At 64.0% G+C, this 55913-nt stretch carries 54 protein-coding genes; 37 read left to right on the top strand and 17 right to left on the bottom strand.

The annotated features are described in order from the left end of the window. Positions 1–287: 287 nt before the first annotated feature. Positions 288–452 (top strand): Flp family type IVb pilin, encoded by a 165-nt coding sequence (locus tag YUU_RS0112270; protein ID WP_027522630.1) that lies wholly within the window; start codon positions 288–290, stop codon positions 450–452. Here YUU_RS0112270 and YUU_RS0112275 read toward each other — a convergent pair. Then, positions 433–1689 (bottom strand): MFS transporter, encoded by a 1257-nt coding sequence (locus tag YUU_RS0112275; protein ID WP_027522631.1) that lies wholly within the window; start codon positions 1687–1689, stop codon positions 433–435. The two genes, YUU_RS0112270 and YUU_RS0112275, sit on opposite strands and share 20 nt — an antisense overlap. 60 nt (positions 1690–1749) lie before the next feature. On the opposite strand from YUU_RS0112275, the gene YUU_RS0112280 reads away from it, so the two are divergent. Then, the gene (locus tag YUU_RS0112280; RefSeq protein ID WP_245287999.1) at positions 1750–2379 is read left to right on the top strand and encodes a CGNR zinc finger domain-containing protein; all 630 of its coding nucleotides are present in this window, start codon (positions 1750–1752) and stop codon (positions 2377–2379) included. A gap of 118 nt (positions 2380–2497) precedes the next feature. Here YUU_RS0112280 and moaC read toward each other — a convergent pair whose 3' ends face one another. The 4 genes from moaC to YUU_RS0112300 are packed head-to-tail and all read right to left on the bottom strand — an operon-like array spanning position 2498 to position 6765. Further along, positions 2498–3007, bottom strand: coding sequence for a cyclic pyranopterin monophosphate synthase MoaC (moaC, locus tag YUU_RS0112285; protein WP_027522633.1), 510 nt, complete (start codon positions 3005–3007; stop codon positions 2498–2500). 1 nt (position 3008) lies between these two features. Then, a complete protein-coding gene (gene trpC, locus YUU_RS0112290) occupies positions 3009–3827 on the bottom strand; it encodes an indole-3-glycerol phosphate synthase TrpC (protein WP_027522634.1) in 819 nt (272 codons plus the stop codon). An 8-nt stretch (positions 3828–3835) separates the two neighbouring features. Beyond that, positions 3836–4849 (bottom strand): anthranilate phosphoribosyltransferase, encoded by a 1014-nt coding sequence (gene trpD / locus YUU_RS0112295; RefSeq protein WP_027522635.1) that lies wholly within the window; start codon positions 4847–4849, stop codon positions 3836–3838. A 17-nt stretch (positions 4850–4866) separates the two neighbouring features. Next, on the bottom strand, positions 4867–6765 hold the full coding sequence (locus YUU_RS0112300; protein ID WP_027522636.1) for a peptidylprolyl isomerase: 1899 nt from the start codon (positions 6763–6765) through the stop codon (positions 4867–4869). Positions 6766–6976: 211 nt separating this feature from the next. Here YUU_RS0112300 and tpiA point away from each other — a divergent pair, with 211 nt between their 5' ends. The 7 genes from tpiA (at position 6977) to YUU_RS50740 (ending at position 12893) form a co-directional block, all read left to right on the top strand. After that, positions 6977–7732 carry a triose-phosphate isomerase gene (gene tpiA, locus YUU_RS0112305; protein WP_027522637.1) on the top strand — a complete coding sequence of 252 codons (756 nt, stop codon included), beginning with the start codon at positions 6977–6979 and terminating at the stop codon, positions 7730–7732. Positions 7733–7888: 156 nt separating this feature from the next. Next, entirely contained in the window at positions 7889–8278 is a 390-nt protein-coding gene (secG, locus tag YUU_RS0112310) for a preprotein translocase subunit SecG (protein ID WP_027522638.1), read from the top strand. Between the two features lie 166 nt (positions 8279–8444). Beyond that, positions 8445–10076: a CTP synthase gene (locus YUU_RS0112315; protein ID WP_027522639.1), complete on the top strand. Its 1632-nt coding sequence runs from the start codon at positions 8445–8447 to the stop codon at positions 10074–10076. A gap of 81 nt (positions 10077–10157) precedes the next feature. Continuing rightward, positions 10158–10484, top strand: a complete 327-nt coding sequence (locus YUU_RS0112320) for an NIPSNAP family protein (RefSeq protein ID WP_027522640.1) — start codon at positions 10158–10160, stop codon at positions 10482–10484. Positions 10485–10598: 114 nt separating this feature from the next. Further along, the gene (gene kdsA / locus YUU_RS0112325; protein WP_027522641.1) at positions 10599–11462 is read left to right on the top strand and encodes a 3-deoxy-8-phosphooctulonate synthase; all 864 of its coding nucleotides are present in this window, start codon (positions 10599–10601) and stop codon (positions 11460–11462) included. Further along, a complete protein-coding gene (locus YUU_RS0112330) occupies positions 11462–12667 on the top strand; it encodes an MFS transporter (protein ID WP_027522642.1) in 1206 nt (401 codons plus the stop codon). Before kdsA ends, YUU_RS0112330 begins: the two co-directional genes overlap by 1 nt. A 58-nt stretch (positions 12668–12725) precedes the next feature. Continuing rightward, the gene (locus tag YUU_RS50740) at positions 12726–12893 is read left to right on the top strand and encodes an RNA polymerase sigma factor region1.1 domain-containing protein (protein WP_035662099.1); all 168 of its coding nucleotides are present in this window, start codon (positions 12726–12728) and stop codon (positions 12891–12893) included. Positions 12894–12901: 8 nt separating this feature from the next. On the opposite strand, the gene queF is transcribed toward YUU_RS50740, so the two are convergent. Continuing rightward, positions 12902–13363, bottom strand: a complete 462-nt coding sequence (gene queF / locus YUU_RS0112340) for a preQ(1) synthase (RefSeq protein ID WP_156944247.1) — start codon at positions 13361–13363, stop codon at positions 12902–12904. Positions 13364–13489: 126 nt separating this feature from the next. Next, the gene (locus tag YUU_RS0112345; RefSeq protein ID WP_027522644.1) at positions 13490–14467 is read right to left on the bottom strand and encodes a lyase; all 978 of its coding nucleotides are present in this window, start codon (positions 14465–14467) and stop codon (positions 13490–13492) included. Between the two features lie 174 nt (positions 14468–14641). Between YUU_RS0112345 and eno the strand changes: the two genes are divergently transcribed. The 5 genes from eno to YUU_RS0112370 all read left to right on the top strand — a co-directional run bounded on the left by eno (position 14642) and on the right by YUU_RS0112370 (position 19478). After that, positions 14642–15925 (top strand): phosphopyruvate hydratase, encoded by a 1284-nt coding sequence (gene eno, locus YUU_RS0112350; protein ID WP_027522645.1) that lies wholly within the window; start codon positions 14642–14644, stop codon positions 15923–15925. 28 nt (positions 15926–15953) lie between these two features. Next, positions 15954–17093: a zinc-binding dehydrogenase gene (locus YUU_RS0112355; RefSeq protein WP_027522646.1), complete on the top strand. Its 1140-nt coding sequence runs from the start codon at positions 15954–15956 to the stop codon at positions 17091–17093. A 111-nt stretch (positions 17094–17204) separates the two neighbouring features. Next, positions 17205–18200: an MBL fold metallo-hydrolase gene (locus YUU_RS0112360; RefSeq protein WP_027522647.1), complete on the top strand. Its 996-nt coding sequence runs from the start codon at positions 17205–17207 to the stop codon at positions 18198–18200. A gap of 182 nt (positions 18201–18382) precedes the next feature. Beyond that, positions 18383–18934: an NADPH-dependent FMN reductase gene (locus YUU_RS0112365; protein ID WP_027522648.1), complete on the top strand. Its 552-nt coding sequence runs from the start codon at positions 18383–18385 to the stop codon at positions 18932–18934. 226 nt (positions 18935–19160) lie between these two features. After that, on the top strand, positions 19161–19478 hold the full coding sequence (locus YUU_RS0112370) for a septum formation initiator family protein (protein WP_027522649.1): 318 nt from the start codon (positions 19161–19163) through the stop codon (positions 19476–19478). Here YUU_RS0112370 and YUU_RS0112375 read toward each other — a convergent pair. Further along, positions 19475–20488, bottom strand: coding sequence for an ABC transporter substrate-binding protein (locus tag YUU_RS0112375; protein ID WP_027522650.1), 1014 nt, complete (start codon positions 20486–20488; stop codon positions 19475–19477). The genes YUU_RS0112370 and YUU_RS0112375 overlap by 4 nt on opposite strands. Positions 20489–20778: 290 nt before the next feature. Between YUU_RS0112375 and YUU_RS0112385 the strand changes: the two genes are divergently transcribed. From YUU_RS0112385 to YUU_RS0112440, 11 genes are all read left to right on the top strand, one after another. Next, positions 20779–21738, top strand: coding sequence for a GAF domain-containing protein (locus tag YUU_RS0112385; RefSeq protein WP_027522651.1), 960 nt, complete (start codon positions 20779–20781; stop codon positions 21736–21738). Between the two features lie 291 nt (positions 21739–22029). After that, on the top strand, positions 22030–23547 hold the full coding sequence (gene adh / locus YUU_RS0112395) for an aldehyde dehydrogenase (RefSeq protein ID WP_027522652.1): 1518 nt from the start codon (positions 22030–22032) through the stop codon (positions 23545–23547). Positions 23548–23677: 130 nt separating this feature from the next. Then, on the top strand, positions 23678–25075 hold the full coding sequence (locus tag YUU_RS0112400) for a glycerophosphodiester phosphodiesterase family protein (protein ID WP_027522653.1): 1398 nt from the start codon (positions 23678–23680) through the stop codon (positions 25073–25075). A gap of 167 nt (positions 25076–25242) precedes the next feature. Further along, entirely contained in the window at positions 25243–26265 is a 1023-nt protein-coding gene (gene pdhA, locus YUU_RS0112405; protein ID WP_027522654.1) for a pyruvate dehydrogenase (acetyl-transferring) E1 component subunit alpha, read from the top strand. A 29-nt stretch (positions 26266–26294) separates the two neighbouring features. Then, positions 26295–27680 carry a pyruvate dehydrogenase complex E1 component subunit beta gene (locus YUU_RS0112410; protein ID WP_027522655.1) on the top strand — a complete coding sequence of 462 codons (1386 nt, stop codon included), beginning with the start codon at positions 26295–26297 and terminating at the stop codon, positions 27678–27680. Positions 27681–27683: 3 nt separating this feature from the next. Then, positions 27684–27989, top strand: coding sequence for a DUF5076 domain-containing protein (locus tag YUU_RS0112415; protein WP_027522656.1), 306 nt, complete (start codon positions 27684–27686; stop codon positions 27987–27989). 2 nt (positions 27990–27991) lie between these two features. Beyond that, positions 27992–28192, top strand: a complete 201-nt coding sequence (locus YUU_RS0112420; protein WP_027522657.1) for a hypothetical protein — start codon at positions 27992–27994, stop codon at positions 28190–28192. Between the two features lie 66 nt (positions 28193–28258). Beyond that, positions 28259–29611 (top strand): pyruvate dehydrogenase complex dihydrolipoamide acetyltransferase, encoded by a 1353-nt coding sequence (locus YUU_RS0112425; RefSeq protein WP_027522658.1) that lies wholly within the window; start codon positions 28259–28261, stop codon positions 29609–29611. 142 nt (positions 29612–29753) lie between these two features. Continuing rightward, positions 29754–31175, top strand: coding sequence for a dihydrolipoyl dehydrogenase (lpdA, locus tag YUU_RS0112430; protein ID WP_027522659.1), 1422 nt, complete (start codon positions 29754–29756; stop codon positions 31173–31175). A gap of 198 nt (positions 31176–31373) precedes the next feature. Then, positions 31374–32615, top strand: a complete 1242-nt coding sequence (locus tag YUU_RS0112435; protein WP_027522660.1) for a threonine synthase — start codon at positions 31374–31376, stop codon at positions 32613–32615. Between the two features lie 89 nt (positions 32616–32704). Next, complete coding sequence (locus tag YUU_RS0112440) at positions 32705–33676, top strand: tripartite tricarboxylate transporter substrate binding protein BugD (RefSeq protein WP_027522661.1); 972 nt, start codon at positions 32705–32707, stop codon at positions 33674–33676. Positions 33677–33698: 22 nt separating this feature from the next. On the opposite strand, the gene YUU_RS0112445 is transcribed toward YUU_RS0112440, so the two are convergent. The 3 genes from YUU_RS0112445 to YUU_RS0112455 all read right to left on the bottom strand — a co-directional run bounded on the left by YUU_RS0112445 (position 33699) and on the right by YUU_RS0112455 (position 37103). Then, positions 33699–34085 (bottom strand): response regulator transcription factor, encoded by a 387-nt coding sequence (locus YUU_RS0112445; protein WP_027522662.1) that lies wholly within the window; start codon positions 34083–34085, stop codon positions 33699–33701. 82 nt (positions 34086–34167) lie between these two features. Continuing rightward, positions 34168–34839, bottom strand: a complete 672-nt coding sequence (locus YUU_RS0112450) for a response regulator transcription factor (protein ID WP_027522663.1) — start codon at positions 34837–34839, stop codon at positions 34168–34170. After that, positions 34836–37103, bottom strand: a complete 2268-nt coding sequence (locus YUU_RS0112455) for a PAS domain S-box protein (RefSeq protein ID WP_027522664.1) — start codon at positions 37101–37103, stop codon at positions 34836–34838. The genes YUU_RS0112450 and YUU_RS0112455 overlap by 4 nt, the downstream gene beginning before the upstream one ends. Before the next feature lie 481 nt (positions 37104–37584). On the opposite strand from YUU_RS0112455, the gene YUU_RS61145 reads away from it, so the two are divergent. From YUU_RS61145 to YUU_RS58595, 4 genes are read left to right on the top strand one after another with little or no spacing between them, the layout of a single operon-like run. After that, on the top strand, positions 37585–37953 hold the full coding sequence (locus YUU_RS61145) for a hypothetical protein (RefSeq protein WP_245288000.1): 369 nt from the start codon (positions 37585–37587) through the stop codon (positions 37951–37953). Positions 37954–38003: 50 nt separating this feature from the next. Further along, positions 38004–38399: a hypothetical protein gene (locus tag YUU_RS0112460; RefSeq protein WP_027522665.1), complete on the top strand. Its 396-nt coding sequence runs from the start codon at positions 38004–38006 to the stop codon at positions 38397–38399. Then, complete coding sequence (locus tag YUU_RS50745; RefSeq protein ID WP_035662105.1) at positions 38396–38590, top strand: hypothetical protein; 195 nt, start codon at positions 38396–38398, stop codon at positions 38588–38590. Before YUU_RS0112460 ends, YUU_RS50745 begins: the two co-directional genes overlap by 4 nt. Next, entirely contained in the window at positions 38587–38964 is a 378-nt protein-coding gene (locus YUU_RS58595) for a hypothetical protein (protein ID WP_156944249.1), read from the top strand. Before YUU_RS50745 ends, YUU_RS58595 begins: the two co-directional genes overlap by 4 nt. A gap of 193 nt (positions 38965–39157) precedes the next feature. Here the strand turns inward: YUU_RS58595 and YUU_RS0112475 are convergent, their stop codons facing one another. Then, the gene (locus tag YUU_RS0112475; RefSeq protein WP_027522667.1) at positions 39158–41356 is read right to left on the bottom strand and encodes a lytic transglycosylase domain-containing protein; all 2199 of its coding nucleotides are present in this window, start codon (positions 41354–41356) and stop codon (positions 39158–39160) included. 351 nt (positions 41357–41707) lie between these two features. On the opposite strand from YUU_RS0112475, the gene YUU_RS0112480 reads away from it, so the two are divergent. The 4 genes from YUU_RS0112480 (at position 41708) to YUU_RS0112495 (ending at position 44458) form a co-directional block, all read left to right on the top strand. Further along, positions 41708–43444, top strand: coding sequence for an adenylate/guanylate cyclase domain-containing protein (locus YUU_RS0112480; protein ID WP_027522668.1), 1737 nt, complete (start codon positions 41708–41710; stop codon positions 43442–43444). Positions 43445–43534: 90 nt separating this feature from the next. After that, positions 43535–43726 carry a hypothetical protein gene (locus YUU_RS0112485; RefSeq protein ID WP_027522669.1) on the top strand — a complete coding sequence of 64 codons (192 nt, stop codon included), beginning with the start codon at positions 43535–43537 and terminating at the stop codon, positions 43724–43726. Positions 43727–43922: 196 nt separating this feature from the next. Then, positions 43923–44099 carry a hypothetical protein gene (locus tag YUU_RS60185; RefSeq protein ID WP_198031739.1) on the top strand — a complete coding sequence of 59 codons (177 nt, stop codon included), beginning with the start codon at positions 43923–43925 and terminating at the stop codon, positions 44097–44099. 146 nt (positions 44100–44245) lie between these two features. After that, a complete protein-coding gene (locus YUU_RS0112495; RefSeq protein WP_027522670.1) occupies positions 44246–44458 on the top strand; it encodes a hypothetical protein in 213 nt (70 codons plus the stop codon). A gap of 50 nt (positions 44459–44508) precedes the next feature. Here YUU_RS0112495 and YUU_RS0112500 read toward each other — a convergent pair whose 3' ends face one another. The 3 genes from YUU_RS0112500 to YUU_RS0112515 all read right to left on the bottom strand — a co-directional run bounded on the left by YUU_RS0112500 (position 44509) and on the right by YUU_RS0112515 (position 47792). Beyond that, a complete protein-coding gene (locus tag YUU_RS0112500; RefSeq protein ID WP_027522671.1) occupies positions 44509–45747 on the bottom strand; it encodes an RNA polymerase sigma factor in 1239 nt (412 codons plus the stop codon). After that, positions 45744–46088 carry a YciI family protein gene (locus YUU_RS0112505; RefSeq protein ID WP_027522672.1) on the bottom strand — a complete coding sequence of 115 codons (345 nt, stop codon included), beginning with the start codon at positions 46086–46088 and terminating at the stop codon, positions 45744–45746. The genes YUU_RS0112500 and YUU_RS0112505 overlap by 4 nt, the downstream gene beginning before the upstream one ends. Positions 46089–46643: 555 nt before the next feature. Beyond that, complete coding sequence (locus YUU_RS0112515; protein ID WP_027522674.1) at positions 46644–47792, bottom strand: DUF418 domain-containing protein; 1149 nt, start codon at positions 47790–47792, stop codon at positions 46644–46646. Between the two features lie 464 nt (positions 47793–48256). Between YUU_RS0112515 and ilvD the strand changes: the two genes are divergently transcribed. Together ilvD and YUU_RS0112525 are read left to right on the top strand one after the other, a co-directional pair. Then, on the top strand, positions 48257–49981 hold the full coding sequence (gene ilvD, locus YUU_RS0112520; RefSeq protein ID WP_027522675.1) for a dihydroxy-acid dehydratase: 1725 nt from the start codon (positions 48257–48259) through the stop codon (positions 49979–49981). Continuing rightward, the gene (locus YUU_RS0112525) at positions 49968–50795 is read left to right on the top strand and encodes a tetratricopeptide repeat protein (protein ID WP_027522676.1); all 828 of its coding nucleotides are present in this window, start codon (positions 49968–49970) and stop codon (positions 50793–50795) included. Before ilvD ends, YUU_RS0112525 begins: the two co-directional genes overlap by 14 nt. Before the next feature lie 9 nt (positions 50796–50804). Here YUU_RS0112525 and xth read toward each other — a convergent pair whose 3' ends face one another. Continuing rightward, entirely contained in the window at positions 50805–51602 is a 798-nt protein-coding gene (gene xth, locus YUU_RS0112530; protein ID WP_035662109.1) for an exodeoxyribonuclease III, read from the bottom strand. Positions 51603–51749: 147 nt separating this feature from the next. On the opposite strand from xth, the gene YUU_RS0112535 reads away from it, so the two are divergent. Continuing rightward, on the top strand, positions 51750–54068 hold the full coding sequence (locus tag YUU_RS0112535; RefSeq protein WP_027522678.1) for an ATP-binding protein: 2319 nt from the start codon (positions 51750–51752) through the stop codon (positions 54066–54068). A gap of 216 nt (positions 54069–54284) precedes the next feature. On the opposite strand, the gene YUU_RS0112540 is transcribed toward YUU_RS0112535, so the two are convergent. Beyond that, entirely contained in the window at positions 54285–54524 is a 240-nt protein-coding gene (locus YUU_RS0112540) for a hypothetical protein (RefSeq protein ID WP_027522679.1), read from the bottom strand. Between the two features lie 238 nt (positions 54525–54762). On the opposite strand from YUU_RS0112540, the gene YUU_RS50755 reads away from it, so the two are divergent. Next, positions 54763–55122 carry a hypothetical protein gene (locus YUU_RS50755; protein WP_051389709.1) on the top strand — a complete coding sequence of 120 codons (360 nt, stop codon included), beginning with the start codon at positions 54763–54765 and terminating at the stop codon, positions 55120–55122. Positions 55123–55913 lie beyond the last annotated feature (791 nt).

Here is a 55913-nt window from a genome sequence, read left to right on the forward strand (position 1 = left end):
GTTCTTGAGCCTGGAAACATCCGTCGGTTTACGGGAACGATGTGGAGGCGACGTTAGGAAGCGCGGTTAACGAAGGGTGAATCGACGCGAGAGTCCTGGGGCGCGCGCGATGAGCAAGGCCAGCAGATATTGCCGGTGCGGTGTATCTGAGCGGTCAATTCTTGCCGGTTGCGCCCGCATCAACCGAAACTTAACCACCTAACATGCTGGCGATGCTCACGCGCACTCTGGCACGCGGCTTGCGAGTTGTCCCGTCATCCCAACGGAGAGGACAGGATAACAGGATCATGAAGACGATGTTGCAGAAGTTCATTGCCGACGAGTCTGGCGCCACCGCGATCGAATACGGCCTGATCGCCGCCGGCATCGCGCTTGCCATCATCACCGTCGTCAACGGGCTCGGCAGCAAGCTGAGCAGCAAGTTCGGATCAATCAGCGCCTCGCTGCGCTGATCGTCCGCATTCCGCTCCACAACGCCGGCGCAGCCACGATCAGCGCCGCGACGACGTTCGTGGCCGCGCTGATCAGGATCGGCAGCGTGTAGCTGTGCGTGGCGTCGTAGACGAAGCCCGCGGCGCTCGGCCCGATCAGCGTGCCGAACGCGACGCTGGTATAGAGAATGCCGATGATGCCGCTGACGTTGCGCCCGCCGAAATGGTCCATCACCACGGCGGGCAGCACCGCGACCCAGCCGCCATAGAACACGCCATAGACGAAGGCGAAGGTTGCAAGCGCGAAAGCGCTTGCCGAAATCGCCCAGATGGCCATGGCGAGCGCCATGCCGAGCAGCACCATGATCAGCGAGAGATCGCGGCCGATCCGGTCGGCAAGCCCGCCGAGTAGGAAGCGGCCCGCGGTGCTGCCGACGCCGATCGTGCCAAGCAGCAGCACGGCGGACGAAGTCGAAACGCCGTGATCGCGTGCGTAGGGCACGAGATGCACGAAAGGGACAAAAGCGCCGAACGAGCAGACCAGGCACGAAAGATAGAGGCCGGCGAACCGCGCCGAGCGCACGGCCTCCAGCACCGCGACGCCACCGCTTCCGTTAGCGCATGCTGCCTCAGGCGGGTCGCCGTCCGGGCCGAGGCCGCGGTCTTGTGGATCGTTCTCGAGCAGCAATGAAATCCCGCCGCCCAGTACGACGGCGAGTGCGGCCAGCACCAGATAGGCCCCGCGCCAGCCGAATGTCGCGATCAGCAGCGAAGCGATCGGCGGCATCGCCAGCGTACCGAGCCCGATGCCGCTGACGGCCAGTCCGGAAGCAAAGCCGCGGCGTTTGACGAACCAGCGCTGCACCGCTCCGATCGCCGGGACGTAGGCGCAGCCGACGCCGAGGCCTATTCCGAGTCCGTAGGCGAGATAGACCCCGGTGAGAGAGCGCGCTGCGCTTGCGGCCGCAAGGCCCGCGGCGACCACGATCATGCCAGTCACGGCCAGGGGACGAGCGCCAAAGCGGTCAGCGAGCGGGCCGCTGACGACCCCGAGCGCAAAATACAGAAAGCCCGCGATCGAGAACACCAGCGAAACCGCGCCGCGCGAGGCGCCGAAGTCGCGCTGGAGCGGTTCCAGGAACGCACTGAACGTGTAGGCGGAACCGAATCCAACGAACGTCACCGCGAAGGCCGCGGCGACGACGAACCAGCCGTAGAACAGGTGGGGACGGGTGATTGTCGTTGTGTCCGTTGTCATCTCGGCCTCCATGGTCTGACGCGATCTGTGACACCAGTAAACGATTTATACGAGTGTCAGTTGCAGCAAACCAGTAAAAATGATTTACTGGTGTCAATGTCCAGGCAGTCCCGCAAATTCAGGGTTCCCGACGAGCTGGCGAATCTCTACGAATTCGCCAATTCGCTCGATTTTCGCCATTTCACGCATTTCGGCGTGCAGCATCCGCAAAGCGATGCGCTTTCCGGCCCGAAGGCGCTCGGGGATTGGTTGGCGGAGCACGGCATGGGCGAGGGCGGTGCGAAGATCACGCCAGCGATGTTCCATACCGCACTGCGACTGCGCGGGGCGCTGCGCGCCTATTTGCAATGCGAGCCGGCCGAGCGGCGCAGGAACAGGGATGTCCTTGGCGCGCTCGACGGCGCGCTCGAACCGTTTCCGTTGCGGGTGGAGGCGCGTGCGGGCCGCGGCGCAATGCTTGCAGCTGTGCGTCGGGATGCCCTTGCTGGTCTGTCGGCCATCGCCATCGAGGTTCACGATGGCACGCTTGCGGGTACGCTGGACCGGCTGAAGATGTGCGCCTCGGAGGAATGCCGCCGGGTATTCTACGACCGGTCCAAACCGTCCACCCGGCGCTGGTGCATGGCGACGCTGTGCGGCAATCGGATGAAGACGCGGGCCTACCGTGAGCGCCAGCGCGAGGCGAAATAGTTCAGGGCGTGCTTTATTGATTGAGCATGATCTCCGCGCAAACGCGTTCCGCGTTTGTCGCGAGGAAAAACCGCCGCAAACTTTGCGCTAACGCGGCCCTTCGGGTCAGGATCATGCTCTAGGCGCGGTAGTGGCCGGACTTGCCGCCCTTCTTCTCGACGAGGTGGATGCCCTCGATGCGCACGCCGCGTTCCACCGCCTTGATCATGTCGTAGATCGTGAGGCAGGCGACCGAGACGGCGGTCAACGCCTCCATCTCGACGCCGGTTGGACCTGTGACCTTTACGGCGGCACGGACGAGACAACCCGGCAGCTTGTCGTCGGGCTCGATGTCGACGGTAACCTTCGAGAGCGCGAGGGGATGGCAGAGCGGGATCAGCTCCGAGGTACGCTTGGCCGCCATGATGCCGGCGATGCGGGCGGTGCCGAGCACGTCGCCCTTCTTGGCGTTGCCGGAGCGGATCAGGTCGAGCGTCGCCCTGGTCATCACGACGTGCCCCTCCGCGACCGCGAGCCGCTCGGTCGCGGGCTTCTCCGACACGTCCACCATCCGTGCCTCGCCGGAGGTGCCGATATGGGTGAGGGCGGGTTTTGCCTTTGCTTTGGCCCTGGAGGGTGAACGCGCCATCTCAGCGCGTGCCCGTGGCGCGCGGGGCCTCGCGCGACAGCAGCGCACGGGTGGCGGCCGTCACGTCGGCCTGCCGCATCAGGCTTTCGCCGACGAGGAAGGTCGACATGCCCACGCGCTCGAGGCGGGCGAGGTCCGCCGGGGTGAAGATGCCGCTTTCGCCGACCATCAGCCGCCCCTCGGGGATCAGCGGCGCAAGCGCCTCGCTGGTCGCAAGCGTGGTCTCGAAGGTGCGCAAGTTGCGATTGTTGACCCCGATCATCGGCGAGCGCAGTTTTAGCGCGCGGTCGAGCTCGCTCGTGTCATGGATCTCGATCAGGACGTCCATGCCGAGGGACAGCGCGGCGTCCTCGATATCTTTTGCGACCGCATCGTCGAGCGCCGCCATGATGATGAGGATGCAATCGGCGCCATAGGCGCGGGCCTCGACCACCTGATAGGTGTCGAACAGAAAATCCTTGCGCAGCACCGGCAGCGACGTCGCCGCGCGCGCTGCGACCATGAAGTCGATATGACCCTGGAAGGAGGGCGTATCCGTCAGCACCGACAGGCAAGCAGCGCCGCCGGCCTCGTAGGCCCTCGCGAGCAGCGGCGGGTCGAAATCGGGACGGATCAGTCCCTTGGAGGGGGATGCCTTCTTGACCTCGGCGATCAACGCATAGTCGCCATTGGCGAGCTTGTTGCGGATCGCACGCAGAAAACCGCGCGGCGCAGCTGCGACCTTGGCCTTGGCTTCCAAGGCAGCTAGCGGCTGCGCGCGCTTGGCTGCCGCGATCTCCTCACGCTTATACGCCTCGATCTTGGTCAGGATGTCCGACATGCGAGGGCTCAGCTATTGGAGACCGCGATCAGGTGCTTTAGCCGCGCCGACGCCGCACCGCTGTCGATCGACTTGGTGCCGAGCGCCACACCTTCCTTGATGTCCTTGGCGCGGCCGGCCACCACCAGCGCGGCGGCCGCGTTGACCAGCGCAACATCGCGATAGGGGCTCGGCTTGCAGTCGAGCACGCTTTGCAGCGCGATCGCGTTGGCGTCGGCATCGCCGCCCTTCAAGCCGATCGCTTCGCAGCGAGGAAGGCCTGCGTCCTCGGGGGTGATCTCAAAGCTCTTGATCTCGCCATTGTGCAGCGAGCTGACGAAGGTTGGGCCGGTGAGGGTGATCTCGTCGAGCCCGTCGGAGCCGTGCACCACCCAGACCGAGTCGGAGCCGAGATTCTTCAGCACCTGCGCCAGCGGCTGCACCCATTGCCGGGAGAACACGCCGACCATCTGCCGCTTCACGCCGGCCGGATTGGACAGCGGTCCGAGCAGGTTGAAGATGGTGCGGGTGGCGAGCTCGACGCGGGTCGGGCCGACGTTCTTCATCGCGGGATGATGCGCGGGTGCGAACATGAAGCCGATGCCGCATTCGCGCACGCAGCGGCCGACGTCCTCGGGCTTGAGATCGATCTTCACGCCGAGCGAGGCCAGCACGTCGGCTGCGCCCGAGCGCGACGACAGCGCGCGGTTGCCGTGCTTTGCGACGGGCACGCCGGCGCCCGAGACGATGAAGGAGGCGCAGGTCGAGACGTTGACCGAGCCCGAGCCGTCGCCGCCGGTGCCGACGATGTCGACGGCATCCGCCGGCGCGCTGACGCGCAGCATCTTGGAGCGCATCGCCGAGACCGCGCCGGTGATCTCGTCCACGGTTTCGCCGCGTACGCGCAGCGCCATCAGAAGCCCGCCCATCTGCGAGGGCGTGGCCTCGCCGGACATCATGGCATCGAAGGCGGAGGCCGCTTCGTCACGCGACAGGCTGGCGCCGGTCGCCACTTTTCCAATAATCGATTTCAGGTCGTCCATCGCGTGCTTTCAACTGCTTACTGGTTCGCGCCCGTCACCTGCGCGAAGGCGGCCTGATTAATGGTGGTTCCGATGTCGGTTTCAAGCTTGTTGACGTAGGACGCGACCTGCTCCTCGGTGAGCGCGCGGTCGAGGCCCTCCTTCAGCTTGGCGATCCCTTCGGAAGCGAGATCGACCGGCGGATCGACGATGTCGGTCACACGGAAGATGATGACCTCGCCGGCCGCACCCGGGGTCTGGCCGACGCCATCCTTGGCGGTGCGGAATGCAGCCGTGACCAGGCTCGATGGCACGCCGGCGGGCGTGTCCTCGCGCTTGAAGCCGGCGGCGGTCTCGACCTTGGCGTTGATGGCGGCGGCTTCGTCCGCGAGCTTGCCGCCCTGTTCGAGCTTCTGCACGATCTCGGTGGCCTTGGTCCGCAGCTTGGTCGTGATCTGGTCCTGACGCCAGCGCGCCTCGACCTGGTCGCGGACCTCGTCGAGGCTGCGTTCGCGCGACGGCGTGATGCCGAGCACGTCGTACCAGACATAGCCGCCGCGGAAGGAGATCGGATCGTTGTCGACGCCGACGTCGCTGTTGAAGGCTTGCGATACCACGTCGAGCCCTTGCGGGATGTTGGCAACCGGCTGGCCGCTGGGCGTGCGGCCGGAGCGGTCGACGGCCTCGATGGTCACGGCAGCAAGGCCGAGCTTTTGCGCGGCGTCGATGACGCTGGAGCCGCCGCCGCGCTCGTCTTCCATCTTGTCGCGCAATTCGGCAACCTTGGCGCGCGCGCGCTCAGCCGCGATCTCCCGTTTGATGTCGCCGGCGAGGTTGGCGTAGTTGGCCTCCGCGCCCGGCTCGATCTTGTCGACCTTGACCAGCGCCACGCCAAAGCGACCCTGGACGGGCTGGCTGATCTCGCCTGCGGGCAGCGCGAAGGCGGCGTCCGCCACGGCCGGATCGAGGATCGCGGATTTCGTCACGAGGCCGAGATCGCCATCCGCCGCGCTGAGCCCGCGCTCCTTGGCGATGTCCTCGAACGACGTGCCGCTTGCGAGCCGGGTGCGCGCAGCTTGCGCCTCCTCGACCGTCGGGAACACGAGCTGGTGCACCTGGCGCTTCTCCGGCGTGCCGAGCCGGTCCTTGCGCTGCTCGAACACCTTCTTGGCGTCGTCGTCGGAGACGTCAGTCCATTTGCCGATCTCCTCGGGCGAGATCACGACGAAGGAGATCTTGCGGTATTCGGGCGCGCGAAACTGGACCTTGTGGTCCTCGAAATAGGCGGCGAGCGCCTCGGGCGAGGGCGGATCGATCGTGCCGGCCTGAGCCGCGTCGAGCTTGACGAATTCGATCGAGCGCTGCTCATTCTGATAGCGGCTCAGCGCGTCGATCATGGTCTTGGAAGGCTCGAGGCCCGCGCCGATCGTGCCGGTGATCTGCCGGCGCACCGACACCTTGCGCTGCTCAGCGGTGTAGCGCTGCTCGGTGTAGCCGAAATTGCGGATCATGGCCTGGAAGCGCTGCGCATCGAAATTGCCCGCGGCGCCCTTGAAGTTCGGGTCGTTCATGATCATGCGGCGGATCTCGTCGTCCGACACGCCGAGCCCGAGCCGGCGGGCCTCTTCATCGAGGGCGGCTTCCGCGATCGCCTGCTGGAGCACCTGGCGGTCAAGGCCGAAGGCGCGCGCCTGCTCAGGCGTCAGCGGGCGGCCGAACTGGCGGCCGATCTGCTGCATGCGGTCGGTATAGATCTGGCGGAATTCGTTCAGCGAAATCTCGGTGTGGCCGACTTTGGCCACCGTGGACTGCCCGAAGCCGCGGAAGATGTCGGCGATGCCCCAAATGCCGAAACTGATGATCAATACGCCCATCACGACGGCCATAATCGTTTTGCCGAGCCAGTTTGATGAGGCCTTGCGCATTCCTCGAAGCATTGCGTCCAACTTGTTTGGCAGGAGGGAACCGGGCGCGCCTTAAAGCAGATTCCGCAAAAGCGCATCACCGAATTGATATGGCATCATAAAGTGGCGGCTTTCCCCCCGCAACCTGCCGCTCCCTTAAGCTGTGTTAACAGGACCGGGTCTCTGGAACTGAGGCGCCCGGTCTGCTAGCGCATCCCGAACCTCATTTCGCTGGAATTTGGACATGACAGACGCCATCCGACCGCTGATCGCCGGAAACTGGAAGATGAATGGCCTGAAGGCCTCCGCTGCCGAATTCGACGCCATGCTCACCGGTGCGGCAGAGGTCGCCGCCAAGGCCGATCTCCTGGTGTGTCCGCCGGCGACGCTGATCGCGGCCTTTGCGGCCAAGGCGGCCGGCAACAAGGTCGCCGTCGGTGCCCAGGATTGCCACCCCAAGGCCTCTGGCGCCCATACCGGGGATATCGCGGCGGAAATGCTGGTGGATGCGGGCGCTTCCGCCATAATCGTCGGCCATTCCGAGCGCCGCGCCGACCACGGCGAGAGCGATGATTTGGTGCGGCAGAAGGCCGAGGCCGCCTGGCGGGCAGGGGTGATCGCGATCGTCTGCGTCGGCGAAACGCAAGGCCAGCGCGATGCCGGCCAGACCCTGGATATCCTGCGCGGCCAGCTCAGCCTGTCGCTGCCGGACGGCTCAAAGGCCGACAATCTGGTCGTGGCCTATGAACCGGTCTGGGCGATCGGCACGGGCCTGACCCCCACAGCCAAGGATGTCGAGCAGATTCATGGCTTTATCCGGGAACTGTTGATCTCCCGCTTCAGAGACGAGGGGGCGAAGATGCGCATCCTCTATGGCGGGTCGGTCAAGCCGTCGAATGCGGCCGAACTGATGGCGGTCAAGAACGTCAACGGCGCGCTGGTTGGTGGTGCCAGCCTCAAGGCGGCCGATTTCCTTGCGATTGCCAAAGGCTGCCCTTAGCTAACCGGCAAAGCGCAGGCGGCTCAAAGCGGAGTCCGGACCGATCGGGGGTGGCAATGCCAGTCCTGATCGTGTAACACCGCGCAACTTCAGGAAAACCCGCAAAGCGCGATGGCTGCCGGCACCGGCGCTGTCGGCTTGTGACGGAAGGGTACCATGCAGACCGTTGTGATCGTTATCCATCTCATGATCGTCGCCGTGATGATCGGCGCCGTGCTGCTGCAGAAGTCGGAAGGCGGCGGCCTCGGCATGGGTGGAGGCGCAGGCTTCATGTCGAGCCGCGGCACCGCAAATCTCTTGTCGCGCACGACCGCGATCCTGGCGGCCGGTTTCTTCCTGACCAGCCTCTTCCTGTCCTGGTATGCGGGGTATGACCGTAAGCCGTCTTCGATCATTGGCCAGCCGGCGTCGCAGTCTCAGCCCGCCGGTGGCGCGGCTCCGGTGGCGCCGCCGACCTCGGGCGGTGTCCTGGATACGCTGAAGAAGGCGGACGAGCAGCAGCAGAATCAGGCGCCCAGCGGTCCGCAGGCGCCACGTTCGCAATAAAGCAGAGGGGCCATGCAGGACGGTGCCTAGCGTCCTGCATCAAGAATCCCCATCAAGGTTCTGGCAACACACTCAGTTTTGGCTCACCCACAGGCCCGCAAATTGTTTGGGGCGGGACGCGAATCGCTTTGGCGAATCGAGTTCGGGGGATTAAAGGTTAAGTCCCATGGCGCGGTACATATTCATCACCGGCGGCGTGGTTTCTTCGCTCGGCAAGGGTCTGGCTTCAGCAGCACTGGGTGCTCTGTTGCAAGCCCGGGGCTACAAGGTCCGCCTCCGCAAGCTCGACCCCTATCTCAATCTCGATCCCGGAACGATGTCGCCGTATCAGCACGGCGAAGTGTTCGTGACCGATGACGGCGCGGAGACCGATCTCGATCTCGGTCACTATGAGCGCTTCACGGGGCGGCCGGCGACCAAGGCCGACAACATCACCACGGGCCGCATCTATCAGGACATCATCTCCAAGGAGCGGCGCGGCGATTATCTCGGCGCGACAATCCAGGTCGTGCCGCATGTCACGAACGCCATCAAGGAGTTCGTGCTGTCAGGCAATGACGATTACGACTTCGTGCTGGTCGAGATCGGCGGCACCGTCGGTGACATCGAAGGCCTGCCCTTCTTCGAGGCGATCCGCCAGCTTGGGAACGAGCTGCCGCGCGACCATGCGGTGTATATCCACCTCACGCTGCTGCCCTACATCCCGAGCGCGGGCGAGCTCAAGACAAAGCCGACGCAGCATTCGGTTAAGGAGCTGCGCTCGATCGGCATCCAGCCCGACATCCTGCTGTGCCGCACCGACCGCGAGATTCCGAAGGAAGAGCGGCGCAAGCTCGGCCTGTTCTGCAACGTGCGCGAAAGCGCCGTGATCGAAGCGCGCGACGTCGACAACATCTACGCCGTGCCCGAGGCTTATCATGCCGCGGGCCTCGACGACGAGGTGCTCGCCGCCTTCGGCATCGGCTCGCGGATTCCGCCAGAGCTGCGGAGCTGGCAGCAGATCAACGAGCGCGTCCGCAATCCCGAGGGCAATGTCACCATCGCCATCGTCGGGAAGTACACCGGCATGAAGGATGCGTATAAGTCGCTGATCGAGGCGCTCTCGCATGGCGGCATCGCCAACAAGGTGAAGGTCAATCTCGACTGGATCGAGAGCGAGATCTTCGAGAAGGAAGATCCCGCGCCGTTCCTCGAGCACGTCAACGGCATCCTGGTGCCCGGTGGCTTCGGCCAGCGCGGCGCCGAGGGCAAGATCAAGGCGGCGCAGTTCGCGCGCGAGCGCGACGTGCCGTATTTCGGCATCTGCTTCGGCATGCAGATGGCGGTGATCGAAGCCGCGCGAAACCTCGTCGGCATCGAGGATGCCAACTCCACCGAGTTCGGCCCGACCAAAGAGCCGCTCGTCGGTCTGATGACTGAATGGCTGCGCGGCAATGAGCTCGAGAAGCGCTCGCAGGCCGGCGACCTCGGCGGCACGATGCGATTAGGGGCGTACCCCGCGGCGCTCAAGCGCGGCAGCCGCGTCTCGCAAGTGTATGGCGGCGCGACCGAGATTTCCGAGCGCCATCGCCACCGCTACGAGGTCAACACCGCCTACAAGGACCGCCTCGAGCAGCACGGCCTGAAGTTCTCAGGCCTCTCGCCCGACGGCGTGCTGCCGGAGATCGTCGAGTACGAGGATCATCCGTGGTTCATCGGCGTGCAGTTCCACCCCGAGCTGAAGTCGCGCCCCTTCGAGCCGCATCCGCTGTTCGCATCCTTCATTCAGGCGGCGGTGGTGCAGAGCCGGCTGGTGTAAGCACCTCTGGCCTTTGACGCGCGCGCAAATTGTTGCGACAACTCCCTGCCGCAAGAACAACAATGCAGGGAGTGAGCTCCAATGATCTACGAAATGCGCCAGTATCGTTGCGTGCCGGGTCGGCTGCCGGCACTGATCAAGCGCTTTGACACGATCACACTGAAAATCTGGGAGAAGCACGGCATCAAGCAGGCCGGGTTCTTCACCACGCTGATCGGCGAATCCAACCAGGAGCTGACCTATCTTCTAGCCTGGCACTCGCTTGCCGAGCGCGAGACGAAATGGACCGCCTTCATGACCGATCCGGAGTGGCTCGAGGCGCGCGCCAAGACGGAGGCGGATGGCCAGATCGTCGCCAACATCGTCAGCCAGATTCTGGCGCCGACGGCATTCTCCGCGGTGAAGTGACGGCCGGCCTCGCCGGGGCGCCTTCGCAACCCTGATATTCGAGGGGTAGGGCCGAATAGGGTTGATCCGCCCCTCATCGCCGCTATGGTCGCGCCGAAACGAGGGATCTTGGCCTTGAGCGCAGGCAAGTCGGCAGCAGCGGTGGTTGAGCTGGGGACGGTCAGGTTCGGCAATGACCTGCCGATCGCGGTCATTGCCGGCCCGTGCCAGCTCGAGAGCAGGGCGCATGCACTGGAGGTGGCCTCCGCTTTGAAGGAGATCGCCACCCGTCTGAAAGTCGGCCTCGTCTACAAGACGTCCTTCGACAAGGCCAACCGCACCAGCGCGTCGGCCGCGCGGGGACTGGGCTTGGCGCAATCGCTGCCGATCTTCGCCGAGATCCGCTCGTCGCTGGGCTTGCCAGTGCTCACCGACGTGCACGATGCGGCGCAATGCGCCGAGGTCGCGCAGGCCGTCGACGTCCTGCAGATCCCGGCCTTCCTGTGCCGGCAGACTGATCTCCTGCTGGCTGCCGCAGCAACCGGCAAGGTCGTCAACGTCAAAAAGGGGCAGTTTCTGGCGCCCTGGGACATGGCGAATGTCGTGACCAAGATCACGAGCGCCAATAATTCCAACGTGCTCGTCACCGAGCGCGGCGCCTCCTTCGGCTACAATACGCTCGTATCAGACATGCGAGCGCTGCCGATCTTGGCACGCACCACCGGCGCGCCTGTGATCTTTGATGCCACGCATTCCGTGCAGCAGCCGGGCGGGAAAGGTGCTTCTTCCGGCGGCGAGCGCGAATTCGTGCCGGTACTGGCGCGTGCGGCAGTCGCGGTCGGCGTCGCCGGTGTCTTCATCGAGACGCATCCCGATCCCGACCATGCGCCGTCCGACGGACCGAACATGGTGCCTTTGCTTGAGTTCGAAGGCCTCATCCGGACGCTGATGGCGTTCGACGCGGTGGCGAAAAATCCGTCGCAGGCCGGCGCGCGCTGATGCCGCAAGGGGAGGCGCGGCCGCACGATCACGGCTTGCCGCCAGCGCTCTACGTCATCTCAGGTGCGAGCTTTGCGGCGGCGCTCTCGGCCCGGGCGCTCGATCCGCTGCTGCCGCACATCGCCGAGGATTTTCAGGTCAGCATCGCGACCGCCGCGGGCTTTGCCGCGGTCTTCGCCTTCACTTTCGCGATCATCCAGCCGCTGATCGGCGCCGCCGCCGATCTCTTCGGCAAGACGCGGCTGATGATCGGCTGCCTCGCGGTGCTCGGCGTCGCCAGCATCCTCGGTGCGCTCTCGACCTCGTTCTCGCTGCTGTTTGCCACCCGTATCCTGGCCGGTATCGGCTCCGGCGGCGTGTTTCCGATTGCGCTCAGCCTGACCAGCGATCTCGTCGGTCCAGAGAAGCGGCAGATCGCGATCGGCCGCACGCTCGCCGGCGCCATGACCGGCAATCTCCTCGGTGCATCTGCGTCCGGCCTGATCGGCGACTTCCTCGGTTGGCGCGGCGTGCTCGCCGTGCTCGGTGTGCTGGTGATCATCGCTTCGGTCGCGGTTGCGGCCGGATTCAGTGGCGCCAGGATCAAGCATCCGCCGAGGACGAGCCTCTCGGCGCTGAAGACGGGCTATCGCACCATCTTCACCAATCCGAACGCACCGGTGTGCTACTCGGCCGTGTTCGTCGAAGGCTGCTGCGTGCTCGGCCTCTTCCCTTACGTCGCCTCGTTCCTGTTCGACCTCGGCGAGACCTCGCTCTCAATTGCCGGCATCGTCATCGCGGGCTTTGCGGTCGGCGGGCTGTTTTACACCATGACGGTGTCGCGCCTTCTGCCACGACTTGGCGTCAAGGGCATGATGATCGCGGGCACCGTGCTAGTGGCCTCGCAACTCGTCGCCGTCGCGTTCGGTCCGCGCTGGGAAGTCCAGACGCTCAACCTCGTCGTGATGGGCTGGGGCTTCTACATGGCCCATGGCTGCCTACAGGTGTTTGCCAGCGAGCTATCGGTCGAGGCACGCGCCACCGCGCTGTCGCTGCACTCGTTCTTCTTCTTCATGGGCCAGACCGTCGGCCCGATCGCCTATGGCTTTGGCCTCGCGCATGGGGGCAAGGGGCCGACCCTGTTCGCAAGCGCCGGGATCATGGTGGTGCTGGGGCTGGTCTGCGCGAAGCTCCTCAAGCAGCGCGCTCCGGCGGATGCGCGCTGAGACCGACGCGGACATCTAATCTTCCCATATAGTAGGGGAGTATTCCGAGGAGGTCTGATTGGACTGGTCCGAAGTGGTACGGAAAGCCGCCATCCTGGCGGAGAAGACGGGTCACATTACCTTTGATCAACTGAACGAATTGATCCCATCCAAGATGGAACCGGAAGACGTTGAAGCTCTACTGACGGCTTTGAGCGAACAAGGCATTTGGATTGCGGAGGAATAGGGCCACCTTTAGCCCCGCCCGCGATAGGGCGCCACACCCTGCTCCGGCACCCACAATCCCTTCGGCACGCGGCCGGTCTGCCAGAACACGTCGATCGGGATGCCGCCGCGCGGATACCAGTAGCCACCGATCCTTATCCATTTCGGCTTGATCTCGGATGCGATGCGCTTGCCGATCATCACGGTGCAGTCCTCGTGGAAGGCGCCGTGATTGCGGAAGCTCGCGACGTAGAGCTTTAGCGATTTCGACTCCAGCAGCCACTGGCCCGGTGCGTAGTCGATCATGAGATGGGCGAAATCCGGCTGTCCCGTGACCGGGCAGATCGATGTGAATTCCGGCACGGTGAAGCGCACCAGATAGTCTGTGCCCTTCTGCGGGTTGGGCACACGGTCGAGCTGGGCTTCTTCCGGTGTGTGCGGCCATTCGACCGCACGGCCGAGCTGGAGGGGTTTTTTCGCCATCATTTGCATCCTTTTGCAGCATGATCCGGAAAAGTGGACACCGGTTTTCCGAAGGGATCATGCTCAATCAAAAAGCTAGAGCGCGATCGGATCGCGCTCTAGTGGATGCCGAGATGGACGCAATTGTCGTCGCCGTCAACCAGTGGCGACGGTCTGGATCATGACGATCCGGTCGTTGCCGGACTCGCAGCCCCACAGCTCGCCCGGCCTTCCGTCGAGCTGACGGACATTGGCGTTCGATTTGTCGCTGGCGAAGACGTTGAACTTCTCGGTCACTGGATCAAAGCGCACGATGGCGTTGGCGGAAAAATCGGTGAGCCAGACCTTGTCCTTGTCGTCGACGAAAACCGCGTAGGCGCGGGGATGCTCGCCCGGCAGCTTCCAGGTTTTCCACGAGCCGTCGGCGGGATCGTGCACCGACACGTGCCCGCTGTTCCACTCGCTGACCCAGATCCGGCTCTTTGAATCCGACCAGACGCGCCGCGAACCGGCATTCGGTGTCGGCGGCTGCACGACACTGGCGCTACCGGTCGCAAGATCGATCCTGGCGATGTAGCTGCCGGCGAGCGAGGCGTACCAGATGTCGCCTTTGGGCGTCACAGTGATGCCATAGGGCCCGATGCCCTTCGGCGCCTTGAACACCGTCATCTCGCCGGATTTCGGCACGAGCCGGCCGTAATAGCCGGACTGCCCGGTGAACCAGTAGGTACCATCCTTGTCGAACACGCCGGTGTTGAGATTGGCCTGGGCGAACTTTTCGGGCAGGCGGAACAGCGTGACCTTGAGATCGCCGGGATCGACCCGCGCGATCGCGTTCTGGCCGCCCTCGGTGATCCAGGGCGCGCCATCGGGGCCGATCGTCACGCCGTGCGGGGCAGCGCCCTGGCCCAGGCTGACGGTCTTGAACGAGCCGTCCTTCGGATCGAGCTTGCCCAGCATGCCCTTGCCTTGCGCCGTGAACCACATCGTGCCGTCGGGGGCGGGTGTGAGGTCGTGCAGGCCGATACCGGGGCTGATCGGAAAATATTTCGCCCGGAACGGGCCCTCCTGCGCAAAACTTGGGCGGGCGGCAAGGAGGGCGGCGCTGGAAGCAAGAAACTGGCGACGATTCATGGCGTTACCCCGACTGTCTCAGATTGAGGTTGGACGCGCAGATCAGGTGGCGTCGAGCTTAGTCCGAGGCTCCTCAGCCGTCAGTCGTACCCCGCAGCCCAAGCGTTCACATTTGCTTGCGCTCCGTGTAAGACGCGCGGCGAAACGTCCAGCTCTAACGAATGGAAGCGCATCATGACCGCCATTGTCGACATCATCGGCCGCGAAATTCTCGATAGCCGTGGCAATCCCACCGTCGAGGTCGACGTCGTGCTGGAAGACGGCTCGCTCGGCCGCGCCGCAGTGCCCTCGGGCGCCTCGACAGGCGCCCATGAGGCGGTGGAACTGCGCGATGGCGACAAGGCTCGCTATCTCGGCAAGGGCGTCTCGAAGGCCGTCGGCGCCGTCAACGGCGAGATCTATGAGGCGCTCAGCGGCATGGACGTCGAGCACCAGGTCCAGATCGACCAGGTCATGATCGATCTCGACGGGACGCCGAACAAGAGCCGTCTCGGCGCCAACGCCATCCTCGGCGTTTCGCTCGCCTGCGCCAAGGCGGCTGCGCAATCGCTCGACATGCCGCTCTATCGTTACGTCGGCGGCACTTCGGCGCGGGTCCTGCCGGTGCCGATGATGAACATCATCAATGGCGGCGTGCACGCCGACAATCCGATCGACTTCCAGGAGTTCATGATCCTGCCGGTCGGCGCCACCAGCTTCGCCGAAGGTCTGCGCTACGGCGCGGAAGTCTTCCACACGCTGAAGTCCGAATTGAAGAAGGCCGGTCACAACACCAATGTCGGCGACGAGGGCGGCTTTGCGCCGAACCTGCCGTCGGCGGACGCCGCGCTCGAATTCGTCATGAACGCGATCGGCAAGGCTGGCTTCAAGGCAGGCTCCGACGTCGTGCTTGGGCTCGACTGCGCCTCGACCGAGTTCTTCAAGGGCGGCAAATACGTCTATGAAGGCGAGGGCAAGACCCGCTCGATCTCCGAGCAGGCCAAATATCTCGCCGACCTCGTGTCGCGCTATCCGATCGTGACGATCGAGGACGGCATGTCGGAGGACGACATGGACGGCTGGAAGGAGCTCACCGATCTCATCGGCAAGAAGTGCCAGCTCGTCGGCGACGATCTCTTCGTCACCAACGTCAAGCGCCTGTCCGAAGGCATCAAGGCGGGCCGCGCCAACTCGATCCTGATCAAGGTCAACCAGATCGGCACGCTGACCGAGACGCTCGCCGCCGTCGAGATGGCGCACAAGGCCGGCTACACCTCCGTGATGTCGCATCGCTCCGGCGAGACCGAGGATTCCACCATCGCCGATCTCGCCGTCGCCACCAATTGCGGCCAGATCAAAACCGGCTCCCTTGCGCGCTCGGATCGCACCGCCAAATACAACCAGCTGCTGCGCATCGAGCAGCAGCTCGGCAAGCAGGCCGTCTATCCCGGCAAGGCGGCGCTGAAGGCGCTGGCGTAAGCACCTAACAGAAAAAGGGGAGGTCGACATGAGCGACGGCGGAAACGGACTCCAGTTGCGTTCGCTGATCAAGAAGAGCGGCGAACTCGAAATCTCGCTGGTCGACGTGCCGACCCCCGAGCCTGCCGAGGACGAGGTCGTCGTTCGCGTCAAGGCGACGCCGATCAACCCGTCGGATCTCGGTTTGCTGGTCGGCGCCGCCGACATGAGCACGGCGAAGGCGTCGGGGACGAAGGATGCTCCCGTCATCACCGCCAAGGTGCCTGACGACGCGATGCAGGCGATGGGGGCGCGGCTCGACCAGTCCCTGCCGGTCGGCAACGAAGGCGCCGGCGTCGTCATCAGGACCGGCTCGTCGGACGCCGCGAAGGCGTTGATGGGCAAGACGGTCTCGATGATCGGCGGCGCGATGTACGCGCAGTACCGGACCTTGAAGGCGAGGGACTGCCAGCCGCTGCCTGAGGGCACGACCGCGGCGGAGGGCGCGTCCTGGTTCGTCAATCCGCTCACCGCGCTCGGCATGACCGAGACCATGCGGCGCGAAGGCCACAAGGCGCTAGTGCACACCGCGGCCGCCTCCAATCTCGGACAGATGCTGAACAAGATCTGCATCAAGGACGGCATCCCGCTGGTCAACATCGTGCGCAGCAAGGAGCAGGCCGACATCCTGCACAAGATCGGCGCCAAGTACGTCGTCGATTCCACCGCGCCGAGCTTCCTTGACGATCTCACTAATGCGCTGGTCGAGACCGGCGCCACCATCGCCTTCGATGCCATCAGTGGCGGCAGGCTCGCCGGCAACATCCTGAGGTGCATGGAAGTCGCGATCAACAAGACCGCCAAGGAGTACAGCCGCTACGGCTCCAGCGTGCACAAGCAGGTCTATGTCTATGGCATGCTCGACACGCGGCCGATCGAGCTGCCGCCCGGCTTCGGCATGGCCTGGGGTGTCGGCGGCTGGCTGTTGACCCCGTTCCTGATGAAGATCGGTCCCGCGGAAATCGGACGCTTGCGCCAACGTGTCGCGAGCGAATTGAAGACGACGTTCGCCAGCCACTACACCAAGGTCGTGTCGCTTCCTGAAGTGCTCGATCCGGCCAACATTGCGGTGTTCGCCAAACGGGCGACCGGCGAAAAATTCCTCATCAACCCAAATAAATTTGCGTGACGCTGGAACGGTCGTGACCAAAGAAGGTCTTGCCTTCTGAGCGGCGGGGGAGAACATTCGCGCCGCAATTGAAAGCGGGAAAAACCGCAACGCTCAGAAGGGGACATTCCCATGACCGAACTCAACCGCCGTCACCTGCTTGCCGGCGCCGCCGCCCTCGGTGCGGCCAGCCTTTCGCGCCTGGGCACGACGTCTGCCGATGCCGCAGTGCCGCAAACCGGCGCGCAGGCGCCGGGCTTCTATCGCTATAAGGTCGGTTCCTTCGAGTGCACCTCGATCAACGACGGGGCGCGAACCTTCCCGATGCCGGACAAGTTCGTCACCAACGTGCCGAAGGACGAGGCACTGGCCGCAGGCGATGCGGCCTACATGCCGAAGGGCATGGTGACGGTGCCGTTCAACCCGCAACTCATCAACACCGGCTCCAAGCTCGTGCTGATCGACACCGGCAACGGCGTCGCCAATCTCGAGCCGAGCAAGGGCGCGGTCGGCCGCACGCTGCAAAACCTCGCGGCGGCCGGCGTCGATCCCAAGAGCATCGACATCGTCCTGCTCTCGCATCTGCACCCCGACCACACCAACGGCATACGCGCGGCGGACGGCTCGATCGCGTTCCCGAACGCCGAGATCATGGTGCCGGCCAAGGATTGGGAGTTCTGGGCGAGCGAGGAGAACGCCGGCAAAGCTTCCAGCGACATGATGAAGAACTACTTCGCCAACGTGAAGAAGACCTTTGCCGGCATCGAGTCCAAGGTGACCAAGTATGAGTGGGGCAAGGAGGTCGCGCCGGGCATCACCTCGATCGCGACGCCCGGCCATACCCCGGGTCACACATCGTTCGCGGTTGCCTCGGGCAACGCAAAGGTCCTGATCCAGTCCGACGTCACCAACATCCCGGAATTCTTCCTGCGCAATCCGGATTGGCATGTCGTGTTCGACACCGATGCCGCGATGGCGCAAGAGACCCGCCACAAGTTCTACGACATGGCGGCAGCAGAGAAGGCGACGGTGGTCGGCTTCCACTTCACCTTCCCGTCGGTCGGCCACGTCGAGAAGGATGGTGCCAAATATCGTCTGATCCCGTCGGCCTGGAATCCGACGATCTGATCGGTTCGGTTCTTAGAGTCAGTTGATCGGGCCGCCGCCTGGCGGCCCGATTGTTTTGGGCGACTGGTCGCTTTTGCGAAACGCTGCGTTTCCAAATCGAAACGGTTCATGCACTTGCATCCTCCCGCGGAGGTGGATTAAGTGCGCCGGCCTGTTTCCCGCTTAGAGGTTCAAGGACAACCATGGCCTACAACATCGTCACGATCGCCGGCAGCCTGCGCAAGGAAAGCTTTTCGCTCAAGATCGCCAACGCGCTCGCAAAGCTCGCGCCGGCGTCCCTCAAGCTCGAGGTCATCACGCCGGCGGGTATCTCGTTCTTCAACCAGGACCTCGAGGGCGCCCCGCCCGCCGACTGGCTGGCTTTCCGCGAAAAGCTCCAGAAGTCGAACGGCGTCCTGTTCGTGACGCCTGAATACAACCGCGCAATCCCGGGCGCCCTGAAGAACGCCATCGACGTTGCCTCGCGGCCCTATGGCAAGAGCTCGTTCAACGGCAAGCCGGTCGGCATCGTCTCCAACTCGCCGGGTCCGCAGGGTGGAGTGAGTGCCGCGAAAACGCTCCAGAACATCCTGCCGGGCATTGCGGGGGCAATCATGCAGCAGCCCGAGACCTATCTGAACGCAGTCGGCGACGCCTTTGACGCCGCAGGCAACCTGACCAAGGACTCGCTGAAGACCGTGCTCCAGCAGTACATCGACGCCTTCGCCGCGCACGTCGCCAAGCATCAGGGCTGAGTGAGACGCCTGCGGCCGCGTTATAGATCCTCATCCTGAGGAGGCGCGAAGCGCCGTCTCGAAGGATGGCCGCGGGGAAGACCCGGGCCTTCATGGTTCTCCCGGCGATGCGTAGCATCGTCCGGAGACGGCCGCTACGCGGCCTCCTCACCATGAGGGTCTGGCAGTCGGGCAGGGCGCTCCCAAATTAGCCTTCCCTTAACCAACCTGTCCCATCTTGCCGGACATGGTCACCCGTGCGCGCCTGAAATCGATTCTGACCGGCCTTGCCCTCTACACCATGGCGGCCGCGATCGTCGGCTATTTCGGCATCAACGCCTATACCGGCAAATACGGCCTCAACGCCCGCCAGGAGCTCGACCAGGAGATCATCGCTCTGACCAGCGAGCTTGCGCGGCTGAAGCGCGAGCGCGCCGAGGGCGAGCAGCGGGTGTCGCTGCTGCGCTCGGAAAAGATCGACCCCGACATGCTGGACGAGCGCGCGCGCTTCCAGCTCCAGTTCGTCAATCCGCACGATCTCGTGCGGATGAACAATTCGAACTAGAGTGTCGCCAGCTGCGCCGCGCCCTTGGCGAGGACGTCGCTGAAACTCGTGTCCCAGAATTTTGCGACGTCGGTCTGCGCGTCGAGCACGCCGAGCTTGAGGAAAGTGTCGGCCACTTTCTGGTGGGTCTCCGGTACATCCGGCGTGACGCCCACGAGTGAGAAATCGGCGCTGCGATGGGCGAACTGATCGAGGATGTCCTCGATCGGCAGATGCGTTTCCGCGACCTGCGCCGTCGCATAGACCTGGAAATTCTTGTTGGCGAAGGCATAGGCGCGCTGGATCCGCAGCAGGAAGTCGGCGAGCGCCGCACGCCGCAACGGATCGTCGATCGCCTTCGGATTGGCATAGATCGGAAAATTTCCGGAGAGATAGCCGACGCCGGTCTTGAGCAGGCGCGCGCCCTGTTTGGAGATCGCGAGCTGGCCGTTGTAGCCGTAGATCGCCCAGGCATCGAGCTTGCCGGAGGAGAAGGCCGAGTAGCCGTCCGATGGCGTCAGGTTGATGGCCTCGATGTCGTTGAAGGAGAGGCCCGCTTCCTCGAGTTGCTTGGCGAGGAAATAGTGCGCGGTCGTGGCGCGGACGTAGCCGACCTTCTTGCCTTTGAGATCGGCAATCGAATGGATCGGCGCGTCCCTGGCCGCGACGGTGACCTGGGTGTTGAGGTCTTCGTGGGTGACTGCGATGAAGCGCACGCTGGCGTTCTTGCGTGCGGCGAACATGGCAGGAATTTCGCTGCCCGACCCGAGATCGAGCGCGTCGCTGTTCAGCGCCTCGATATGCAGCACGCCGTTGTTGAGCTCCTTCCAGTCGATCTTGTAGGGCGTCTTGTCTTCGCCGGCAGCCCGGAGCAGGGCGGGCCAGCCGCCCTTGTAATAGGCGACGCGCAGCGTGACGCCGCTGAGATCGATCTCTGCCGGCTTGCCTTGCGCTTTCGCGCTGCCCGCAACGAGTCCGCCTGCTAGCGCGCCGAGCAGGGAACGTCTTGAGAGTGAGAACGGGCTGGTCACGACGGCTCCTGCTGAAAGTCTCTTGATGCTTCCAGCATAGGTGACGCGCTGTTTGCGCTCTATTCTGTTTTTCGATCGCCGCGTGAAACGCGCGTTCCAACTTTTGCTACGGTGCGGTGTTATTCGGTTTTTTGCGCCTATGTCGAAGGTCGTAAGTGGATGCGGCACTTCCGTCTTGACGGCAACGGCGGTGCGGGTTCATGCCTTCTTGCGCGCGGCATTTTCAGGATTGACGCAGATCAATCGGGCTACGCCGGCAGCATCTAGACTGCCATCGGGAGGAAACAGTGATGAATGGGCAAATGCACCCGCATCACGCGGCCCGTGTGGAGGCCGCCATTGCGTCAGGCCAGGCGGCACGCTCCGCGCTCGTGGCCTCGTGGTGCCGTTCCTCCCGATTGCACCATCTCGATCCCGGCGGCCGACGGCCGCCGATCCGCCTCACCGAGGCCGAGCTATACCATGCGCGCGAGCGGATCGCGCCACTGCTCAATGCTGCCCAGGGCGCGATGGACCGTCTCTACCAGGCAGTTGGCGCTGCCGGCTGCTGCGTGCTGCTTGCCGACGGCGAGGGCACCCCGGTCGATCGTCGCGGCACGCCGGCCGACGACTCCACGTTCCAATCCTGGGGCCTGTGGACCGGCGCGCTCTGGAGCGAGGAGCATGAGGGCACCAACGGCATCGGAACGTGCCTCGTCGAGCAGCGGCCGCTGACCATCGACCGCGACCAGCATTTCTTCACCCGCAACACGCTTCTGAGCTGCACCGCTGTCCCGATCTACGATCATGACGGGATGCTGGCTGGCGTGCTCGACGTCTCCTCCTGCCGCGCCGACCGCACCGACGCCTTCGCCAATCTGATCGCGCTCGCCGCGGGCGAGGCGGCAAAGCGTATCGAGGCTGATCTGTTCCGCAACGCCTTCGCCCATGCCCGCATCGTGCTGACGCCGTCAGCCGACGGCCATGGCGGCGGTCTCGTCGCGGTCGATGCGGACGATCTCGTGATAGGCGCGACGAGATCCGCCCGGGTCGGACTCGGGATCGCGCCCGGCCGCCCGTTGCAGCCGGTGCCCGCAGCCGATCTTCTCGGTGGCGATGCCGCGCGCGACCACCTCGCCGGTGGCCAGCGCGCGGTCTTGCAGCGGGCGCTGTTGCGCGCGGGCGGCAATGTTTCCGCCGCCGCCAAGGCGCTCGGCGTCAGCCGCGCCACGCTCCACCGAAAGCTCAAGCGCTTCGAGCTGAAGCACTGAGCGTTTGCTCGTTTCCTCAATCGTCATTGCGAGCGCAGCGAAGCAATCCAGGTTCTTTCCGCGGAGAGACACTGGAGTGCTTCGCTGCGCTCGCAATGACGATGTGGCTCAAGAGCGCGCTTCTCAGGATGATGTCTGAATGCGTGAGGGCTGCTTCACCTGTCGCAGAACTGCGACAGGTCGCTTCCGTCATCGCTTTCATCCGGGCTGACAGAAAACGACTCCCGCTTCATCGTCTGCGCAAGTCGTGAACACACGACGATCACGCAAACAGCAACATCGGGAGTGAACATGAACAAGGTTGAATTCCTCAACGTCGCACAAGTGCCGTTCGCCGCGAAGTATGACAATTTCATCGGCGGCAAATTCGTCGCGCCGATCTCCGGCAAATATTTTGACAACGCCTCGCCCGTGAACGGTCAGGTCGTCTGCAAGATCGCGCGCTCTGATCACCAGGACGTCGAGGCCGCGCTCGACGCGGCGCATGCCGCCAAGGCCGCTTGGGGCAGCACCAGCGTTGCCGAGCGCGCCGCAATCCTGAACCGGATCGCCGACCGCATGGAAGAAAACCTCGAGCGGCTCGCGATCGCCGAGACCTGGGACAACGGCAAGCCGATCCGCGAGACCCGCGCCGCCGACTTGCCGCTCGCGATCGATCACTTCCGCTATTTCGCCGGCGTCGTGCGCGCACAGGAGGGCTCGATCGGCGAGATCGATCACGACACGATCGCCTATCATTTCCATGAGCCGCTCGGCGTGGTCGGCCAGATCATCCCCTGGAACTTCCCGCTGCTGATGGCGTGCTGGAAGCTCGCGCCTGCGCTCGCCGCCGGCAATTGCGTGGTACTCAAGCCCGCTGAGCAGACGCCGGCCTCGATCATGGTCTGGGCCGAGATTGTCGGCGACCTCTTGCCGCCCGGCGTGCTCAACATCGTCAACGGCTTTGGCCTCGAGGCCGGCAAGCCGCTCGCGTCCAGCCCGCGCATCGCGAAGATCGCCTTCACCGGCGAGACCACGACAGGCCGGCTGATTATGCAATATGCCGCCCAGAACCTCATTCCCGTCACGCTCGAGCTCGGCGGCAAATCGCCCAACATCTTCTTCAAGGACGTCACCGCCGAAGACGACGACTTCTTCGACAAGGCGATCGAGGGCTTCGTGATGTTCGCGCTCAACCAGGGCGAAGTCTGCACCTGTCCGAGCCGTGCGCTGGTCCATGCGGACATCTATGACCGCTTCATGGAACGAGCGCTGAAGCGCGTCGCGGCCATCAAGCAGGGCGATCCGCGTGCTGCCGACACCATGATCGGCGCCCAGGCCTCGGGCGAGCAGCTGGAGAAAATTCTTTCCTATATCGACATCGGCAAGAAGGAAGGGGCGAAGGTCCTCGCCGGCGGTGGTCGCGCGAGCCTCGGCGGCGATCTCTCGGGCGGCTATTACGTCCAGCCGACCGTGTTCCAGGGCCACAACAAGATGCGGATCTTCCAGGAGGAGATCTTTGGGCCGGTCGTGTCGGTGACGACCTTCAAGACCGACGACGAGGCGCTCGCGATCGCCAACGACACGCTCTACGGTTTAGGGGCCGGTGTCTGGAGCCGCGATGCCAATCGCTGCTACCGCTTCGGCCGCGCCATCCAGGCCGGCCGGGTCTGGACCAACTGCTACCACGCCTATCCCGCACACGCGGCGTTCGGCGGCTACAAGCAGTCGGGTGTCGGCCGCGAGACCCACAAGATGATGCTCGATCACTATCAGCAGACCAAGAACCTCCTGGTCAGCTACAGCCCGAAGAAGCTCGGCTTCTTCTGATCGGCGGAGAGGGCGGCGCCGCCTTCGTCATCCGTCCGTCAAAGAATTGGGACAAGACGAGGGGCCGAGCTATTCAGCTCGGCCCCTGTCGCATTCGAAGCGATGCGACGCAAGAAACGGAGGCTTGGCCATGAAGGACAGTCGGTCACAACGGAAGTCGGGTGTTGGAGCGATGCTGTTCGGCGTGGCGGCTTTGGCATTGCTCCCGGCATCGACGGCCTTCGCGCAGACAAGCCCGGCGCCCGCCGGCGCCAAGCCCTTTTCGACCCTCGACGGAAAGCCGCCACTGATCCTCGGGCATCGCGGCCTGCCGGGGCTGGTGCCTGAAGAGACCGAGGCATCGTATGATCTCGCCGCAGCCCTCGGAACCGACGCGCTCGAAGAGGACCTGCACCTGACCAAGGATTGTGTCCTGGTCGCACGTCACAACCCTTGGCTGAACGACAATACCAACGTTGCCGAGGTGGCGAAGACCAATCCGGCGGTTGCCGCCCGCAAGCGCACGGTACCCGGTGTCCTCGTCAAAGTGAAATGGGCCCAATCTCCCGCCAGCGGGCCTGGTGAATACCTCACTGATCTCACCGATCCGGCCGACCCCAAATCGGTGCTGAAATCGCTGATCGTGGACGGCGAAGACCATACCAACGATTGGTCGATCACCGACTTCACCATGGCCGAGCTGAAGAACTGGATCGCCGGCACCACCTATGATGCGGCCAACGAAAGGCCGAAGGTCTTCAACGGCAAGTTCCCGATCATCAGTTTCCAGGACATCATCGACATTGCCAAGGCCAAGAGCAAGGAGACGGGGCGTCCCATCGCGGTCTATCCGGAGACCAAGAATCCGACCTGGAACAATGCCCAGGCGATCGCCAATGGCTGTGGCGCGCCCGGCAGCCACCCGCTCGAGGATGCCCTGATCAAGATCATCAAGGACAACGGCCTCAACGCGAGGGATGCCCCGATCCTTGTTCAGAGCTTCGAGCCTGGCAGCCTGAAATACATGCGCAGCCATGGCCTTGAGACGCGGCAGGTCCAGCTCATCGATGGCAACGGTGTCGACTTCAGGAACGGCAAGGTCCTCAATGACAACATCACCAATTCGCGTCCGTTCGACTGGACGCTTTCGGGTGACGCGCGCTTGTACGATGCGATGCTAACCTCCGAGGGCCTTGCGGAGATCAAGACCTATGCCGACGGCATTGGTCCGTGGAAGCCCTATATCGTTCCGCTCAAGATTTCGCCGTGGAAGGACAGCAACGCCGATGGCTCTCCCTACAAGGGATCGACGCCGGACGCTTCGACGCAGGAAGCGACCAGCCTCGTTGCCGACGCGCACAAGATCGGCCTGTTCGTGCACGTCTTCACTTTCCGAAACGAGAAGAAGTACCTGGCTGGCGACTATCACGGCGATCCAAGCCTTGAATATCTCAAATTCTTCCGTCTCGGCGTCGATGGGGTCTTTACCGACTTCACGCATACCGGAGTTGGCGCCCGCGCCGCCTATCTTCGAGAACTCGGCTGGTGAGGCCGGCTTGGCGGAGCTAATGTTGCCTGATCGGCGCCAAAGGTTTTGCAATATTTCGGCCACGTTGCACTGCGGCATAACGAAAAGCGCGCCATGCAGCCACAGTGCTTTCGCGCGCGATTGAGTTAGGTTAGAGAGGGCTTAGTTTTCTCTGACCCGGAATTCCTATGGCCGCACCCAAGAAAGCCGCCGCTAGCGCTCCCCAGGACAAGACCAACGGCGGCTCGCCCCCGGAATTCACCAGAGAGCAGGAGCTCAAGGCGCTCCGCGACATGCTCCTGATCCGGCGATTCGAGGAGAAGGCCGGCCAGCTCTACGGCATGGGTGCGATCGGCGGCTTCTGCCACCTCTATATCGGCCAGGAGGCCGTGGTGGTCGGCATGCAGATGGCGCTGAAGGACGGCGACCAGGTCATCACCGGCTATCGCGACCACGGTCATATGCTCGCCACCGGCATGGAGGCTAACGGCGTCATGGCCGAGCTCACCGGGCGCCGCGGCGGCTATTCCAAGGGCAAGGGCGGCTCCATGCACATGTTTAGCGTGGAGAAGAAGTTTTACGGCGGCCACGGCATCGTTGGCGCCCAGGTCTCGCTCGGTGCGGGCCTTGCTTTCGCCAACCATTATCGCGGCAACGACAACGTCGCCGTCACCTATTTCGGCGATGGAGCGGCGAACCAGGGCCAAGTCTATGAGAGCTTCAACATGGCGGAGCTCTGGAAGCTGCCAGTGATCTTCGTCATCGAGAACAACCGCTACGCCATGGGCACAGCGGTGTCGCGCGCCTCGGCGCAGCAGGATTTCTCCAAGCGCGGCCTGTCCTTCAACATCCCCGGTCACCAGGTCGACGGCATGGACGTCCGTGCGGTGAAGGCTGCGGCCGATGAGGCAGTCGCCTGGTGCCGCGCCGGCAAGGGCCCGGTCATCCTGGAGATGCAGACCTACCGCTACCGCGGCCACTCGATGTCGGACCCTGCAAAATACCGCACGCGCGAGGAGGTCGAGAAGGTTCGCCACGACCAGGATCCGATCGAGCAGGTGCGCAACCGCCTCCTGGCCGCCAAAGTGAGCGAGCAGGATCTCAAGGCGATTGACGCCGAGGTCCGCGACATCGTGAATGCCTCCGCCGACTTTGCCCAGCATGATCCCGAGCCGGATGTGTCCGAGCTCTGGACCGACGTTTATCGCTAAAAGCGCGCAAGCTTTCTTTTGGAGTTGATATGCCAATTCAAGTGCTGATGCCCGCGCTGTCGCCCACGATGGAAAAGGGCAACCTCGCCAAATGGCTGAAAAAAGAGGGCGAGACGATCAAGTCAGGCGACGTGATCGCCGAGATCGAGACCGACAAGGCGACCATGGAGGTCGAGGCGACCGATGAGGGCACGCTCGGCAAGATCCTGATCCCCGAAGGCACCGCCGACGTCGCCGTGAACACGCCGATCGCGACGATTCTCGCCGACGGCGAGAGCGCCGCTGATCTTGCGAAAGCTCCGGCGCCTGCGAAGCCGGCTGCAGAAGCCGCGCCGCCTGCGCAAGCCAAGAGCGAGGCGCCTGCGCCGAAAGCTGCACCCTCGGCTCCGGCCGCCGTCGCCGAGCCCGATCCGGAGGTGCCCGCCGGCACCGAGATGGTGAAGCAGACCGTCCGCGAAGCGTTGCGCGATGCGATGGCCGAGGAAATGCGGCGCGATGCCGACGTCTTCGTGATGGGTGAAGAGGTCGCCGAATATCAGGGCGCCTACAAGGTCACTCAGGGCCTGTTGCAGGAATTCGGCGCCAGGCGCGTCATCGACACGCCGATCACCGAGCATGGCTTTGCCGGCATCGGCGTCGGCGCCGCGATGGCCGGCCTGAAGCCGGTCGTCGAGTTCATGACCTTCAACTTCGCGATGCAGGCGATGGACCAGATCATCAACTCCGCCGCCAAGACGCTCTATATGTCCGGCGGCCAGATGGGCTGCTCGATCGTGTTCCGCGGCCCCAACGGCGCCGCTGCCCGCGTCGCCGCCCAGCACAGCCAGGATTACTCCTCCTGGTATTCGCACATTCCGGGTCTGAAGGTCGTCGCGCCGTATTCGGCCGCGGATGCCAAGGGCCTGCTCAAGGCCGCGATCCGCGATCCCAATCCGGTGATCTTCCTCGAGAACGAAGTTCTCTACGGCCACACCGGCGAAGTGCCGAAGCTCGACGACTATGTGATCCCGCTCGGCAAGGCGCGCATCGTGCGCTCGGGCAGCCACGTCACGATCATCTCGTGGTCGAACGGCATGACCTATGCGCTGAAGGCGGCGGACGAACTCGCCAAGGACGGCATCGAGGCCGAGGTGATCGACCTGCGCACGTTGCGGCCGATGGACACCGAGACCATCGTCAACTCCGTGAAGAAGACCGGCCGTGCCGTCACGGTGGAGGAGGGCTGGGCCCAGAGCGGTGTCGGCGCCGAGATCGCCGCGCGCATCATGGAGCATGCCTTCGACTACCTGGACGCGCCGGTGACGCGCGTTTCGGGCAAGGACGTGCCGATGCCCTATGCCGCGAACCTGGAGAAGCTCGCGCTGCCCTCGGCAGCCGAAGTGGTCGAGGCCGCCAAAGCCGTCTGCTACAGGTAGACCATGGCAGCGCCCAAGGAACAGCCACTTCCACCTGACGTGATTGGACGCGAAGACGCGATCGAGATTTTGCGCGTGTTCGTGCTCGACGGCGGGCTGTCGATGGCGTTCCAGCGGGCCTTCGAGGAGCCCGACATGTGGGGCCTCCTGCTGGTCGATCTCGCTCGTCATGCCGCGCGCGCCTATGCGCGCGAGAGCGAGATGAGCGAGGAGGAGGCGCTGGGCCGAATCCTCGACATGTTCGAGGCCGAGATCGAGCGTCCGACCGACATGGGCACCACGACGCCGCGCGGGCAGAAGGGGCACTGAGCGTGGCGGTCGAATCCTATCACTACGATCTCATGCGGGAGGCGATCGGTGAGGCCGAGGCCTTCCCCGGCTCCAAAGACATTCTCGACAAGTTCGGCATCCCCTGGATCGATCTTGCCGACGACCGCTCCATCGCCATGATGAAGTCGTGGCGTTCCAATCCCGCCAATGAGCGCCTGTGGCAGGGCGACATCGGCAACTAATCCTTGTCTGTTCGTCTTCCGGTGGGTCGGGAGACGACGTTTTGAGAAGTTCTTCGTGAGGTCAGCATGCCCATCAACATCCTGATGCCCGCTCTTTCGCCAACGATGGAGAAGGGCAACCTCGCCAAGTGGCTGAAGAAAGAGGGCGACAAGGTCAAATCTGGCGACGTCATCGCCGAGATCGAGACCGACAAGGCCACCATGGAGGTCGAGGCGATCGACGAAGGCACGATCGCCAAGATTCTCGTGCCCGAGGGCACGCAGGATGTGCCGGTGAACGATGTGATCGCAGTGCTCGCCGGCGAGGGCGAGGACGTCAAGGCCGCGGGCGCTGCCAAGCCCGCCGCGTCGGCTGCGCCGCCGAAAGCTGCAGAAGCTCCGGCCGCTGCACCGGCTCCGGCGCCCGCACCCGCTGCGAAGGCGGCACCGGCTCCTGCTGCTGCTCCCGCGCCACAGGCCGCCGCTCCGGCCGCGAAGGGCAACGGCCAGGGTGGCCGCGTGTTCTCCTCGCCGCTGGCGCGCCGTCTCGCCAAGGACGCCGGCATCGAGATTTCACTTGTGACGGGCACTGGCCCGCATGGCCGCGTCGTCGCGCGCGACGTCGAGCAGGCCAAGTCGGGCAAGGGCCTGAAAGCCCCGGCTGCTGCTCCGTCAGCCGCGCCGTCGATTGCGCCGACCATGTCCGACAAGCAGATTTTGGCGCTGTTTGAGCCGGGCTCCTACGACATCGTCCCGCATGACGGCATGCGCCGCACCATCGCGCAGCGCCTCACCGCGTCGATCCAGAACGTCCCGCACTTCTATCTCACCATCGATTGCGACATTGGCAAGCTGCTGGTCGCGCGCGAGGAGATCAATGCGGCTGCTCCCAAGGACAAGGAGAAGAAGCCGCTCTACAAGATCTCGGTCAACGACTTCGTCATCAAGGCGATGGCGGTCGCGCTCCAGAAGATCCCGAACTGCAATGTGAGCTGGACCGAGTCCGGCATGGTCAAGCACCACCATTCCGACGTCGGCGTTGCCGTGGCGATGCCCGGCGGCCTGATCACGCCGATCATCCGCAAGGCCGAGACTAAGACGCTCTCGACAATCTCCAACGAGATGAAGGATTTTGCAACGCGTGCGCGCTCGCGCAAATTGAAGCCCGAGGAGTATCAGGGCGGCACCACCGCGGTGTCGAACCTCGGCATGTTCGGCATCAAGGACTTCACCGCGGTGATCAACCCACCGCATGCGACGATCCTTGCGGTCGGCACCAGCGAGGAACGGCCGGTGGTTCGCGGCGGCAAGATCGAGATCGCGCAGATGATGAGCGTGACGCTGTCCTGCGATCACCGCGCCATCGACGGCGCGCTCGGCGCCGAGCTGATCGGTGCGTTCAAGCAGCTGATCGAAAACCCCGTCATGATGATGGTCTGACGAAGCGAATTCGCGTCGTCATTGCGAGCGAAGCGAAGCATTCCAGGACGTGACCGGCAGACTGGATTGCTTCGTCGCAAGAGCTCCTCGCAATGACGGTCTCGAACATTGAGACCGGTTGAACGGGAACGAGCGCAAAAGCATGGCCGACACATCCTTCGACATCATCATCATTGGCTCCGGTCCCGGCGGCTACGTCACCGCGATCCGCGCCGCGCAGCTCGGCTTCAAGACTGCGATCATCGAAAAATCCTATCTCGGGGGCATCTGCCTGAACTGGGGCTGCATCCCGACGAAAGCGCTGCTGCGCTCGGCGGAGATCTACCACTACATGCAGCACGCCAAGGATTACGGCCTGTCGGCGGAGAAGATCTCGTTCGATCCGAAGGCGGTGGTGCAGCGATCGCGCGGCGTCTCGAAGCGGCTGAACGACGGCGTCGGCTTCCTGATGAAGAAGAACAAGGTCAGTGTGATCTGGGGCGCCGCCTCGATCGATGCGCCCGGCAAGATCACGGTGAAGAAGTCCGACGTCGAAGGACCGAAGGGCTCGCTGGGCGAAGGAACCTATCAGGCCAAGCACATCATCGTCGCGACCGGCGCGCGGCCGCGCGTGCTGCCCGGTCTCGAGCCCGATCCGAAGCTGGTCTGGACCTACTTTGAGGCCATGATCCCCGACCGGATTCCGAAATCGCTCCTCGTCGTCGGCTCCGGCGCGATCGGCATCGAGTTCGCGTCCTTCTTCCACACCATGGGGTCCGACGTCACCGTGGTCGAGGTGCTGCCGCAGATCCTGCCCGTCGAGGACGCGGAGATCGCAGGCCTCGCGCGAAAGCGTTTCGAGAAGATGGGCATCAAGATCATGTCCTCGACCAAGGTCACGAAGCTCGACAAGAAAGCCGACAGCGTCGTCGCCACCATCGATGACGGCAAGGGCAAGCCTGTCACCACCGAGTTCGATCGCGTGATCTCCGCCGTCGGTGTCGTCGGCAATATCGAAAATCTCGGCCTCGAAAAGCTCGGCGTCAAAACCGACCGCGGCTGCATCGTCATCGACGGCTACGGCAAGACCAACGTTCCCGGCATCTACGCCATCGGCGACGTTGCCGGTCCCCCAATGTTGGCTCACAAGGCCGAGCATGAGGGCGTGATCTGCGTCGAGGCGATCAAGGGCCTGCATCCGCACGCCATGGACAAGAACATGATCCCCGGCTGCACCTATTGCCATCCGCAGGTCGCTTCCGTCGGCCTCACCGAAGCCAAGGCCAAGGAGAATGGCCGCGAAATCCGCGTCGGCCGCTTCCCCTTCGTCGGCAACGGCAAGGCGATCGCACTCGGCGAGGACCAGGGCCTCGTCAAGGTGATCTTCGACAAGAAGACCGGGCAGCTTCTCGGCGCGCACATGATCGGCGCGGAGGTCACCGAACTGATCCAGGGCTACGTCGTCGCGATGAACCTCGAGACGACCGAGGAAGAGCTGATGCACACGGTCTTCCCGCATCCGACGCTGTCGGAAATGATGAAGGAAGCCGTGCTGGACGCGTATGGAAGGGTGCTGAATATCTGACCGGCGCGCGCCGGCAGCCATCAGACCCGTCATCCTGAGGTGCTCGCGCAGCGAGCCTCGAAGGATGAACGGCCGAGATGTTGCAGTTGGGCCGTCGCCCTTCGAGGCTCTCCATGCGGCGCATTGCACCGCATGGCTCGCACCTCAGGGTGACGGGTCTGATATCGAAGAGACCAAAACAACAAGAGGGCCAAACCCGTGCACGATAACGACAACCTCACCATCGAGCGCCCGACCTTCGTCACGCATCTGGAATGCGCGATGGAGGGAGATCACTATCCGGCCGACCAGGTTCACAACCTCTCGAAGGCCGGCAAGCCGCTGCTGGTGCGCTACGACCTCACTGGGGTGAAGGAGGCGCTGACCAAGGATGCACTGAGCCAGCGCCCCGCCGACATGTGGCGCTACCGCGAGCTGTTGCCGGTGCGCAAGTGCAAGGACATCGTCTCGCTCGGGGAGATCACGACGCCGCTGATCCGGCTGCCGAAGCTGTCGCAAAAGCTGGGCGGCGGCGAGATCATCGTGAAAGATGAAGGCCGCCTGCCGACTGGCTCGTTCAAGGCGCGGGGCCTCGTCATGGCGGTGTCGATGGGCAAGGCGCTTGGCATCAAGCACATGGCGATGCCGACCAACGGCAACGCCGGCGCAGCGCTCGCGGCCTATGCGACCTCCTGCGGCATCAGGACCACGATCTTCTGCCCGGCCGATACGCCGGAGGTGAACGTCAGCGAAATCGAATTGCAGGGCGCGACCGTCTACCGCGTCAACGGCTATATCGACGATTGCGGCAAGATCGTCGGCGAGGGCAAGGCGAAGGTCGGCTGGTTCGACACCTCGACGCTGAAGGAGCCGTACCGGATCGAGGGCAAGAAGACGATGGGGCTGGAGCTTGCCGAGCAGCTCGGCTGGGATGTGCCCGACGTGATCTTCTATCCGACCGGCGGCGGCACCGGCCTGATCGGCATGTGGAAGGCCTTCGACGAGCTCGAGAAGATCGGCTTCATCGGATCGAAGCGCCCGCGCATGGTTGCGGTGCAGGCGTCCGGCTGTGCGCCGATGGTGCGCGCCTATAAGGAGGGCACCGACCATGCGGCGCGCTGGGAGGACGCCCACACCATCGCTTCAGGAATTCGCGTGCCGCAGGCGATCGGCGACTTCCTGATCCTGCGCGCCGTGCGCGAGAGCAAGGGCTTTGCCATCGCGGTCGACGACGACAAGATCTCATCGGCGCTGAGCGAGGTCGCGCGCGAGGAGGGGCTGCTCTTGTGTCCCGAGGGCGCCGCGACTTACGCCGCCTACAAACAGAGCCTCGCCGACGGCCGCGTCACCAAGAATGATCGCGTGATGCTGTTCAACTGCGCGACCGGCCTGAAGTATCCGCTGCCGCCGGTCACCCGCACGCTCGACCGCCACAAGCCGATCGACTTCTCGCAGTTCTAGCCCGGGCGAGAAGGCCGCTCGCGAGCTCGTAGTTCTCCCTCTCCCGCAACGGGGGGAGGTGATCAGGAATGTCGCCGGGGGAGACGCAGATGCGAAAGACGATCTGGGCCGCGCTGATCACCATCCTCGCTCTTGCCGGCGCCGCGCGCGCCGACACCTACCCCTCGCGTCCCATCACCATCATCGTGCCGTTCGCGGCCGGCGGACCTTCGGACGCGATGGCGCGCGTGCTCGCCGAGCGCATGCGGGCGAGCCTCGGCCAGGCAGTGGTGGTCGAGAACGTCACCGGTGCCGGCGGTTCGATCGGGGTGGGGCGCGCCGTGCATTCGGCTCCCGACGGCTACACCATCTCCTTCGGCCATCTTGGCACGCACGTGGCCAACGGTGCGGTCTACAGGCTCCCTTACGATCTCGTCGCCGATCTCGAGCCGGTGGTGCTGCTTCCGAGCAACCCCATGATCGTCGTCAGCAAGAACGCCGTGCCGGCGACATCGCTGAAGGAGCTGCTCGCCTGGCTGAAGTCGCGTCCGGCGCCGGCGACCGCGGGCACGGCCGGTGCGGGCTCCGGCAGCCACATCGCCGGCGTCTATTTCGAGAGTGTTTCCGGCATCAAGCTGCAATATGTACCCTATCGCGGCACGGGGCCGGCGCTGAACGACCTCATTGCCGGCCAGATCGACATCATCGTCGACCAGACCTCGAACTCCATCAACCAGGTCCGCGCCGGCACCATCCGTGCCTACGCGATCAGCGACGACAAGCGCCTGGCGTCCGCGCCCGAAATCCCGACCGCCGATGAGGCCGGACTGAAGGGCTTTCAGATGACGCTGTGGTCGGGCTTATGGGTGCCCAAGGGCACGCCGCGGGAGATCGTATTGAGGCTCAACGTCGCGGTGGTGGAAGCGCTCGGCGATGCCGCCGTGAAGAAGCAGATGGAAAATCTCGGCCTCGAAATGCCGCCGAAGGACCTGCTCACCCCCGAAGCGCTCGGCGCGCGGCAGAAGGCCGAGATCGCCAAGTGGTGGCCGATCATCAAGGCGGCCGACATCAAGGTGGATTGAAGCGGGGCTCACGCGCAGGGCATCACGCCGTGGCGTCCGCCCGTCCTCCCAGCGCCATCTCCAGGCATTGCATCAACTCCGAGGCGACGAACGGCTTGCCAAGGAAGCAGAGTGCACCGGCCCTCAACGCGCGTGCACGCACGCTCTCATCCGGAAAGGCCGTAATGAATATGAACGGCGTGGCCGAGCCCTGGGTACGCATCCGCGTCAACAGATCGATCCCGGACATGACCGGCATCTGCACGTCCGCGATCACGCAACTGGCGCCGTTCAGATCGGTCGAGCCCAGGAACTCTTCGGCCGAGGCGAAGGTGTGGACGACGTATCCGCGCGACGCCAGAAGATTGTCGATCGCGGCCCGCACATAGGGATCATCGTCGAGCACCGAAATCACTGAAGGCGCTGACAAAACGTCCGCTCCCAAGCTGCTTGCCGCCGCACGCCGGCCGGAAGCAAGGGTGGGCCCATCAAGCGAGATTTGGAACTCATACTTAGGTTTGTTCGTCCCGCTTGGCGTGCTGTGTTCCGAGGGCCTCGTTCATTTTCACCAGCTCGGCCAGCGACTTGGCACCCATCTTCCGCATGATCTGGCCACGATAGATCTTGACGGTGATTTCGGCCAATCCCAGCTCGGCGGCCACGTGCTTGTTCATCATGCCAGACGCGACCAGGGACAGCACGTCCCGTTCCCGCGGGGTGAGCGACTCGAAGCGGGACCTGACGTTCGACACCGTTTTCTCGATCTCGCGGCGCTTGCGATCGCGCTCGATCGCGGCCTGGACCGCGTCCAGCATGTCCTGGTCGCGCACCGGCTTGGTCAGGAAGTCGACCGCGCCACTCTTCATGGCCCGGACGGTCATGGGAATGTCGCCATGGCCGGTGATGAAGATGATGGGCGTGTGGATGTTTGCCTTGGCGAGATCGGCCTGCAGGTCGAGGCCGCTCAGTCCCGGAAGGCGGATGTCGAGCACCAGACAGCTGGGGACCTCCGGCGGCTTGCTTTGCAGTATCTCAGACGCCGACCCGAATGCAGCAACCCTGAGGCCGACCGATTCAAAGAGATTGATAAGCGCCCGACGCACTGATGGGTCATCGTCGACGACCAGGACGATCGGCTCGTCATTGCCCGTCTGCGGCAAGGAGGGCTTGTGGCGCTCGGTCACGACGGCGCTTCCTCCCGATGCAAGGGCAGGGTGATCTGAAACGTCGCGCCGCACCCCGGGTTGGGCGAGGCCGAAAGTCGTCCGCCGTGGGCCTCGACGATGGAACGGCAGATCGAGAGTCCCATGCCCAGGCCGCCGGATTTGGTGGTGAAGAACGGTGTGAACAAGCGATCAATCGCATCGGCGGAAATGCCGACCCCACGGTCCGTCACGCTCACCAGCACTGATCCGTTTTCATCCGGACCGGAGCAGATCACCAGCTCACGCGGGCGGTCCACGACGCCTTCCATGGCTTCGATCCCATTCATGATCAGGTTGATCAGCACCTGCTGTAACTGGATTCGGTCGCCGATGATATTGGGCAGCACTGATCTCAATTCCATTCGCACCGATACGGCGTGGGTGGCCATTTCGCGCTGGACGAGCGCGACGGCCTCGCGAACGACCCCGTTGACGTCGAGCGGGACCATCTCGATGTCAGTTCTCTTGGCAAGTGCCCGGACGTGACGGATCACCTCGCCGGCACGGTTGCAATCCTCGACGATCCACTCCACCGAGCGACGTGCCCCTTTCAGATCCGGGGGACTGCGCTGCAGCCAGCCGATGCACGCGTCGGCGTTGGCCATCACGGCGGCGAGGGGCTGATTGAGCTCGTGAGCAATCGAGGCGGTCAGCTCGCCGAGCGTCGTTACGCGCGTCACATGGGCGAGTTCGGTCTGCGCCTTGCGCAGCGCCTGTTCGGCCTGTTCGGCCCGGATGGCGGCGGTCACATCGGTGCAGACGCCACGATAGCCGAGGAAATTGCCGTTGGCGTCGAGGAACGGCTTGCCGCTGGTGCGAACATAGGTCGGCTGTCCGTTCCGGTCCTTGCTCCGGTACACAAGGTCGCGAAACGGAGCATGCGCATCAAGTGCCGCCCGATGCTGTTGCCACTTCTCCGGTTGGAGTGCTGCATCGGGAGCAATGTCCCAACGTGTGAGCCCGAGCGCCCAGAAAGGAGCCATGCCGGCCGTTTCAGGATGTTCGGAGACGCGGGTGACGCGATGGTCGGGCCCGGTCTCCCAGAACCAGTCGGACGCAGTTTCGGCGTAGTCGCGGAAGCGCTGTTCGCTTTCGCGCAGTCGCCGTTCTGCCTCCTTGGCCGGGGTGATGTCGCTCACCGAGCCAACGAACTCGACGTTGCCGCCGGCGTCTCGCGTGGCGCGGGCCACCGCGCGAACATATTTCACGGCGCCATCGGGCATCACGAGGCGGTATTCGTGATCGTAGTCGTACCCCTCGCGCATCGCGCGTCCCGTGGTTCGCCGCACCGCGAGTCTGTCGTCCGGATGGATGCGCTCGAGCATGAATGGGATCGTGGGCTTCTCGGCTTCGTCGCACTGGAAGATGCGATACGTCTCCTTCGACCAGGTGATGTCGCCGGTTGTGGACTTCCAGCCGAAGCTGCCGGTGTGGCTCAATTCCTGCGCCTGGGCGAGATAAGCCTCGCTCTGTCGCAGCGCATTCTCCGCTTCCTTGCGCTCGGTGATGTTCTCGCACGCGACCAGCACGATCTGCTTGCCATCGCTCTGAAGCATGGCCTTGGCGTTCTCGCGGACCCACAGAACCGAGCCGTCCTTGCGCACCTTCCGGATCTCCCAGGTGTGTGACTGACCGACGGTCCCAAGGCAGAGCGCGACGCACCGGCGGACGAAGTCGCGGTCTTCCTCGAAGAACACACCCAGCACCGATTGGCCGATCAGCTCTGCTGCCGTATAGCCCAGTTGCGCGGCGCCGAACGTGTTCACGTTCACCACGGTTCCGGCGGGATCGACCATGAAATACATGACCGGGTTGTGCTCGAAGACCTGCTGCCATTGCTTCATAGCCTCGCGCAAATCGGCATCGCTGGATTTAGGGCTCGGCTTGAGGCGGCCAGGGCGCCGTTCGCTGCGGGCCTGCTGGATCAATCCCGACCCGATCAGGCAGGCGAACAGGAACGGAGCGATCACCAGGCGATCCTGCGGATCGGAGATGCGGAAATCAAAGAGGGGCGGGGCAGAGAAAAAATCGAGCGCTGCGACGGCGAGGAGAGTGAGGAGACCGGAGGCCAGGAAGCTGTCCATGAGTGCGAACAGCAGGATCACCACGAGATAGCAGAACGCGGTCGCGGGGAGCCCGATCTGGAGGAAGAAACAGGCCGCGGTCACCAGCGCCAGCACAACGCAACCGAAGACGAATTGCGCAGCTGACTTCCAGATTTGTGCTGTCTGGCCAGGCTTCATCGCAGACAGTCTCGGCTCATCTCTGCGGTGAATGCAAGTAGACCACGTTGCAACAACATCGGCAATTCCCCCCGACCAAAGTCGGGTCGATGGCGACGGGACGACGTGTCGCCTTCGGACTTGCGGCTCGCGATGCTGCTCGCGAACTAGCCGCGGCTATGCGGACCCGCGACTCGCGGCGGCCGTGCAGCCGGCGCAGGGTGCGCCGTCTCGTTGCGAAGAACGCCAGCGCAAACCCCCGGGCGACTACGGGACAAACCTAGGTATAGCTCGCCCATCCCTAGTCATGTCGGTCATTTACCTCCGTACAATTGAGAACGTTGTGGCTGACGGACTAGCCTCATGACCGATCGGGAAAGGTCGATAGTGCTGCTGCTGGCGGCGATCGCGAACGAACCGGATCTCAAGCGTACGGTTCGAGCGGTCTCACCGACAGACGCAGGACGAAAGACCAAGCCGCTGCGTTACCCGGGATGTCGGCATGAGAGTGAAGCTCTGCGACCGTTGCCCGTACGTTCCGCAGGATCTGGTGACCCATTGCGACACCTGCGCCGCGCTTCATCCGTGTGCGGGCTGCGACGGCGAAACGGCGATTTCCGCGATCCAGAGCGCACGTGAAATTCGAAGAAAGAGAACGGATAACGGAACGAGGGAGAGAACGATGTGCGACAAGTCCGAACAGTCAGAGCGCCGTCCTTCAGACCAGAGCTGTGCCGTTTGCAGCAGGCAGTTTGGCTTGATCCGATACTATTCCTGGCGAACGGCGGTCTGCTCCAAGAAGTGTCTCGATCGTTTCCGTGCGCGCAGCGAACGCGACCGCCGCTGGCTGTTTCGAGCTCGGGTGGCGTGAGGCAGCCGGAGAGGTTGGCCGTTCAGCAATTGTGATCCCGGAGGCTGCGTGTGAACCCGTCGTGCAAGCTCCTCTTATCGGGCGTTCTCCTCCTTGGCCTCACAGCGGCGGTCCAGGCGCAGGAGGTTGGGCAAGGTGCTGCCCATCGCCAGCATCCTCCTCAGGATCAGGCTCTGCACGAAAAGTTCTATTCGACCTGGCACATGCCGGATAACCCGGCGCTCAGCTGCTGCAACAGCGCGGACTGCTACCCGACCGAGATCAGGTACGAAGACGGCAAGCTTTATGCGCGCCGCAGGGAAGACGGCAAATACATCCCGGTCCCTGCCCAGAAGGTGGAGCGGCACAGGGACAACCCGGATGGCCGCAACCATCTTTGCGCGCCGCCTCCCGCGCTTTCTCCGCTGGATACCGTCTACTGCTTCGCATTGGGAGGTGCCACATGAGGTTCGCCTTCGTCTTGGTGAACGACAGGACTCCGTTCCGGCAAACCTGGTGCTTGCAGTGCCTGGAGCGCATCGGCGGAAGCTATCTGCGCGAGATCGGGACGCGTCTGCCCTATTGCGACTATGAATGCTACGCGCTGTTCCGTGAGGCCGGGGCGGAGCGGCAGGAGCGCGCGAGGGCGGCGTCATGAAGTTCGTGGTGGTCAATCACGAGCCGCCGTCGCGCGAGGCTGCGTGCAGCACCTGCTCGCAGCCGCTCCAACCCGGCTATATCCGGCACGCGCGGACGCAACGCCGTTACTGTGACCATGATTGCTACCGCCGAAACGAGCTCGCGACGCTGATGATGGAGTGGTCGATGCCCGGCCTTACCGGGACGCGGGCCACCGAGAACATCGCGACCGTCGCCAGCCGCGCCATCGAAGTCCTCTCGGTCTTGGGTGCGGTATCGTGCTGGAGCTCCACGATACAGATGTGGACGTTCTCGCGAGTATTGACCGACGCATTTTTGGGAGTTCACGACCTGATGGCGACGGAAGGAGGTGATAGCGAGCCGCGCGATTGAGCCCACGCAATCGAGCCCGCGTAGGGCCGCAGTCACCAGACCTGAGAGGCGCCTCGTCCAGCCCCGGAGGCGTCGACCAGCGAGGGTGGGTTAGCAGATGGCGTACCAACCACGCCCCCTCCACATCGTGGTGGGCTACGCTTCGCTAACCCACCCACGGCTCCAAGGGGCACTTCGAGAGTCAATCCGTCTGTCAATCCGCGCCCGTGAAGCTCGCAGGCGTTGCCGTTGCAGGCCTTGCGCGGACCTCTTGCGTCACCACGCGCCCGTCGGACTTCGCCGCCACCGCGCCCGCGTCCTCGAACCGCGCGCGGTAGACCAGCACGTTCTCCATCACACGCTGGACGTAGTTGCGCGTCTCCGACAGCGGAATTCGCTCGACCCAGTCGACCGGATCGATCTTGGGGTCGCGGGGATCGCCGTGCGCCTGCACCCAGTCCCTGACCCGGCCGCGGCCGGCATTGTATCCGGCGAAGGTCATGATCTGGTTGCCGCGATATTCCGACAGCAGCGCGCTGAGCTCGGCCGCACCCATCTGGGTGTTGTAGACGGGATCGGAGACCATGCGATCCCAGTCGTAGGTGACGCCGAACCGTTTTGCGGTGTCGCGCCCGGCCTCCGGTGTGACCTGCATCAGCCCGACCGCGTTGGCAGCCGACTTGTCGCGCTGGTCGAAGGCGCTCTCGGTCCGCGCCACCGAATAGATCACGCTCGTCTCGATCTCGGGCGCGACCTGCTTGTGCGGGGGAATGCCGATCGTCGGGAAGGCGTAGTGGTCGAGCGCGAGCCCGCGGGCGAGCGCCAGCTTGCCGATCTCCAGCATTGCGTGAGCGTCGTTGCGCCGGCCCGTGAGCTCGCCGAGCGCTTCGAGCGCGGCAACGTCGGTGCTTTCTCCGGCAAAATCGGCGACGAAGGAGAACGCGACGTCGCGCTCGCCGACCTCGTAGAGCATGTCGGCTGCACGCTCGCGCTCATCCGAGGGCTGTGCCGCGTCGGAGGCGAGCACGGGCGAGGGTGCGCGCAGATCGATGCGCTCGAGACCGAGCCTTGCGCGTGCGAGCTGGCCGTAATAGGCGGTCGAATAGCGGGCAGCAGCCTGGTAGCTCCGAAGCGCGTCGGAGGCTGCTCCCAGGGCTTCCGCTGCACGGCCGCGCCAGTAGTGCCCCCGCGACAGCGCGATCGGATTGACGGAGCCTTCGTCAATCGCGGCAAAATGCATCAGCGCCATCTTGGGATCGTCGAGATAGCGCAGCGCAATCCAGCCGCACATGAAGTGATAGTCGACGCGGTAGACCTCCATCGCCGGAACGGCGGCCGTGCGCACCACGTCGTAGGCCATCCTGAACTTGCCCTGGTCGAGCAGCTTGCGCGCCAAGAGCCGGCGCTCGCGCCACCAGGCGTCGGTGTCCTGGAGCGCCATGGTGTCGGGAGAGGCAGCAAGGATGACCTGCGCCGCATCGTCGATACGGTCCTTCAGGAGGAGCCATTGCGCGCGGCACAGCGTGTAGCCGAGATCGCGGCGCGCATCGGCCGGCACGTCCTCCAGATAGTCCTTGGCCTTGTTCTCCTTGCCGCTGACCGCGGCGCAGGCCTTCACGATCGCAAGCTCATCGCTGCCGAGACGCTTTGCGGCGCGCCGTGCCGCGCCGTATTCCCTGGCGCCGAGCCGCTTGTCCATGCGGGCGCGATGATCATTCGCGGTCAAAAGCTCGCCGAAGACTTCGTAGACGTCGCTCTCTGTGCGCTCGGACAGTTCCTCCGCGCGCCAGGCGTCACGCACGAGCCTTGTGGCTGCGTCGCGATTGCCCTCGGCCAGCAGCACGCGCGCGAGCGCGAACTTTCCCTTGGGGCTCTGCGGCCGGTCACCGGTGAACTTGTGCACGGTGGCCGGATCGCTCTTCTCCTGCCAGAGCCGCGCCTCGGCGCGGCGGCGGAACGAGGCGATGCTCGGCCAGTTGGGATTGGCGGCAATGAACGCGACGTAGCGGTTGAAGTCGGCGGTCGTCTCTGAGTGCCGCAGGATGAACCACTCGGCGAGCTTTTGTCCGGCGGGATCGGCGATCCGGTTCCTGGCCGCGGTGGCGTCATCGGTCTTGGCCTTGCGCGCCAGATCGATCGCGTCCTTCAGCGCGGCGATGTCGCCGGTCAGCGGCGGCCTCGAGGGCTTCTCTGACGGTTCCTCGTCCTGCGTCTTCGATTTCCGTTTCGCCTCGGCATGCTTGCTGTGCCGATGCTTGCCGGCCGCAGCGCTGCGCTGCTTGCCGGCCTTCGCCTCATGCGTCTTCTTCGGACTGGATTGCTTGTTATGGCTTTTCGCCGCCGCCTCCGTCGAGAAGAGCGCGAGTGCAGCCATGGTGAGGAAACACGCAAGCGAGCGTAGGCACTGGTTCATTCCATGGTCCCCCTGCGAAACCATCAGTACAAACCAAGATCCGCGACGTGATGCGGGCTTGAGCGACTCAAACGATAGCACGGCCTCGTTTGATCGATGTCACGCTCAGGCAACATTGCGGCAAAAATGCCGCCGAAATCGAACCGGAAGGCTTTTGCAACTCACGCTCCGTAGGACACCGGGCGCTCCGTGAAACCGTAAATGCGCGTTAACCTTTGACGGGCCCTGCGCCGGCAGCTGTCGTGAAAAACCTGCGAAGCAGTCTTTCAGGCCAGATTGCGCGTGTTTCAGGTAACGGTTCCGGTGTATGGAGGTCAAAAGGTTCCTCAAGCCAAAGTGCCCAAGCTCGCCATGCCGATTTTCAACCAGTCGATCAGGCGCAAGATCGTCGGCATCGCCCTCGGGCTGATCGTGCTGATGGTGGTCACCTCGATCCTGTCGATGGTGATGTCGAGTCGGGTCGGGCACCTGCTCGACGAGCTGACGGGCCGGTACATTCCTGCCTATGGCGATCTGGCGCGCGCCAATGTCCGCTCGCTGGAGCGGGCCCTGGCATTGCGGCGCATGGTGATCGCCAAGATGCAGACGCCGCCGGATGAGGAGGGGTTTGCAACCCGCTTGCGCGAGTATCGGGAGTCGGACACGCAGGTCGTCCAGGAGGCGGACACCGCGCGAAAGCTGATCAATGCGATCATCGAGGATGAGAGCACGCCGTCGGACAACGCGGCGCTCGGCCGCATCGACGCCAGGATCGAGAGTGCCGTCAACGAGCTACGCCGCGAGCTTTCCGAGGCTGACGCAAAGCTCTTGAAGCAGCTCGATGCCAAGGATTTCGCGGCGGCGCGCGATACCATGGCCCATGTCGATGCGCTGCGCGATCTCTTCACGCAGCGGATTGATGCGATCCGCGCCGACATGCTGGCGCAGGTGTTTGTCAGCACCTCGCAAGTGATCCGTCACCAGCGGCAGGCGATCGTGATCTCGGGCGTCGTGACTGCGCTTGCGGCGATCGTCGGGCTTGCCTTTGCGCTGCTGGTCTCGAGCGGCATCACGCGTCCGGTGCGGCTGTTGCTCGCCGGCACGCGCGAGGTCGAGGCGGGCCGCTTCGATCATACGATCAGCGTCTCGACGCAGGACGAGATCGGCGAGCTCGCCGCCGCCTTCAACCGCATGATCGAGCAGCTGCGCCGCAACGAGCGCATCCGCGAGACCTTTGGCCGCTACATCGATCCGAAGGTGGTGCAGGGACTGATCGACCGGCCGGAGGTCGCCGTCGACGGCCAGCGGCGGGTGATGACCATCATGTTCTGCGACATGAGCGGCTTCACCTCGATGAGCGAGGGCATGACGCCGCGCGGTCTCGTCAAGGTCATGAATCACTATTTCACGGTCATGTCGGAACCCATTCGGGCCAACCGAGGGGTCATCGACAAATATATCGGCGACGCCATCATGTCCTATTGGGGCCCGCCCTTCATCGAGGAGGCCGAGCAGGCGCAGCTCGCCTGCCATGCCGCGCTCGACATGGCCGACCAGGTGCCGGCGCTTCAGAAACAGCTCCCCGATCTCCTCGGCATCCGCGCCATGCCCGCTCCTTGCGACCTCAGGATCGGGATCGCCACTGGCGAGGTCCTGACCGGCAGCATCGGCTCGGAGCTGATGATGAGTTTTACCGTGATGGGCGATGCGGTGAACCTCGCCTCGCGGCTGGAGGCGGCGAACAAATTTTATGGCACCCGCATCCTGATTTCGCAGACGACGGCCGCTGCACTCGGCGCGAGCCTCGAGTTGCGCGAGATCGACCGCCTTGCGGTCGTGGGCCAGAGCCTGCCGCAGCCCGTGTTCGAGGTGATGGGCAAGGCCGGCGCGCTCCCACGGGAGCAGATGAGCCTGCGGGCGCACTATGCCGAAGGGCTTGCGGCATACCGCGCTGGCCGCTGGGACGAGGCCCGGAACGCCTTCAACGCGGCGCTGGAGAGCGTTCCCGGCGATGGTCCGTCGCGCACACTGCTCACCCGCGTCGACCGGCTCCAGGCCGATCCACCCGCCGCCGATTGGGACGGCGCCTGGCGGATGGAGCATAAATGATCCAAACGCGTTGCTTCGAATGAGTTGAGCCGGTCCAGTTCCGCCTCAAGGTGTGCTATGAGTGCGCCCGTAATTTTACGGGGGTGATGCATGAAGAAGGGCGATGTGATCTGTCCGCATTGCAAAGCGGGCTTTCGGCGGCTTGAGCTCGCGACGGAGCCGCCAACGACCGGGGAGTACCGCTGCCCCGCCTGCGACGAGGTCGTGGAGAAGTTCGACGGTCTCGCCTTCGTGGCCTACCGTTTGACGATCCAGCCCTCGATGAAGGGTATCCGCGCGTAAGGTCACGTCCTTCGGCCGCAACCATTCGTGCCGGTGCAGCGCGTCAACATCCCAAAGATGCAGAAAACCCAAAGCGCTGCCCCGGCGAGACCGCGCCGGGTAAAAAATTGATTTGGTCAGATAACGATGTTGGCGGTGACTTATTTCGCGAGCTTACCCTGATCGTTCTTCGAAGGCGTTTTACGGGGACACGCCGATGACGGAACTTCAGGACAGGCTGGAACGGTTTGAGACGCTCACCGCCGAGTGCGAGCTGATCGCCAAGCTGGCGACCGACAGCGCAAAGCGCGAATTCTATCTCAAGCTCGCGGATCACTATTACGAGCTGGCGGCCGAGGCGCGGCGGGCGATTGCGCCCAAAGCCGCGGCGTGACGCGGGCCGAAAGCCGTTCTTAACACTTGGCGCGCATCCTCTTGGAATGTGAGGGCAGATCGCGTGCCGCGATTCCCCACAGATGGGAATGCTGGAGGCTGTTGCCGTGCAGCGGCTCCAGGAACTGTCGCTTTGCAGGTCATCCCATGCGGGTTGTTGTAATCATTTTGCTTTCACTCATGACGGCGGCCTGCGAGCCGGAGCAGGACATCACCGGTTCGACCGCCGCTTGCCCGCTGCGCAACTACAGCTCCTACAATGCACGCGACATGAATCAATGTGTCGCCGCCTGCAAATCCTGCGACCACGGCACGACGGTGACCTGCACCACCTCGTGCACCCTAAAGGGCGCGCGCTGAGGGGGCGTCGCGTCCTCACCGATCGGGCAGCACGGGCTCCGCATGCGAGATCATTGAAGCTTGGCGGACAACTCGCCTAATCGCTGGATGAGCCATTGCCGCTCCGCCGGTGGGGGATCGAGCGCAAGGACCACCTGGTACTCGGCACGGGCCTCGTCTGCTCGTCCAGTTCGCGCCAACAGGTCGGCGCGCACTGCGTGGTAAGGGCCGAATTGCGCGAGACCCTTGTCGTCCAGCGTGTCGAGCTCTGCGAGCGCGACATCTGCTCCATCGAGCTCGGCGACGGCAACGACCCGATTCAGGCGAACGATGGCATCATCTCGAACCCTGAGAAGCTGATCATAGACGTCCCGTACGCAGCCCCACGGTGCCGGCTCGGACAGGTTCGCGCGTGTGCACCAACACGCCTGTAGCTTTGCCTGGAGCGTGCGCGCGCTTTCAGGCGCAAGGCGAGCCGCCTGCACCAGAAACGCATCGGCGGCGGCGATCAATTCGCGGTGCCACAGCGCAGGGTCCTGCAAGGATAGCGGGACCATCATTCCACGCGCATCGGTCCGCGCCGGACGACGGGCCTCGGCATAGTGGAGCAGCGCTGCCAGTGCGTGCGCCTCACCTTCGTCGGGCATTAGATCGACCAGCATGGTCGACAGGTGCAGCATCTCGGCCGCAAAGCCCGCGTGTCGCGTCAGTCCGGCCGCGTCCTCATGGGCTTTGGAGTAGGCGACTTCGAGCGTCGACAACATCGCTTCCAGCCGCTCGGACCAGTATTCCGGCGCCGGCAATTCGAATGGAACGGCGGCATCGGCGATCTTGCGCTTCGCCCGCACCAGGCGTTGAGCGAGCGTTGCCTCGTCGATCAGGAACGCGCGCGAAATTTCGCTCACGGTCAGCCCGCAAATGAGACGGAGCGTCAAGGCCGCTCGCGCGTCCGGAGCGACAGCAGGGTGGCAGCAAATGAAGATCAGCCGTAGTCGCTCGTCCGGGATGACGTGGCGATCGTCGATCATGACTTCCTCCGCGGTCGGATCGGGTGGCGGCGGATCCGGGACGAACTGCCGGCGCGTCCGTTGCCGGCGAAGCATGTCCACCGCCACCCGCGAGGCGACCCGATAAAGCCACGCCGCGGGGTCGTCCGGCACGCCGGTTTCTTGCCAGGCGCTGAGGGCGCGTACGCAGCTTTCGGAGAAGGCGTCCTCGGCCAGCGACAGATCGCGGAACCGTGCGACGAGCGCGGCCGTGATACGCCCGCTCGCCGCCCGAAAGACGCGTTCGATGGCTGATCCGTTCACGGCTGAAGTAGCGGCCGGATTTCGATCGCGCCGTCCTGGAGCACCGGCACCTTCTTGGCGATCGCGATCGCTTCGTCCAAATCGGCCGCCTCGATCAGGTAGAAGCCGCCGAGCTGCTCCCTGGCTTCTGCAAACGGTCCGTCGTGTACGGTCTTCTTCCCTGCGCTAGTGCGGATGGTTGTGGCCGAAGGCGTGCTCTTCAGGCCAGCTCCTCCCAATCGCCTCGCGCCGAGCTCCTGGGCAAACGCCATGTGCTTGCCCACGATCTCCTCGATCTTCGATCCGGATTTGTCGGGACCGTAGAAGGCTTCGTCCTCATAGATTAACAGCGCATACTTCATCTCTGGCTCCTCTCGCGCAAGGTTACATCGGCATGCCGCGTCGCGCGACATCGGGTTGGAGACGCCCGGCCGTCAGACGGATCGACATCGAGCAAAAGATTTTTTCGGGGGAGGTGGGGTTGGCGTCCGCGGGTGCGTCGTCGTCACGGATTCCACAATCGATGCAACGCGCGAACGTTGTGATCCCCGACGCAAGGCCGTCCTGGCTCTGAGCGACGCATGGCGTCGTCAACGCAATCCATGCCCGCGCGACGAAATACAGCAACTGAATGAGTGCCTTACCGGTTCGACGGCAACTCATGGCCCGCTCCATTCTTCACTGAGCGAGCCCCCGTGGCTCGCCTGAAAGAGAGACGTGCTGCCGAGACAGATATCGACACGCGGGACAAAAAAATCGCAGCCCGGATATGAGCGGAGGCGATTTGCTCGGCGATTTCGGCGCCGTGGTCCAGATGAACCGAGGGAGACGCCGCGAAGCGCAGCCCGATAACGGGCGTCACGACACCCAGGGTGACCCCGGACGTCGCCTCGCACATGCGCGCGACGGTCTAGAAATTATCCGGTGAACTGCAAGTCTTGCTTCCCGAACGCCGGCGCCCGGCCATACATCATTGCTCGCCACAGCCATTCGATCGGACCGTAGGCAAAATGCGTAAGCCAGAGCCGGCTGACCACCACCTGTGCGGCGTAGATCGTCACGACGAGAAGCAGGCCGGCCGCCGAGCCGAGCCTGCCGAACAACCCGAGGCCGTAGCCGTAGAAGATCAGGCCGAGCACGACGGACTGTACGATGTAATTTGTGAAGGCCATGCGTCCGACCGGCTCGGCGAAGCGGAGCAGCTTTGCGCCGGTTGATGTCTGTTCGGCAGCGATCACCAGGGCGGCGTATCCCGACGCCAAAACCATCTGGCTGGCCAAAGCCGCAGACGGGTGCGTGTGCCGCGCCAACACCAGGCCGCCTGCGACGGCCGCGAAGCCCGCGATCGCCAGCAGGTTTCGGCGTCGTCCGGCCACCTCAGTGAACAGCCCGCTTCGCCAACAGAGAATGCCCGTCAGGAAGAGGCCGACCGTGCGCGGAAACACATAAAGATGCAGCGGCAGAAAGGCCGGGAGTTCCTGCACGCGCAGCGCCAGCACCTCCGCAAAGCTCCCGTTCGCGTAAGTCTGGTTCGCTGCGTTCACGAGCGCCACCAGCACGTACCGATTGGGAAAGCTGATGAGGGTCGGCAGCGTCGGTTGCAGCACATAGAAGATCAGGAAGACCGCCGCCGCGACCACGACCATCCAACGCGGCGCGAACAGGAACGGCAGCACGACGAGGCCTGCCAGTGCGTATTCGATGAGGATGTCGCCGTTCCAGATCAGCACCAGGTGGATCACGCCGAACAGCAGCAGCGCGAGCAGCCGCCGGACGAGGAGGCGCGTCCGTCGCGCAGAGGTGCCGAGCCGGTCGAACTGGATGGCGAGGCCCACGCCGAACAAGAACGAGAACAGTGCGAACGCCTTCAGGTCGATGAACAGCGCGAGCGCCGCGTCGATGACGCCGTTCAGCGTTGGGTCCGGGCTTGAGGGGAGAAGCTGCCGGAATATCGAGACGCGAAACTCGGTCTCGAGGTTGATCGCCAGCACGCCGAACAGTGCCAGCCCGCGCAACGCGTCGATCGCGCCCAGTCGATGCGAGGGATCCGTCGGCGCGTTCGCCATTGTGAGGTCGGTTGCGGATTCCACGGCGACGTTGATGAGGCCAGCGGCAATGGCGAAACGCGCCGCGAGAACGAGAAGGCTCGTCCTGCTCTAATCATCCGTCATGAGTTGCGACTCAGCCAGAGGAATATTCGTGGTGGCGCAGCGAGGTTGGATGCATGCGAGGTCCATGCAACATCTGAGGTCGTGAGATGATATCCGAGGACGGTATCAGGGTAGCTTCAGTCGTGTCCCATGAGCCACGATTGTGCTGTCTGCGCAACACTCCTTCCGGATTAAACCATCATTGCAGCCCGTTCTCATCAGCGCCGCTTTTTGGCCACACCCCTCCATGAATAAAATCTCCATAAGTTTTTCAGGGGCTGCGGCGCTCGCGACGGCGAAGGAAAAATCCCAGGGTTCATTCAAATCTTGGGTGTCGTTTTCCGGGTCTGACAAGGGTTGTCCGAGGAAACTGGTTTGCGATGGACGCCAAGACGAACATCAAGCAGAGACTGCCGAGCCGTCACGTGACGGAAGGCCCTGCACGCGCGCCCCATCGCTCGTATTTTTACGCCATGGGTCTGACCACCGAGCAGATCCACCAGCCCTTCGTCGGCGTCGCCTCCTGCTGGAACGAAGCCGCTCCCTGCAACATCGCCCTGATGCGCCAGGCGCAGGCGGTGAAGAAGGGCGTAGCGTCGGCCGGCGGCACCCCACGTGAATTCTGCACCATCACCGTCACCGACGGTATCGCCATGGGTCATGACGGCATGCGCTCCTCGCTGCCGTCGCGCGAATGCATCGCCGACTCCGTCGAGCTGACAGTGCGCGGCCACGCCTATGACGCCCTCGTCGGCCTTGCCGGCTGCGACAAATCGCTGCCGGGCATGATGATGGCGATGGTCCGTCTCAACGTGCCCTCGATCTTCATCTATGGCGGCTCGATCCTGCCCGGCAACTTCCGCGGGCAGCAGGTTACCGTTCAGGACATGTTCGAGGCCGTCGGCAAGCACTCGGTCGGCGCCATGTCGGACGAGGACCTCGACGAGATCGAGCGCGTGGCATGCCCCTCGGCGGGCGCCTGCGGCGCACAGTTTACCGCCAACACCATGGCGACAGTCTCGGAAGCCATTGGGCTTGCGCTGCCGTACTCGGCCGGCGCTCCTGCGCCCTATGAGATCCGCGACGCCTTCTGCACGACCGCGGGCGAGAAGGTGATGGACCTGATCGCTGACAACATCCGGCCGCGCGACATCGTCACGCTGAAATCCCTGGAGAATGCCGCCGCTGTGGTCGCGGCTTCTGGCGGCTCGACCAATGCTGCGCTGCACCTGCCGGCGATCGCGCACGAGGCCGGCATTAAGTTTGACTTATTCGACGTCGCCGAAATCTTCAAAAAAACACCTTATGTCGCGGATTTGAAGCCCGGCGGCCGTTATGTCGCCAAAGACATGTTTGAAGTTGGTGGCATCCCGCTTCTGATGAAGACGCTGCTCGACAACGGCTTCCTGCACGGTGATTGCCTCACTGTGACGGGCCGGACGATCGCCGAAAATCTCAAGAGCGTGAAATGGAATCCGCACCAGGACGTGGTGCACCCGGCGGACAAGCCGATCACCGTCACGGGCGGAGTGGTTGGTCTGAAGGGCAATTTGGCGCCAGAAGGTGCGATCGTGAAAGTCGCGGGAATGTCCAACCTCAGGTTTACCGGTCCGGCGCGCTGCTTCGACCGGGAGGAGGACGCTTTCGACGCGGTCCAGAAGCGCACCTACAAAGAAGGCGAAGTCATCGTGATCCGCTACGAGGGCCCGAAGGGTGGCCCCGGCATGCGGGAAATGCTCCAGACCACGGCGGCGCTGACCGGGCAGGGCATGGGCGGCAAGATCGCGCTCATCACCGACGGCCGGTTCTCGGGCGCCACCCGCGGGTTCTGCATCGGCCATGTCGGGCCTGAGGCGGCGATCGGCGGACCGATCGGGCTGCTCGAGGACGGCGACATCATCGAGATCGACGCAGTCGCCGGCACTCTTAACGTAAAATTGAGCGACGATGAGCTGGCTCAACGCAAGACCAAATGGCGTTCCCGCGCGACTAACCATACGTCGGGTGCGCTGTGGAAATATGCTCAGCAGGTAGGACCAGCGATCGGTGGGGCAGTGACCCATCCGGGCGGCGCGCACGAGAAACAGTGCTATGCGGACATCTAGGCGTACCATAGTTGCGTTTGTGTTGGGGGCTTCCGCGCTGGCCGCGCCGGCGCTTGCCTTCGACGGTGCGCCGGTCAATCCGCAGGATGCAGCCATTCCGGTGGTCTCGCCGGCGCCGGGTAGCGCCGCAGCGCTGCGCAAGGGTTTGCCGCCGGCTGCAACCAATCCCGATGCTTCCTTTACCGCGCTGCAATACGCCGCCGAGGGTGGTCACCCCATCGCGCAGTGGAAGCTCGGGCGGATGTACGCCAATGGCGAGGGCGTTGCGCAGGATGATTTGCGCGCCTTCGACTATTTCAACCGGCTCGTGAACGCGCATGCGACCGACAGTCCGTCGCTGCCCCAGGCGCCGATGGTGGCGAACGCCTTCGTTGCGCTCGGCCGCTATTATCTCAACGGCATCCCGAACTCGAAGGTGAAGGCGGATCCGGAGCGGGCGCGCGAGCTGTTTTCCTATGCGGCAGCCTATTTCGGCAACGCCGATGCGCAGTACGATCTCGCCCGGCTCTATCTGAAGTCGCCGGACGCCTCGCGCGATGCCTTCACGCAAGGCGCGCGCTGGCTGGGCCTCGCCGCACAGAAGGGCCAGCACGAGGCACAGGCGCTGCTCGGGCAGATGCTGTTCAACGGCGATCGCCTGCCGCGGCAGGCCGCGCGCGGCCTGATGTGGCTGACGCTGGCGCGTGACAGCGCGGGTCCAGACGAGACCTGGATCAAGGAAAGCTACAACCGCGCCATCGCCAAGGCCTCCGATGACGACCGGGCGATGTGCCTGCAAATGCTTGAGCAGTGGGTGCAGGGCCGCCGGGAATAATCGGCAGCCTTACGCCGCCTCGAGATCCAGATCCGCCCACACCGGCACGTGGTCCGACGGCTTCTCCCAGCCGCGCACATAACTGTCGATCCCGACATTGGCGAGCCTGTCACTCGCCTGCGGCGACATCAGGAGATGGTCGATCCGCAAGCCCTGGTTCTTCTGCCAGGCGCCGGCCTGGTAGTCCCAGAAGGTGTACAGCCCGGGCTCGTCGGTCACCGCCCGCAGCGCATCAGTGAGCCCGAGGCCGAGCAGGGACTGGAAGCTCTCGCGCGTCTCGGCCTTGAACAGGGCATCTTCGGTCCAGGCCGCGGGATTGTGGACGTCGCGAGCGGCGGGGATCACGTTGAAGTCGCCGGCGAGGATCAATGGCTCCTCGGCCTTGAGACGCTCCTTCGAATACTCAAGAAGCCGCGACATCCACTTGAGCTTATAGGGATATTTCTCGGTCCCGACCGGATTGCCATTGGGCAGATAGAGGCAGGCGATCCGCATGACACCCTGCTTCAGCGTTACCACGCCCTCGAGAAAGCGGGCGTGCGCGTCCTCATCGTCGCCGGCAAGCCCCGACTTGGTCTCGTCGAACTTGAGTTTCGAAAGCAGCGCCACGCCGTTGAACGTCTTCTGCCCGTGGGTGACGACGTTGTAGCCGAGCGCCTCGATCTCCAGTCGCGGGAATGCCTCGTCGACGCATTTGATCTCCTGGAGGCAGACGATGTCGGGCGAGCACTCCTTCAGCCAGGTCATCAGATGCTCGATCCGCTGCCGGACCGAGTTCACGTTCCAGGTGGCGATGCGGATCGTCATGCAGGGGTACTCCAGGCTGGGGCACCGTTAGAACAAACTGCAAACACTGCCGTCAAGGACGGCCGGCCGGGAAGCACAAAATCTCCCAAGAAATTAACCCGGCTTAAGCGGGAGCTCTGCCATTCATGCCGGAAAAGGTCCTGACGGATGGGATGGCCCGGCAACTCCCCAGATACCACTGAGCCGCGCAACGGCCTGATCGGCGCGTTCCTCTATTGGCTCGGCGGCTTCGAGATCGAGGACGGCCTGACGGCCGATCTCAGCGAGCGCGAGATGCGTCGGATCCGGGCCAAGCAGGTCGATGCGGTCACGCAGCTAATTCCGGTGACCATGGCAGTGAACATGCTCACGGTCGCGATCGTGCTGATCCTGTTCTGGGGCAGGGGCTGGAACGTGTTCCTCGTCGTCTGGGGAACAACGATCACGGCCGCCGCCGAACTGGCGTTGCGCGCGTGGCGGCGCTCTCGCGTTCATCCGCCGCAGGAGGCCTCACCGCGCGCCACGCGGCAGATCATGCGGCAGGCTTTTTTCCTCGCGTTGATATGGGGCACGCTGCCGCTTGCGCTGTTCAGCCAGGTCGGGCCGACCAGCCAGCTGATCCTGGCCTGCCTGATGGTCGGGATGATCGCGGGCGGCGCCTTCACGCTCTCGACCTTCCCGCGCGCGGGCCTGGTCTATCTCGCCACCATGACGCTCGCCTGCGCCGGAGCGCTGCTGTTATGCGGCAGCGGGCCGTATCTGGTGACCGCGGTGTTCCTGCTGCTGTTCGCGTTCTTCATGGCGCGCAACATCGTCTCGCAGGGCAATCTGTTCCTCGGCAATCTCAAGGCGCAGCTCGCGCTCGAACGGCAGACCGAGATCATCTCGCTCTTGCTGAAGGAGTTTCAGGAGAACGCCAGCGACTGGCTGTGGCAGACCGATGCGGAAGGGCATCTCGTGCACGTGCCCGAGCGCTTCGCTGCGGTCGCGCAGATGCCGTTGCCGCTGCTGCAAGGCGCGCATTTCGCCGACGTGCTCGACATGCTCTGTCCTGAGGACATGAGCACCGCCTACAACATCATCGGCCTGATGGAGCAGAGCGAGCCGCTGCACGAGATCAGCATCAAGGTCGTTGCCGGCGGCGAGGCGCGGCTGTGGTCGCTGACGGCAAAGCCGTCATACGATCGCGACGGCCAGTTCCTCGGCTATCGCGGCTTCGGCCGCGACGTCACCGAGCGCTGGCGCGCGGAAAAGGCCGAGGCCGAAAACCGGGCGAAATCGAATTTCCTCGCCGTGATGAGCCACGAGATACGCACGCCCATGAACGGTGTGCTTGGGCTTGCGAGCATGCTGCTCGAGACCTCGCTCGATCCGGAGCAGCGCGAGGCCGTCACCACGATCCGCGAGTCCGGCGACAATCTCCAGCGGATCCTCAACGACATCCTCGACCTCTCCAAGCTGGAGGCCGGCCGCTTCGAGTTCGAGGCAATCGATTTCTCGCCGCAGGCGCTGGTCGAGACGGTTGCGACAATCGTGCGCGCCAGTGCCAAGGCCAAGGGCCTGACGGTGAAAGTCGTGCTCGATCCGAACCTGCCGCCGGCGCTGCGCGGCGACGTCGCGCGGATCAGGCAGGTGCTGCTCAATCTCGCTTCCAACGCGGTGAAGTTCACCGATGCGGGCGAGGTGACGATATCAGCCACCTGCCGGGCTCGCCGCGACCTGCTCGCAACCGTCGAGTGGACCGTAACCGACTGCGGCATCGGCATCGCGCACGAGAAGGTCGGTCAGCTCTTTGCCGATTTCGCGCAGGCCGACGCTTCGATCAGCCGGCGCTTCGGCGGCACGGGACTTGGGCTCGCGATCTCCCGGCGCATCATCGAGCAGATGGGCGGCACGATCGGCGTCAATTCGGCGCCGGGTGAGGGATCCACCTTCCGCTTTACGCTGGTACTGCCCTGGAGCCAGGGGCTGGTGTCCGACCAAGAGGCTGATCGCAACGAGGCCGACGAGCTCAAGACCCGCATCGCGGCACTCGATCGGCCCCTGAAGGTGCTGGTGGCGGAGGATGACGCCGTCAACCGCATGGTCGTGAGCAAGATGCTCGGCGAATTCGACGTTGACTTGCGCGTCGTGACCGATGGCGTCGAGGCGGTCGAGGCCGCCGCGGACGGTGAGTATGACGTCGTGCTGATGGACGTGCGTATGCCCGAGATGGACGGCCTCGCCGCGACGAGGGCGATCCGCGCGCCGGGTGGTCGCTTCGCGCTGCTGCCGGTCATTGCGCTGACCGCCAACGCCTTCCCGGAAGACGTCAAGATCTGCCGTGAGGCGGGGATGTCGGACTTTTTGGCAAAGCCGCTGCGCAAGCCTGCGCTGGTCGCGGCGCTGCTGCGTGCGCTGGATCAAATGGCCTCGAATGACGCGTCGCTGCAGCCGGAGCAGGGGCCGGCCGAATGGATCGAGAAGACGAGCGCTGCCGACGCCTAAGGTCTGTGCATTCGCCGTGGTGTCATGGTTTCGGAGCACGGCAGTCTTGCCTGTAACTCGACCACGACGCCGCAAGCGCTTCGATCCGACGGCGATGCGCGCCTACTCCGTTTCAACGTCCTCTAACTTCACACTCCGCGTCCAGCGCGCAGGCTGAGGCAAGAGTCGGCTGATCCGCTTCGTCTCTTGTCTATGAGATCGCCGGGGCACGTCACTCTATGCCTGGCCCTTGATCTCATAGTGACCCGGTACGCATTTGTAGCGTTCGATTCGCCAATTCGAGTGATAAAGCGGATGTTCCCCCATCCACTTCGCAAGCGGCGCCTGCGCCCCTTTCATGCATTCCTGAAACGTGATGTCGGGCGTCATGCTGCTGTCGGTCACGATCTCCTCGACGCAACTGCCCGCGGCGGGGCCACCAAGATGGCAGAGAACTGCAACGACGGTCACGAACATGCATCGCATCCCTTCCGGTTTCGCCGGGCCGGCTAGCGTGCACGATTGCCGCTCCGGCCCTTCAATGGCGGGGGCGATCTTACTGAGGGCTATCGACGCGTCATCATACTTTGGTCCTGATCGTACTTTGGTCCTGATGCGTATCCGTAGTCGTTCGGACTACGCTTCGTTGCGCAGGATCAATTCAGGCTGGTCCTGCCCGGACAGAGTACCGGCTCTATCTGCATTGGAGACGCGTATGGCTGGAAATGGCTTGATGCCGATGACCGACCGACGTGCGGCTCATCGGAGTGCGACTGACACAATCGTCTATCTGATCGTCGACAGCGTAGCGGGACCGCCCGGCCGCGCGCGGAGGAAACTTGAGGTCGAACGAACCGATCTCGAAACCATCATCGTCAGTCTCGTCGACGGTCATTTCAACGATCCTATCCGCATCATTGCCTTCGACCCGAATGCTCACTGGTCGAAGGACGTCTCGCGGGAGCTCGCGGAAGAAATCCAGACGCGATGCGACATCGAGGCCATGCCGGTTCCGGAGCACATCCAGGACTTCGTCCGAATCCACCGGGCGGCCCTTGCAGGGGATGCTCTTTGATCGCGGGCCAGCGTACGGCGGCCGTCATATTCTTGGCGGTCGGATTGTCGAGCCCCTCGACCTCATTCAGGCATCGACGATCCAACGCGCCCATGCCTGCGCGCCAATAGGCGGCGAGGGTATGCAATACCGAAAATCGCGCGCCACGGCCGATGAAGACGGGCACTATTGCTTCGCCGCGGCGCTATGAGGTCGCCACCCGTCGCTCCATCCAATCACCGGTACTGCGACAGCGCGCGAATTCATGGCGCCGATGAGCGCAAGCACCTCGAAGTGCTGAACGGCCTGCGACCATCGTTCCGATGCAACGGCTCATCGCTAAGCACGACAGCGACGGTCATTCGCGTCAACATAGTCGCGCGACCGTTCGAACGTGAAAAGGACAGCTTGCGACTAAGGGTGTCCGCAAAGCCGTTGCTGACTGACCAGGAATCGCAGGATAGGAACAAAATGAACAAGTGTATCGGCGGTGACCTTTCGCAAACGCGATCCGGCAGCTTCTTTCGGCTGGGAGCCTGGGGTTCGCTTTGCCTTGTGCTCGCCTGGGCTTGGTCTTCGCCACTTTCCGCCAATCCGGCGATCGCCAACAATCCGCCCTGCAACAGCGCAAAGATTGGATTCAGGCCCACGACCAGAGACGAGGCGCGCGCGCTCGCTTTCGTGCGATCCTTGCCGGGCGTCGGCCGCATCGAAAAAAAACAACGATGGTTCCTATAGCGCCGAGTTCGCGGGCGCCAATGAGATCAACGCCTTGATCGCTGACCTCAACCAACACCATGCCGCTGAGGTCA

Source organism: Bradyrhizobium sp. Ec3.3 (genome assembly GCF_000472925.1).
Lineage (GTDB): Bacteria > Pseudomonadota > Alphaproteobacteria > Rhizobiales > Xanthobacteraceae > Bradyrhizobium.

What these genes read in the sequence shown, in the direction of transcription:
- YUU_RS0112270 (WP_027522630.1), top strand. Translation starts at nt 288, where the DNA reads ATGAAGACGATGTTGCAGAAGTTCATTGCCGACGAGTCTGGCGCCACC.
- YUU_RS0112275 (WP_027522631.1), bottom strand. Translation starts at nt 1,689, where the DNA reads ATGACAACGGACACAACGACAATCACCCGTCCCCACCTGTTCTACGGC.
- moaC (WP_027522633.1), bottom strand. Translation starts at nt 3,007, where the DNA reads ATGGCGCGTTCACCCTCCAGGGCCAAAGCAAAGGCAAAACCCGCCCTC.
- trpC (WP_027522634.1), bottom strand. Translation starts at nt 3,827, where the DNA reads ATGTCGGACATCCTGACCAAGATCGAGGCGTATAAGCGTGAGGAGATC.
- trpD (WP_027522635.1), bottom strand. Translation starts at nt 4,849, where the DNA reads ATGGACGACCTGAAATCGATTATTGGAAAAGTGGCGACCGGCGCCAGC.
- YUU_RS0112300 (WP_027522636.1), bottom strand. Translation starts at nt 6,765, where the DNA reads ATGCTTCGAGGAATGCGCAAGGCCTCATCAAACTGGCTCGGCAAAACG.
- tpiA (WP_027522637.1), top strand. Translation starts at nt 6,977, where the DNA reads ATGACAGACGCCATCCGACCGCTGATCGCCGGAAACTGGAAGATGAAT.
- secG (WP_027522638.1), top strand. Translation starts at nt 7,889, where the DNA reads ATGCAGACCGTTGTGATCGTTATCCATCTCATGATCGTCGCCGTGATG.
- YUU_RS0112315 (WP_027522639.1), top strand. Translation starts at nt 8,445, where the DNA reads ATGGCGCGGTACATATTCATCACCGGCGGCGTGGTTTCTTCGCTCGGC.
- YUU_RS0112320 (WP_027522640.1), top strand. Translation starts at nt 10,158, where the DNA reads ATGATCTACGAAATGCGCCAGTATCGTTGCGTGCCGGGTCGGCTGCCG.
- YUU_RS0112330 (WP_027522642.1), top strand. Translation starts at nt 11,462, where the DNA reads ATGCCGCAAGGGGAGGCGCGGCCGCACGATCACGGCTTGCCGCCAGCG.
- queF (WP_156944247.1), bottom strand. Translation starts at nt 13,363, where the DNA reads ATGCAAATGATGGCGAAAAAACCCCTCCAGCTCGGCCGTGCGGTCGAA.
- YUU_RS0112345 (WP_027522644.1), bottom strand. Translation starts at nt 14,467, where the DNA reads ATGAATCGTCGCCAGTTTCTTGCTTCCAGCGCCGCCCTCCTTGCCGCC.
- eno (WP_027522645.1), top strand. Translation starts at nt 14,642, where the DNA reads ATGACCGCCATTGTCGACATCATCGGCCGCGAAATTCTCGATAGCCGT.
- YUU_RS0112355 (WP_027522646.1), top strand. Translation starts at nt 15,954, where the DNA reads ATGAGCGACGGCGGAAACGGACTCCAGTTGCGTTCGCTGATCAAGAAG.
- YUU_RS0112360 (WP_027522647.1), top strand. Translation starts at nt 17,205, where the DNA reads ATGACCGAACTCAACCGCCGTCACCTGCTTGCCGGCGCCGCCGCCCTC.
- YUU_RS0112365 (WP_027522648.1), top strand. Translation starts at nt 18,383, where the DNA reads ATGGCCTACAACATCGTCACGATCGCCGGCAGCCTGCGCAAGGAAAGC.
- YUU_RS0112370 (WP_027522649.1), top strand. Translation starts at nt 19,161, where the DNA reads ATGGTCACCCGTGCGCGCCTGAAATCGATTCTGACCGGCCTTGCCCTC.
- YUU_RS0112385 (WP_027522651.1), top strand. Translation starts at nt 20,779, where the DNA reads ATGAATGGGCAAATGCACCCGCATCACGCGGCCCGTGTGGAGGCCGCC.
- adh (WP_027522652.1), top strand. Translation starts at nt 22,030, where the DNA reads ATGAACAAGGTTGAATTCCTCAACGTCGCACAAGTGCCGTTCGCCGCG.
- YUU_RS0112400 (WP_027522653.1), top strand. Translation starts at nt 23,678, where the DNA reads ATGAAGGACAGTCGGTCACAACGGAAGTCGGGTGTTGGAGCGATGCTG.
- pdhA (WP_027522654.1), top strand. Translation starts at nt 25,243, where the DNA reads ATGGCCGCACCCAAGAAAGCCGCCGCTAGCGCTCCCCAGGACAAGACC.
- YUU_RS0112410 (WP_027522655.1), top strand. Translation starts at nt 26,295, where the DNA reads ATGCCAATTCAAGTGCTGATGCCCGCGCTGTCGCCCACGATGGAAAAG.
- YUU_RS0112415 (WP_027522656.1), top strand. Translation starts at nt 27,684, where the DNA reads ATGGCAGCGCCCAAGGAACAGCCACTTCCACCTGACGTGATTGGACGC.
- YUU_RS0112425 (WP_027522658.1), top strand. Translation starts at nt 28,259, where the DNA reads ATGCCCATCAACATCCTGATGCCCGCTCTTTCGCCAACGATGGAGAAG.
- lpdA (WP_027522659.1), top strand. Translation starts at nt 29,754, where the DNA reads ATGGCCGACACATCCTTCGACATCATCATCATTGGCTCCGGTCCCGGC.
- YUU_RS0112440 (WP_027522661.1), top strand. Translation starts at nt 32,705, where the DNA reads ATGCGAAAGACGATCTGGGCCGCGCTGATCACCATCCTCGCTCTTGCC.
- YUU_RS0112455 (WP_027522664.1), bottom strand. Translation starts at nt 37,103, where the DNA reads ATGAAGCCTGGCCAGACAGCACAAATCTGGAAGTCAGCTGCGCAATTC.
- YUU_RS61145 (WP_245288000.1), top strand. Translation starts at nt 37,585, where the DNA reads ATGAGAGTGAAGCTCTGCGACCGTTGCCCGTACGTTCCGCAGGATCTG.
- YUU_RS50745 (WP_035662105.1), top strand. Translation starts at nt 38,396, where the DNA reads ATGAGGTTCGCCTTCGTCTTGGTGAACGACAGGACTCCGTTCCGGCAA.
- YUU_RS58595 (WP_156944249.1), top strand. Translation starts at nt 38,587, where the DNA reads ATGAAGTTCGTGGTGGTCAATCACGAGCCGCCGTCGCGCGAGGCTGCG.
- YUU_RS0112475 (WP_027522667.1), bottom strand. Translation starts at nt 41,356, where the DNA reads ATGAACCAGTGCCTACGCTCGCTTGCGTGTTTCCTCACCATGGCTGCA.
- YUU_RS0112480 (WP_027522668.1), top strand. Translation starts at nt 41,708, where the DNA reads ATGCCGATTTTCAACCAGTCGATCAGGCGCAAGATCGTCGGCATCGCC.
- YUU_RS0112485 (WP_027522669.1), top strand. Translation starts at nt 43,535, where the DNA reads ATGAAGAAGGGCGATGTGATCTGTCCGCATTGCAAAGCGGGCTTTCGG.
- YUU_RS60185 (WP_198031739.1), top strand. Translation starts at nt 43,923, where the DNA reads ATGACGGAACTTCAGGACAGGCTGGAACGGTTTGAGACGCTCACCGCC.
- YUU_RS0112495 (WP_027522670.1), top strand. Translation starts at nt 44,246, where the DNA reads ATGCGGGTTGTTGTAATCATTTTGCTTTCACTCATGACGGCGGCCTGC.
- YUU_RS0112505 (WP_027522672.1), bottom strand. Translation starts at nt 46,088, where the DNA reads ATGAAGTATGCGCTGTTAATCTATGAGGACGAAGCCTTCTACGGTCCC.
- YUU_RS0112515 (WP_027522674.1), bottom strand. Translation starts at nt 47,792, where the DNA reads ATGGCGAACGCGCCGACGGATCCCTCGCATCGACTGGGCGCGATCGAC.
- ilvD (WP_027522675.1), top strand. Translation starts at nt 48,257, where the DNA reads ATGGACGCCAAGACGAACATCAAGCAGAGACTGCCGAGCCGTCACGTG.
- YUU_RS0112525 (WP_027522676.1), top strand. Translation starts at nt 49,968, where the DNA reads ATGCGGACATCTAGGCGTACCATAGTTGCGTTTGTGTTGGGGGCTTCC.
- xth (WP_035662109.1), bottom strand. Translation starts at nt 51,602, where the DNA reads ATGACGATCCGCATCGCCACCTGGAACGTGAACTCGGTCCGGCAGCGG.
- YUU_RS0112535 (WP_027522678.1), top strand. Translation starts at nt 51,750, where the DNA reads ATGGGATGGCCCGGCAACTCCCCAGATACCACTGAGCCGCGCAACGGC.
- YUU_RS0112540 (WP_027522679.1), bottom strand. Translation starts at nt 54,524, where the DNA reads ATGTTCGTGACCGTCGTTGCAGTTCTCTGCCATCTTGGTGGCCCCGCC.
- YUU_RS50755 (WP_051389709.1), top strand. Translation starts at nt 54,763, where the DNA reads ATGGCTGGAAATGGCTTGATGCCGATGACCGACCGACGTGCGGCTCAT.